The 57,671-nt window shown below is 64.6% G+C and carries 40 protein-coding genes and 3 pseudogenes (2 of these 43 running past the window's edge); 18 read left to right on the plus strand and 25 right to left on the minus strand.

Features of this window, described 5'->3' with window-relative positions:
- The 6 genes from K1T34_RS40015 to K1T34_RS40040 form a co-directional block, all read right to left on the minus strand.
- Positions 1 to 1,196: the 5' portion of a recombinase family protein gene (locus K1T34_RS40015; protein ID WP_220239897.1), read on the minus strand. It extends 556 nt beyond the left edge of the window; the window shows 1,196 of its 1,752 coding nt (coding positions 1-1,196); its start codon is at positions 1,194 to 1,196; the stop codon falls past the left edge of the window.
- Between the two features lie 150 nt (positions 1,197 to 1,346).
- Entirely contained in the window at positions 1,347 to 3,470 is a 2,124-nt protein-coding gene (locus tag K1T34_RS40020; RefSeq protein ID WP_220239898.1) for an FtsK/SpoIIIE domain-containing protein, read from the minus strand.
- Entirely contained in the window at positions 3,463 to 4,161 is a 699-nt protein-coding gene (locus K1T34_RS40025; protein ID WP_220239899.1) for a hypothetical protein, read from the minus strand. The genes K1T34_RS40020 and K1T34_RS40025 overlap by 8 nt, the downstream gene beginning before the upstream one ends.
- A complete protein-coding gene (locus K1T34_RS40030) occupies positions 4,158 to 4,487 on the minus strand; it encodes a hypothetical protein (RefSeq protein ID WP_220239900.1) in 330 nt (109 codons plus the stop codon). The genes K1T34_RS40025 and K1T34_RS40030 overlap by 4 nt, the downstream gene beginning before the upstream one ends.
- Complete coding sequence (locus K1T34_RS40035; protein WP_220239901.1) at positions 4,484 to 4,810, minus strand: WhiB family transcriptional regulator; 327 nt, start codon at positions 4,808 to 4,810, stop codon at positions 4,484 to 4,486. Before K1T34_RS40035 ends, K1T34_RS40030 begins: the two co-directional genes overlap by 4 nt.
- Positions 4,792 to 4,986 carry a helix-turn-helix domain-containing protein gene (locus K1T34_RS40040; protein ID WP_220239902.1) on the minus strand — a complete coding sequence of 65 codons (195 nt, stop codon included), beginning with the start codon at positions 4,984 to 4,986 and terminating at the stop codon, positions 4,792 to 4,794. Before K1T34_RS40040 ends, K1T34_RS40035 begins: the two co-directional genes overlap by 19 nt.
- A 155-nt stretch (positions 4,987 to 5,141) precedes the next feature.
- Between K1T34_RS40040 and K1T34_RS40045 the strand changes: the two genes are divergently transcribed.
- The 3 genes from K1T34_RS40045 (at position 5,142) to K1T34_RS40055 (ending at position 7,540) form a co-directional block, all read left to right on the plus strand.
- Positions 5,142 to 5,522, plus strand: coding sequence for a helix-turn-helix domain-containing protein (locus tag K1T34_RS40045; protein ID WP_220239903.1), 381 nt, complete (start codon positions 5,142 to 5,144; stop codon positions 5,520 to 5,522).
- A gap of 111 nt (positions 5,523 to 5,633) precedes the next feature.
- The gene (locus K1T34_RS40050; protein ID WP_255637906.1) at positions 5,634 to 7,193 is read left to right on the plus strand and encodes a transcriptional regulator; all 1,560 of its coding nucleotides are present in this window, start codon (positions 5,634 to 5,636) and stop codon (positions 7,191 to 7,193) included.
- On the plus strand, positions 7,190 to 7,540 hold the full coding sequence (locus K1T34_RS40055; protein WP_220239904.1) for a cupin domain-containing protein: 351 nt from the start codon (positions 7,190 to 7,192) through the stop codon (positions 7,538 to 7,540). Before K1T34_RS40050 ends, K1T34_RS40055 begins: the two co-directional genes overlap by 4 nt.
- On the opposite strand, the gene K1T34_RS40060 is transcribed toward K1T34_RS40055, so the two are convergent.
- Positions 7,529 to 8,998: a helix-turn-helix transcriptional regulator gene (locus K1T34_RS40060; RefSeq protein ID WP_220239905.1), complete on the minus strand. Its 1,470-nt coding sequence runs from the start codon at positions 8,996 to 8,998 to the stop codon at positions 7,529 to 7,531. The two genes, K1T34_RS40055 and K1T34_RS40060, sit on opposite strands and share 12 nt — an antisense overlap.
- Positions 8,999 to 9,159: 161 nt before the next feature.
- Here K1T34_RS40060 and K1T34_RS40065 point away from each other — a divergent pair, with 161 nt between their 5' ends.
- Together K1T34_RS40065 and K1T34_RS40070 are read left to right on the plus strand one after the other, a co-directional pair.
- Positions 9,160 to 9,606 (plus strand): hypothetical protein, encoded by a 447-nt coding sequence (locus tag K1T34_RS40065; RefSeq protein WP_220239906.1) that lies wholly within the window; start codon positions 9,160 to 9,162, stop codon positions 9,604 to 9,606.
- A gap of 232 nt (positions 9,607 to 9,838) precedes the next feature.
- Positions 9,839 to 10,237 carry an ArsR family transcriptional regulator gene (locus K1T34_RS40070; protein WP_220239907.1) on the plus strand — a complete coding sequence of 133 codons (399 nt, stop codon included), beginning with the start codon at positions 9,839 to 9,841 and terminating at the stop codon, positions 10,235 to 10,237.
- A 276-nt stretch (positions 10,238 to 10,513) separates the two neighbouring features.
- On the opposite strand, the gene K1T34_RS40075 is transcribed toward K1T34_RS40070, so the two are convergent.
- From K1T34_RS40075 to K1T34_RS54815, 5 genes and pseudogenes are all read right to left on the minus strand, one after another.
- Positions 10,514 to 11,278 (minus strand): ESX secretion-associated protein EspG, encoded by a 765-nt coding sequence (locus K1T34_RS40075; RefSeq protein WP_220239908.1) that lies wholly within the window; start codon positions 11,276 to 11,278, stop codon positions 10,514 to 10,516.
- Between the two features lie 9 nt (positions 11,279 to 11,287).
- Complete coding sequence (locus tag K1T34_RS40080) at positions 11,288 to 12,658, minus strand: hypothetical protein (protein ID WP_220239909.1); 1,371 nt, start codon at positions 12,656 to 12,658, stop codon at positions 11,288 to 11,290.
- On the minus strand, positions 12,658 to 13,290 hold the full coding sequence (locus K1T34_RS40085; RefSeq protein WP_220239910.1) for a DUF3558 domain-containing protein: 633 nt from the start codon (positions 13,288 to 13,290) through the stop codon (positions 12,658 to 12,660). The genes K1T34_RS40080 and K1T34_RS40085 overlap by 1 nt, the downstream gene beginning before the upstream one ends.
- Positions 13,287 to 13,772, minus strand: coding sequence for a hypothetical protein (locus tag K1T34_RS40090; protein ID WP_220239911.1), 486 nt, complete (start codon positions 13,770 to 13,772; stop codon positions 13,287 to 13,289). Before K1T34_RS40090 ends, K1T34_RS40085 begins: the two co-directional genes overlap by 4 nt.
- Positions 13,773 to 14,020: 248 nt before the next feature.
- Positions 14,021 to 14,473, minus strand: a pseudogene (locus K1T34_RS54815) (transposase); the annotation flags it as partial.
- Positions 14,474 to 14,658: 185 nt separating this feature from the next.
- On the opposite strand from K1T34_RS54815, the gene K1T34_RS40100 reads away from it, so the two are divergent.
- The 4 genes from K1T34_RS40100 to K1T34_RS40115 are packed head-to-tail and all read left to right on the plus strand — an operon-like array spanning position 14,659 to position 21,449.
- Positions 14,659 to 16,353 carry a type I restriction-modification system subunit M gene (locus K1T34_RS40100; RefSeq protein ID WP_220239912.1) on the plus strand — a complete coding sequence of 565 codons (1,695 nt, stop codon included), beginning with the start codon at positions 14,659 to 14,661 and terminating at the stop codon, positions 16,351 to 16,353.
- Positions 16,340 to 17,149: a hypothetical protein gene (locus K1T34_RS40105; RefSeq protein ID WP_220239913.1), complete on the plus strand. Its 810-nt coding sequence runs from the start codon at positions 16,340 to 16,342 to the stop codon at positions 17,147 to 17,149. The genes K1T34_RS40100 and K1T34_RS40105 overlap by 14 nt, the downstream gene beginning before the upstream one ends.
- Complete coding sequence (locus tag K1T34_RS40110; protein ID WP_220239914.1) at positions 17,146 to 18,387, plus strand: restriction endonuclease subunit S; 1,242 nt, start codon at positions 17,146 to 17,148, stop codon at positions 18,385 to 18,387. Before K1T34_RS40105 ends, K1T34_RS40110 begins: the two co-directional genes overlap by 4 nt.
- On the plus strand, positions 18,384 to 21,449 hold the full coding sequence (locus tag K1T34_RS40115; RefSeq protein WP_220239915.1) for a type I restriction endonuclease subunit R: 3,066 nt from the start codon (positions 18,384 to 18,386) through the stop codon (positions 21,447 to 21,449). The genes K1T34_RS40110 and K1T34_RS40115 overlap by 4 nt, the downstream gene beginning before the upstream one ends.
- Positions 21,450 to 21,667: 218 nt before the next feature.
- On the opposite strand, the pseudogene K1T34_RS54820 reads toward K1T34_RS40115, so the two are convergent.
- The 5 genes and pseudogenes from K1T34_RS54820 to K1T34_RS53870 all read right to left on the minus strand — a co-directional run.
- Positions 21,668 to 21,870: pseudogene (locus tag K1T34_RS54820) on the minus strand (IS701 family transposase); the annotation flags it as partial.
- A gap of 190 nt (positions 21,871 to 22,060) precedes the next feature.
- Positions 22,061 to 23,656: an ATP-binding protein gene (locus K1T34_RS40120; protein ID WP_220239916.1), complete on the minus strand. Its 1,596-nt coding sequence runs from the start codon at positions 23,654 to 23,656 to the stop codon at positions 22,061 to 22,063.
- A gap of 3 nt (positions 23,657 to 23,659) precedes the next feature.
- Positions 23,660 to 26,944 (minus strand): hypothetical protein, encoded by a 3,285-nt coding sequence (locus K1T34_RS40125; protein ID WP_220239917.1) that lies wholly within the window; start codon positions 26,942 to 26,944, stop codon positions 23,660 to 23,662.
- 429 nt (positions 26,945 to 27,373) lie between these two features.
- On the minus strand, positions 27,374 to 27,538 hold the full coding sequence (locus K1T34_RS40130) for a hypothetical protein (RefSeq protein WP_220239918.1): 165 nt from the start codon (positions 27,536 to 27,538) through the stop codon (positions 27,374 to 27,376).
- 568 nt (positions 27,539 to 28,106) lie between these two features.
- Positions 28,107 to 28,355 (minus strand): annotated as a pseudogene (locus K1T34_RS53870) (transposase); the annotation flags it as partial.
- Between K1T34_RS53870 and K1T34_RS40135 the strand changes: the two are divergent.
- Entirely contained in the window at positions 28,242 to 28,508 is a 267-nt protein-coding gene (locus tag K1T34_RS40135) for a hypothetical protein (RefSeq protein ID WP_220239919.1), read from the plus strand. The pseudogene K1T34_RS53870 and the gene K1T34_RS40135 overlap by 114 nt on opposite strands.
- A gap of 135 nt (positions 28,509 to 28,643) precedes the next feature.
- On the opposite strand, the gene K1T34_RS40140 is transcribed toward K1T34_RS40135, so the two are convergent.
- A complete protein-coding gene (locus K1T34_RS40140; RefSeq protein WP_220239920.1) occupies positions 28,644 to 29,426 on the minus strand; it encodes a hypothetical protein in 783 nt (260 codons plus the stop codon).
- 218 nt (positions 29,427 to 29,644) lie between these two features.
- Between K1T34_RS40140 and K1T34_RS40145 the strand changes: the two genes are divergently transcribed.
- The 3 genes from K1T34_RS40145 (at position 29,645) to K1T34_RS40155 (ending at position 43,410) form a co-directional block, all read left to right on the plus strand.
- On the plus strand, positions 29,645 to 36,409 hold the full coding sequence (locus K1T34_RS40145) for a LamG domain-containing protein (RefSeq protein WP_220239921.1): 6,765 nt from the start codon (positions 29,645 to 29,647) through the stop codon (positions 36,407 to 36,409).
- 108 nt (positions 36,410 to 36,517) lie between these two features.
- Positions 36,518 to 42,826: an RHS repeat-associated core domain-containing protein gene (locus tag K1T34_RS40150; protein ID WP_220239922.1), complete on the plus strand. Its 6,309-nt coding sequence runs from the start codon at positions 36,518 to 36,520 to the stop codon at positions 42,824 to 42,826.
- Positions 42,823 to 43,410, plus strand: a complete 588-nt coding sequence (locus tag K1T34_RS40155) for a hypothetical protein (RefSeq protein WP_220239923.1) — start codon at positions 42,823 to 42,825, stop codon at positions 43,408 to 43,410. Before K1T34_RS40150 ends, K1T34_RS40155 begins: the two co-directional genes overlap by 4 nt.
- A 236-nt stretch (positions 43,411 to 43,646) precedes the next feature.
- Here the strand turns inward: K1T34_RS40155 and K1T34_RS40160 are convergent, their stop codons facing one another.
- From K1T34_RS40160 to K1T34_RS40170, 3 genes are all read right to left on the minus strand, one after another.
- On the minus strand, positions 43,647 to 44,216 hold the full coding sequence (locus tag K1T34_RS40160; RefSeq protein ID WP_220239924.1) for a transposase: 570 nt from the start codon (positions 44,214 to 44,216) through the stop codon (positions 43,647 to 43,649).
- A 137-nt stretch (positions 44,217 to 44,353) separates the two neighbouring features.
- Complete coding sequence (locus tag K1T34_RS40165) at positions 44,354 to 45,133, minus strand: transposase family protein (RefSeq protein WP_220239925.1); 780 nt, start codon at positions 45,131 to 45,133, stop codon at positions 44,354 to 44,356.
- A 236-nt stretch (positions 45,134 to 45,369) separates the two neighbouring features.
- Positions 45,370 to 46,686, minus strand: coding sequence for a recombinase family protein (locus tag K1T34_RS40170; protein WP_255637908.1), 1,317 nt, complete (start codon positions 46,684 to 46,686; stop codon positions 45,370 to 45,372).
- A gap of 352 nt (positions 46,687 to 47,038) precedes the next feature.
- Between K1T34_RS40170 and K1T34_RS40175 the strand changes: the two genes are divergently transcribed.
- Positions 47,039 to 47,989: a polymorphic toxin-type HINT domain-containing protein gene (locus K1T34_RS40175; protein WP_220239926.1), complete on the plus strand. Its 951-nt coding sequence runs from the start codon at positions 47,039 to 47,041 to the stop codon at positions 47,987 to 47,989.
- 49 nt (positions 47,990 to 48,038) lie between these two features.
- Positions 48,039 to 48,785: a barstar family protein gene (locus K1T34_RS40180; protein ID WP_220239927.1), complete on the plus strand. Its 747-nt coding sequence runs from the start codon at positions 48,039 to 48,041 to the stop codon at positions 48,783 to 48,785.
- Between the two features lie 122 nt (positions 48,786 to 48,907).
- Here K1T34_RS40180 and K1T34_RS54825 read toward each other — a convergent pair whose 3' ends face one another.
- The 4 genes from K1T34_RS54825 to K1T34_RS40200 all read right to left on the minus strand — a co-directional run bounded on the left by K1T34_RS54825 (position 48,908) and on the right by K1T34_RS40200 (position 51,640).
- Positions 48,908 to 49,306, minus strand: a complete 399-nt coding sequence (locus K1T34_RS54825; RefSeq protein WP_220239928.1) for a transposase — start codon at positions 49,304 to 49,306, stop codon at positions 48,908 to 48,910.
- 516 nt (positions 49,307 to 49,822) lie between these two features.
- Positions 49,823 to 50,470, minus strand: a complete 648-nt coding sequence (locus K1T34_RS54830) for a recombinase zinc beta ribbon domain-containing protein (protein WP_220247640.1) — start codon at positions 50,468 to 50,470, stop codon at positions 49,823 to 49,825.
- Positions 50,467 to 51,288 (minus strand): IS3 family transposase, encoded by an 822-nt coding sequence (locus K1T34_RS40195; protein WP_220239929.1) that lies wholly within the window; start codon positions 51,286 to 51,288, stop codon positions 50,467 to 50,469. The genes K1T34_RS54830 and K1T34_RS40195 overlap by 4 nt, the downstream gene beginning before the upstream one ends.
- 61 nt (positions 51,289 to 51,349) lie before the next feature.
- Positions 51,350 to 51,640: a transposase gene (locus K1T34_RS40200; protein ID WP_220239930.1), complete on the minus strand. Its 291-nt coding sequence runs from the start codon at positions 51,638 to 51,640 to the stop codon at positions 51,350 to 51,352.
- Between the two features lie 670 nt (positions 51,641 to 52,310).
- Here K1T34_RS40200 and K1T34_RS40205 point away from each other — a divergent pair.
- From K1T34_RS40205 to K1T34_RS40215, 3 genes are all read left to right on the plus strand, one after another.
- A complete protein-coding gene (locus K1T34_RS40205) occupies positions 52,311 to 52,715 on the plus strand; it encodes a hypothetical protein (RefSeq protein ID WP_220239931.1) in 405 nt (134 codons plus the stop codon).
- Positions 52,716 to 52,719: 4 nt separating this feature from the next.
- Entirely contained in the window at positions 52,720 to 56,895 is a 4,176-nt protein-coding gene (locus K1T34_RS40210; protein ID WP_220239932.1) for an AAA domain-containing protein, read from the plus strand.
- Between the two features lie 425 nt (positions 56,896 to 57,320).
- A protein-coding gene (locus K1T34_RS40215; protein ID WP_220239933.1) for an AIPR family protein crosses the window boundary here: on the plus strand, positions 57,321 to 57,671 show its 5' portion. 1,578 nt of this gene lie beyond the right edge of the window; 351 of the gene's 1,929 nt are visible here — the first part of the coding sequence; its start codon is at positions 57,321 to 57,323; its stop codon lies beyond the right edge, outside the window.

Genomic DNA, 57,671 nt, shown 5'->3' on the forward strand with positions numbered 1-57,671 from the left:
CGGTAGTAGACGCCTTTCCGAATCGCCGCACCCTGCATCTTCCTTGTGCAGATCTCGCAGCGCACCAACCCTTTCAGCAAGTAGGTGTGCTTGGTGGCGCTCCGATCCCGGTCAAGCTTCGCAATGCCACGCATCCCACCGGCCGCACGGGACCGGCGCACCAGCTGTGCCTGCGTGAACGTCTCCACCGAGACAATCTCCGGGTGGGCGGGCCGGCGCGATCGAACGACGCGTTCCGGCTCCGCGCGGCGGAATCGCACGACATGGCCCGCGCTCACATCATCTGGGTTCAGCAACGTTTCGTGCTTGGTCCAGCGCCCGAAGATCGCGTACCCGGTGTAGCGCGGATTCTCCAAAATGGATCGAACGGTGCTGCCCTGCCAGCCATCGGCGAGTCGGTGGCGATTTTGGTCGCGCCGGCGTTCCGAAGGGCATGGCACTCCGTCCTGATTCAAGGCCTTCGCAATCGCGCGGTCGCCAACACCTTCCAGGTACTCGGCGAAGATCCGCCGGACAACGTCGGCCGCCTCGTCGTCGATCGCCAGCACGCGCAATCGGAACCCCTCGGCCGCCTTCCGCGGGTTCGGATGCGGCCCGCCGTCGACCACGACGTATCCATACGGTGCCCGGCCGCCCTGGTGTCGCCCTTCGTTCACGACCTGGGCGTCCATCGCTGCGCGGACACGAGCCTGCACGTGCTGCCGCTCTGACTCGCTCATTCCTCCGAGCACGCTCATGAGCATCTTGTGCGACGGGTTCCGCGCGTCGAACTTTCCGCCGAGTTCCGGCACCCACAAGTCCACCCCGTACGCAGCGAACCGTGGCGCGATCAGCGAGAACTGGTTGCCGAACCAACACCGGGTGCCCTCACCGACCACGACGGCGTTCCACGTCCGCCGCGGGTTCTTCAGCTCGGCAAGCAGCCGAGCGGCTTCGGTACGCCGCTCCCACGGCACCGAACGTGACTGCCCGATGTCGAAGAACTCGGCCACGACCCGTCCGCCCAGCGGCTCGACGAACTTCCGAGCGTTCCCGAACTGCCAGCCGCGAGAAGTCTCGGGGTCCTGGTTGTCCTCGGTAGAGCACCGGCCGTAGACCGCCAGCTCGCCGATCCCGTCGTCTACGGGGTCGACGACTTCCAGGCCAAGGATGTAGTCAAGCGTCGACCACGGGTCACTGCTGATTTCAGCCGTCACGGTCTACCTCCTCCGCCGGTCCGTCCAGTACCGGCACCTCGGCAAGCTCGATCAGGATGGCCAGCAAGCCGCGCGCGACAGCAGGCGTTAGAATTGGCAGTCCCGCAGGTAGGGTAACTCGGATCGGTCGATCCGCGGAGTGATCGGCACTCATGGCTGATCTTCCTCCACGTCCGGCTCGCCGCCAGTGGCCGCGCGACTGATGGCACTCCTGATTTCAGCCGTCAGGTATCCGCGCACCTGCCTAACCTCGCCGTCGTCGCCGATCACCCGGTCCCGGGTCGGCCGGCATCCCAGGTCAGTCATCTCCTGGGCGAACGTCCGCCGGTCCATCTCCAGCGCGTCGAGCAGTTCGGCCGTCGGTACGAAGTCCCGGCCGTCCTCGCTGAGATCGTCGCCCAGGTAGTCGACGATCGACGAGAGCAGCGAGGGCAGCTCAACCGCGTCAACGGGCTGACCTGCACTGATTGCCTTCACTGCCGCGGCGTGGTCGAGCACCGGCATGGTGTCCTGCCCTGCTGCGTGCCCGGTCAGGGTCTCGGCCGCTTCGCGCAGCGCACGGCCTTGCTCGCAGATGGTCCGCCAGTCCTCGTTCGGCATGTAGTAGGTCCGGACCGTCATGGCCAGCACGTCGGCGCCAGCGGCGGTGTCGCCGTCCGGCCGCAGGATGCCGACGCCCTTGTGCAAGGGCAGCAGCCGCGAGGAGTCGAACCCTCGCGTGTTCATCTGCTCGCCGAGCACGATGTTCGAGTCGCGCCAGTCCATCACCCGCAAGGCGAACCGGGAGCCGAGCACCGCGCGCAGCCCGGACGGGATCGTCTTCGAATCCGGCCGCTGCGTCGCGAGCACGAGCACGATCCCCGCAGCCGGCCCCTTCTTCGCCAGCCAGGTCAGCAGCTCACCGACGTACTCACCCGCGGGAAGCTTCTTTCCTTGCACGTCAACGGGTGTGCGGTCCTCCAAGGGAACCTGAACCTCATCGATGAAGATCGCTGTGATCGGCATGTTCAACGACTTGTCCCGGGACATCTCCGGCGTGACCTTCGACTCCGGGCAGGTGAGGTCGTCCAGGTCGCGCATCCGCCGGAACCGCGTCTGAACCTCGCCGACCAGCTCGATCAGCCAATCCACCAAGGCCAGCACGTGTTCGGGTTCGTCGCCCGACATGAACCGGTGCGCCACCAAACCGGCCGCGTCCCAGTCCTTCCCAGCTTTGAAGTCCGCGACGTACAGCCGGACCCACGCGTCCAGGATGAGCCCGGCAGCGGCGAGCCGGGCGGAAAACGTCTTGCCCTGTCGCGGAATCGCGCCGACGAGCAGTGACGTCCACACCAGCGGAAGGTCGATCCGCCGATCCCGCGCATCCCGTCCGAACGGAATCGGCCGCCACGCGTCCCACTGCGTCACGCCGAGCAGCGGCGTCTTCAACGGCGGTGATGCGTACGGGTCTTCATCAGCCACCCACATCGCCACCCGACCGGCGTGCCCGCTGTTGCCTCGTACCCGCTCGACGATCAGCTGGACTTCGTCGACCGCGAGTGCCGACGCGAGTGCGTCCCGGTTCTTCACCACGTCGGCCGCCTTGCGCGTGGCAGGAAGGTCGACGGTGACCGCCCAGCCGTCACCGACGCGCGTCGCGCGCTCGACGAGCCGCAACGTCTCGTCCTTGCCGATCAGCTTCGCGTCCCGGAACGCGTCCACCAGGACCTGCGGGTCCATCGTCCACGTCAGCGTCCGCGGTCCGGCGAGCGCAGGCTTACGCCCGGGACTGCCATCCTTCCTTCGTCCGAGAACCGCGAGCGCTACCGACGCAGCCGCCCCGGAGATCCACAGTGGATCGTCCCCATACACCAGATCGATGACGGCCACCGCAATGGCGACAACGACCGCGATGGCGCCGCTAACCTTCCACCGGAATAACGTCAGCGCCCGGATTTCGATGAACTTGTCCGCCAGCTTCTCCGACTCCTCGGCGGCCGTCCGGTAATCCCGGACGGTTACCCACCTACGCCACCACCGCGCACCGACGACGACACCGCGCACAACCGCACCGAGGAACCGCAACGGCGACAGCACCAGCCACACCACAGCATCCTTGAGCGCCTGCACCGCCTGCGACTTGTTCTTCAGCCACAACGGCACCCGCGGCGAGTGCAACCACCACAACACGAAACGGTTCCGACGTCGCTCACGCCGACGAGGCTGCGGCAACGTGTCGTCGACCAGCTCGCCGTCGAGCACGGGATCGGCCTTGACCGGCAACGAGTCAGCCATTGGCCACCTCCGCGCGCAGCGCCCGCGCAAGCCGCGGTGACAGCCCACGCGAACAGCCGGTCGCCCGGCGCACCCACGCCGGCGTGATCTCAATGTCCGGCGTCCAGCTCTCCCGGGCGATCGCGAGGTAGTCGCCGAACAGGACGCGCCTACCAGCGTTCACGGGCTCCTCGTGAACAGGACGCTGTTCAGCAGCCACGAGCACGGCGTCCGTGAGCTTGTCCCGCAAATCGGTAATCGCTTCGACCGCGACGAACACGACCAGCGGCGGCACCGAGTGCAGGACGATCGACGCAGGCTCGCCGGCTGCGAACGACGTCCAGGTGTTCATGACATACGTGGCCGCGAGCGTGAACCACTTCGCCCGCCGCACCCACGGACCCGTCCGGACCTGGTATCGCGCGGTCACTTGCTCTGCGCGCAGGATCGCGAGCAGGACCAGTGAGACGGTCGGGTCCAGTACCCACGCCGCCAGCCACGGCAGCGAGCCCGGCCGTGTTCCGGCAGACGCGAAGCCCTGGACGTTGGTCATCGTGAACGCCAGGCCGAGCACGATCCCGGTCCAGCACATCCAGTCGACCTGCCGCCGGACCCGCTCGATCCGCAGCGCGACGACGTCCGGATCGGTCTGGTAGGCGCGCACCTCCGCGGCTTCGGCCGCGTCCTGCGCGAGCCGTTGAGCACGGTTCATCGGCGACCACTCCCCTTCCGCGTGTCGACGGCGGTCACGGTCATAGCGCGGGTCAGCGCGTACGACGCGAACAGCGCCGGCAGGCCGAGCACAGCGACCAGCAGCCACGGGCTACCCGGGTGCGCGATCACCACCCACTGGACGGCGACGATCAAGCCGGCGTTGAACAGCACCCGCCCGGCCAGCGACATGAGCCGCGCCCCGCTCCGAGCGGCTTCGGCGGCAGCCTTCGCCCGGCGGGCACCGGCCCGCCAGACCCAGAACAGCACGAGCAGCACGCCGACTCCGGCGAGGATCTGCGTGGGTGTCACGGTCAGTCCGTTCATCGCTCACCCCGATCGATCCGCTCGCCGCGCCGCAGCCAGTGCGGGTGCAGCGCGCGCCGGTCGTCGTCGGTCATCGCGCCCCAGACGCCGACCGTCTCAGCGCCGGTCGTCCGAAGCTCCAGTTCAAGACACTCGTCCTGGACCGGGCAGCCACCGCACAAGCGCTTGGCGAACTCCCGATCGTCACGAGCGTCCGGCGGCCCGCCCGTCGCCGGGGTCATGCAGGCTCCATCGCTGGTCACGATGTTGGTCAGGACATCGGTGGGCGCCCATCGCAAGCGATCCAGCCGCCACGCGATGCCGATCAGCTGCAGGTCGTCCATGCCGCACCTCCGTCCTGAAGCGCCTTGGCCAGCTCGGCGGAGGAGACGCGCAGGCCGGTCCGGCATCGGGTGGCGCGCAGGGTGCCGGTCCGGATCGCCCGGCTGACCGTGTTGCGGGAGACGCCGAGAATCCACGCGGACTCGGGAATGGTGTGAAAGGTCGTTTTGGTGTTCATGAGAGAACCATTCTGTCGATTTAAAGGCTATGTTGTTTATTTCAGCTGTCATGCGGACGTGTTTGTCCGCGCGCCGCAGCAACACGCACCCGCGGCGCTAATGAACGGTTGAAAAGCCGCTAATCTCGGCGCTGAGGCGGAGCGCGGAGGAATACGTGACGGAGGACTGGGCGGCGGTCGCGAAGGCGATCGACATGCGCGTGCGGGAACTGGGCTGGCGGCAACGTGAGCTGGCCGAGCGATCGCACGTGTCGCAAGCGACGGTGCGCGAGCTTCAGCACCACGTTGTCGAGCGGCGCCGCAGCGCCCGGACGCTCGAAGCGCTGTCGACGACGTTGGGCTGGCACCCGCGGCATCTGCTGGCCGTGCTGCAGAGCCGCACGCCGCCGCACCCGGACGAGCCGGCCGACGACGGCAACGAGCTCGCGTGCCGATTGGACGCGCTTGAACAGCGGCTGGCCGAGATCACGGACCGGCTCGAAGACGTTCAAACAAGCCTGGCGACCGTGGTCGATCACATCCGGCCGAAGCGTTAGCGAGGTCTTTTCCATGCCTTCAATTCAAGGCTGGAACGGCCTTGCAACCCATGCACAAGCACCGCAGCATCACCGCACAACCACCGCAGATCACCGACATTCGGGAGTGCAATGAATCCGGCCGGGGGATGGACGGGACGCACGGCGACGGCATTGCAGTCGGCATTGCGGCTGAGTCAAGAGCGCTTCGCCGAACGCCTGGGAATCAGCGCTCGCACGGTCGGGTCGTGGCACAAGAAACCGGATCTTCGACCGCAGTCAGACATGCAACAGGTCTTGGACACGGCGTTGGCGCAGGCGTCGGACGCCGAGCGCGACCGGTTCGGCGCGTTGACCCGCGACGCGCCGGCCAGCGCCTCGACGACCGCGTCGAGCGAGGCTGACGAACGCCTGGACGCCGACCCTCACATCGGCGCCGCACTGGAGTGGCTCGACCGTCACGCGCACTGGACGCCGGGTATCGCGCGTCGCGCTGTTGCCGATCGTCTCGCCCGCATCGACGCCCAAGAGCTTCAAGACCGTGGGACGCGGCGTGGTTGGGTCAGCCAACGCGACCTCGCGGCCGCGCTGACCGCCTACTACGGCAGCCGGCTCGACGACTACGGCCTGTACACGGCGCAATGTGGTGATCTCGCCTTGAACACCAGCGTTCTGACCTGCGCAGACTGGCTCGACCTGGATTGCGAGCTTCGTCCGCCGTATGACCGGCTCCGGGTGCCAAGCGCACAGCCGGAAGCCGACCTCGACCTGGACGACCGCGCCGCCGACCGCGCCGTTCAGCGACTCGCCGAGACGCTGTCCATGAACACCCGGCTCACGGACAGCCCGATCTACCGGCTCACGAGCACGGACATCCGTGAACACCAGCTTCGTGGCACGTTCGGCGTGTCCCAGTTCGTGCACTACGCGCTGACGGCCGACCTTCTCGAAGGTGAACTGGTCGACGCGGTGGCCGCGGGCTCGACAGCCATGCCACTCAGAGACCGTTACCTGCCGGACCTCCGCTCGGTGCTCGCCGTCGGCGAGCGGCTCTGCGCGGGCGGCGTCCTTGCGCTGACGGCGATCGCCCGGCCCGCCGACCCGTATCGCGGAGACGCCAACTACTTGCTACTGGTCCAAGAGCGGTCCGGCAACGTGCTGAACGCGGCGCGCCGGCTCGCGGTGATACCGAAGGGCTTCCATCAGCCGCTGACCGACCTCCGCCGCGACGCGCAGGTGGGCATGACACTCCGCCGTGAGATGGAAGAAGAGCTGTTCGGCCGGCCCGACATCGACAACACCCTGAGCGACATGCTGGCGGCCGACCCACTGCACCCAACCAAGCTCACCGAGCCGATGAGCTGGCTCATGGCGCAGCCCGGCCGGCTGCGGATGGAGTGCACGGGGTTCGGCCTGAACCTCGTCAGCGGAAACTACGAGTTCGCCAGCCTGATCGTCATCGACGACGAAGAGTTTTGGGCACGCTACGGGGGAGTGGTCGAAGCAAACTGGGAATCCGCAACTCTTCGTCAGTATTCGACTACCGACGACGAGCTCGTCACCGAGTTGCTGGGTGATGTAGCGTGGAGCAACGAAGGATTGTTCGCCATGTCGCAAGGGCTCAGGCGCCTTGCGGAAATCGGCGGAGAGCGCGTGAAACTACCTGCGATCGAATGGGAGATCAGCCAGTGACTGACGGTTGGACCGCCGGCAACGCCAACGAAGACGCGGCGGACACACGCGGCTGGCTGGTCGGCCACTTCATTGATCCGTCGCAGGGTGTTCGCTCGTCGAAAGACGTGGAAGTCAAGTGGGCCAACCATCCTGCGGGCGAAAAGCGTCCCGAGTGGACCTCAGACGACCAGCGAATCACGCTGGTGATGCTCGTCTCAGGTGAGTTCCGAGTGGAAGTCACCGGCGGGAGCAAGGTCATGAAACGACCGGGTGATTACCTCATGTGGGGCCCGGGAATCGACCATTCCTGGGAAGCATTGGCGGATTCGGTTGTCTTGACGGTCCGCTGGCCGTCAGCGACCTAATTCGACCGCGCGAATCCTCACCCGCTCACCGCCGATCTCGGAGAGCCGACGCAGGCCCTGGAGAAATGCGAACAATCCCTCATTACTCCAGGTTTCGTCACCGATCAGTTCGGTGATCAGGTCTCCGTCGAGCGTCGAGTACTGCCGCAGCCCGGCGGCCTCCCAGTTCGCTTCGACGTCACCGCCGAACCGCGGCCAGAACTCCTCATCATCGATCACGACCAGGCTGGCGAACTCGTAGTTCCCGCTGACCAGGTTGAACCCGAACCCAGTGCACTCCATCCGCAACCGGCCGGGCTGGTCGGTCAACCACCGCATCGGCGCCGAGAGCCGGGCCGGGTGCATGGGATCGGCGGCCCGCTGGATGCCGGTTGTCCGGTCGACGTCGCTCCTGCCGAACAGCTCTTCTTCCAGCTCGCGGCGCAGCGTGGCGCCGATCCGCGCGTCGGTGCGTTGATCGGCGAGCGGCCCGTGGAAGCTTTTCGGGATGACGGCCAGCCTGCGAGCCGCGTTCACCACGTGCCGCGAGCGCTCCTGCACCAGCAGGAGGTAGTCCGCTTCACCGCGGAACGGATCGGCGGGCCGTGCGAACGCCGTCAACGCGAGCACGCCACCAGCGCAAAGCCGTCCCGGAAGGTCGAGCACGGCCTGAAGATCAGGCAGGTACCGGTCCCGGAGCGGCATCCGACCCGGTTGTACCGCGCGGCTATCGTGTAGCTCCCGTTCGAGAAGATCCATGCTCAGGGCGTACTCGACGAATGGCACCACGTGGACGTCGCCGCCGACCATTTCCGGTCGGATCTGCACGTCCGTGAGCCGATACAGCGGCACGTCCGCGATGCGCACGTCGTCGGCCGAGGCTTCGGCAAGCCGCCGAACCGCCCCGACTTCGTCGATCGGCTCACGTGCCGCACTCTCGTTGGCAGACAAAACAATCCGGTCGTTCTCGGCCGTCAACGGGCAAGCAAGGTCCAGCCAGTCCGGTCGGGTCAGGACGCTGGTCGCGACCTCAACCTGTCCGCAGCGCGCGGCATACAGCACATGCCCGGGAACCGAGTCGCTGTAATAGTTCGCCAAGGCGGCTGCAACACGACTCCGACCGGCCGGCGCGTCGGAATGCGGCTTCACCGACGCGGCGGTTGCCACGCGTCCGCGTGCAGTGCCGGGAGACCAGCCGGCGTGCCGGTCCAGCCAGCCGAACACAGGCTCAAGCGCCGAGCCAAGCTCCGCCGTCCCGTGCAGCGGATGCAGGTCGATCAGTTCGCGCAGCTCGTCTGCGGTGCGGCCGAGAACCTTGGCCAGCTTCGGCCACTGGTACGGCAGGGGCGCGTAGTCGCCGGCTTCCCACCGGATGACCGTCGTGCGGTCGACGCCCATTACCTCGGCAAGGTTCTCCTGAGTCAGCCCGGCCGCCTTACGCGCTGAAACAAGCTCCTCGCGCCGACGAACGCTGACCACTCGACCACCTCATCCCGGCTGACGTGATCAGAGCGTAGCAGCTGTCATTGCAGGTAAATGCTCCAAGTGCCACATCCCCGCCGCGAAACATCAACGTTTCCGCTCTGGGCCACGCCCGCCTCTCCGGATTGGATGATTTCGACAGATCCAAAGACCAGGGGGTGGACGTGACCAGCGGCGAACACGGCTCGCGCTTGTACGTGACCTGGCACCGTTGCGTGGCAGACAACCTGGACCACGCCGTCACCGACGAGGCTCTGGCCGATGGCATCGCGCGCCACGAAGGCCGCTACCGCACGCTCTGCGGCCGCGATGTGCTGTTCCACTCCTGCCTGATGCCTCCCGGTCGGCCGTGCGCTACCTGCAAGTCGCTGGTCTGGCTCCGCACGGCCACGCCGTCGCCCGAACCCGCCTCCCATCGCAAGCCGTCGCGCTGGCGTCGCGTCGTCGGTCGTCTCCAGACTCCGGCTGTCCTGCCGCCGCGTCCGCCTCAACGCGTGCGGCTCATTTCCGAGCAGGACAGCCGGACCACCACGTCGGCGGGAACGGGCAGTACCCCGAGCGCGCCCGTTCCCGCCGACCACCATCACCGGCGGCCGACCCGATGACGGTCTTCATAGCGCGCCCGCTGTCCGGCACGGTCGGCGAATCCCGCCGCGTCGTCCACGTCTTCCCGCTCCCAGCAGGGGGTTCGGCGCCTGAACGGCTGACCGCGTATTGCGGCGCGATGTTCGGCCGGAGCGAGCTTGAGTTGTTGGAACGTCCGGTCGGGATGCCGTGCGTGACCTGCCTCCGCCTCGCGCCCACCCCGGGCGACGCCGACCGGGAGGCGATCGAGCGATGACGCCGAGCCCGCCGATCGAGCCGGCGTTTCAACGTGAGCTGGACCCGCTGCTGCTCCTGCCGGTGCGGCTGTTCGTACTGTGCCAGCTGGCGGACATGCGCTGGCGCAGGGCTGTGGTGGTCGGGAACGCTCTGGGCGTGGGCGGGCGGAGTCTCGCGTCCCACCTGATGACCCTGCGCGCCGCCGGATACGTGGAGACCCGGTTCGAGAGAGGTAGCCTGGTGCTCCGTTTGATACCGCTCGGACTCGACCGGCTGGCCGAGCACGTGACGGCGCTGCGGGCTGTCGCGAGCACAGCCGCCGAACTCGTCACTGCGCGGCGCGCTCCGCCCATCCGGTGTGCTGTGACGGGTGTGGCCCGATGCGCTAAACCGTCTGAAGACGGCTGCTCGTGACGGTTGTGACGGGACTCCCGTCGAGCTGTCACAGCCGTCACGCAGGCGTTGTCGCAGGTCAACCCGCGTTTGTCGCTGTCACAGGCCGTGTGACGGCCGTGACGGCAACTCGGACTGCGATAGCCGAGATCGCCCGGGACGGGAGACCGTCAGTACGGCCCGGTGACGGGCGCTGAGTCTTGGCTGTTCCGGCGTCGCACCCCTCGCGACCATCCGAGCGGAACGGCCGAGTCGGCCCGGCCGGCGCAAGTTGACTGCGCCGGCCGGATACCGGCTTTACCGGGCTACGGCGAGGCCGTCGTGGGTGAGGTTGAGCGCGTCGATCAGGTTGGTACGGCTGCCCGTGCACATGTTGGCTTCCAGCTCACCGTCGTTCGTGTCGCTGGTGAAAGCCAGGACCCGGCCCGTGGGGGCCAGGTCGTACACGGTCAACGGGGTGCTGCGGACTCGGTCGCCGTCCCCGTCGCGGATCGCGGCGTAGAGCTTGTGCACTGCTACGCGCTCGGCGCGCATCAGGTGCCGCATCACATCGGCCACTCCGGACAGCTCCGACATCGGATCAGCATCCGTGCCTTCGAGATAGGCAGTCGGCACCCTCAGCTGCTGGATGCGGGCGGGCGCGAAGCCCGGCAAGGTGTCCACCAGGCTGGCCGCTACGTGGCGGGGCCCGATCGGGTCGAGCTGGATCGACCGGTTGTCGGTGATCAGCCGCACCGCGTCCGGGCCGGCCGCGGCCACGAAGACGGCGCCGTTGTCATCCGGGTGGCTTCCGAACGCGGTCCACGAGTAGAACTCCCGCTCGGGCCCGGCCAATAGGCTGAGCGTCGCGCGGAACTCCGGGGTGAGCCGACCGTCATCTGTGGCCAGGCGCAGCGCGGTGAACCGGGACAGCGAGCGCCTGGTGAGTTCCTTGGCGAACTCAGCTGTCGAGTAACTGTCGTCCGGGTCGACCACAGCCGGGAGTTCGCCCAGCTCGGCCAGATTCCACGCGACGAAGAACGCCGATCGCGGCATCCGGACCGGCTTGTCGATGATCGTCATCGTCGTGTCTCAGCCGCCGATCGTCGGCGGGGTCGGCGGGAGCCCGGACCACGGGTCACGCAGCCGGCCGTCCTCGTCGTCGACGATGTCAAACGCGGAGTCGTCCTCCAGCACGTACTTGCGCTGATGCTCCTTGTCCTCCTCACCTTTGCCGCCCTTACCGGCACCACCCATGCCGCCCATCCCTGACGAACCCCGAGCACCAGCGGCGCCGCGCGCGCCCACACCGGCTCCTCCACGCCCCATCGATTCCTCCGCACCAGCACCGGCGCCGGAACCGGCGCCCAGCCGGCCGGCCGAGCCGCCCGCTCGGCCACCACCGCTCACGCCGCCCGATTCACCACCGAAACCGCCACCACCAAACCCGCTGGTCGGGCCGAACCCACTGACGCCACCCGGCGACCACGAGTTGCCGCCGCTGCTACCGCCGCCGGGCGGCAGCGACGACGGGGGAGCCCAGCTCGGCCCGCCGGTCGGATTCGTGGATGGCGGAGTCCACCCCGAGGTCGCCGTCCCGTCGCCCGGCCCGCTGCCGGGCTGGAAACCAACGGGCGTGGTCGCGCTAGGCCCGTTGGTTGCAGGGACCGTCGGACCCTGTCCCTGCGTGAACGTCGGCGACGAGCCACCGGTCGAGGGCTGGTAGCCAGCAGAGCTGCCCGGGCCGCTGGCGGTCGTGTCGTGGGAGTTCGGCCCAGACCGCTGGCCGGGGACAGGGTGCCCGGAGCCGATCGTGACGTTCCCGCCGCCGAAGTCCGCCAGCTGCCCGTAATCGCTCTTCAGCCCCTGACCGGCGGTCTGCGCGTGGGCCGCGTACCCCTGGTATTTCTGGAGGTTCTGTTGACTGACGTTGTTGTAGTCCTGGATCTGCTTCTCCGTGTCGGTTTGCCACCAGGCTGCCTCGTCGAAGAAGTTCTTGTGCGGCGGATTCGCCGGCATCGGCTGCAATGAGGACTTCAGCTCGTCGAACCCATGCGCCAGGTCGCTGACGTTCCGTGAGTTGGACGTGAACGTCTCGGAAGCCGATTGGGATACGTCCGCAAGCGGTCTGATCCGAGCCTGCGCCGCATCCGCTCCGCCGCCGGTCCACACCGACTCCAGATTCGAACTCAGCTGCTGCACGCGACCGCTCATTTCCGCGTGCTGCTGCGCCAATTGCGACGCCTGCGCGCTGCCATCGTGCCACTCCGGAGCACCTTTACTCGCCATGACCATCTGCACCAAATTAGAAGCCGGAACGGTCTGTTCGCCGAGATTCCCGTGGTACAGGTCGCCGAACCAGTTGCCCACATCGCTGAGCCGGTCACCAGCCCAGTCAGCTGCGTCTTCAAGGCCGTGCCCGACCGCCTTGGCGGTGTCACCTACCCAACCGAAGAACCCCATTACGAACCGGCCTTCTGCCTCAGGTTCGTCATCACCATGTCGGCGACCTGCTCGGCCGCCTGACACGGGTTGAGCTTGCCCTTTTTCGCGGGGCCAAGGCCGACCGACACGTCAATCGTTCGCTGATCGTTGATGCCGATCGTGACCTGGCAGAACTCGTCGGGTGCGCCGCCGTTCGTCACGTGCGCGACCGCGGGAAAACCCTGCACCTGAGTCGGCTGCCAAACCACAGCCTTCGGCTTAGTGTTCTGATACCAGCTGCTCAAGCCATCATTCGTGGCGGTGTCGTACGCGACATCGACGGACGAACCCTTTTCACTGTTCGTCCAGGTGCAACTCGGCCCGAGGCCGGCCGTCGTCGTGGGCGAGCCCGCCACGACCTTGCCGAGAACGTCGGTCAGCTGACTCGACGTCAGACCTTCCTGGCATGGCTGGGCACCCAGAAGCGACGACTGCAACGGGTTCGAGACCTTCGGTGCACCGGCATACGGCAGCGACACATTCTGCGCAGAATCAGTGGGTGCACTCGCCGAGGGACTTGTGTTCGGATTCGGAGATCCCGAGCTGCAACCGGCCAACACCACCGCAACAACGACGGAACCGCAGGTCACGACGAAGTTCCGCGAAATCATCCGATCATCCCTCCGCCGCTGTTTGCGGCCTTGTTCACGTCTGTGGTGGCATTGCTATCAGAGTCCTGCGTGATGCCCAGAGCCTTCTCCAACCGGCTGATCAGCTCTCCGACGTAGTCGTGCTCACGCTGAACGTGTCCGAGACCGTATCCGAACGCGCCGACCTGTCCGCCTGATCCGGTCAGGAGGTTGTTGTAGCCGTTGCTCGCCGGGTCGGCTGCAGGCGGACTCAAGTGCGTCAACCGCTCCGCGACCGGGATCATCTTCGCGAGATCGTCGCGAATGCCCTGCGCGTCTTTGAGCATGGCAGTCGCCTCATCGCGACTGAGAGTGAACCCCTGACCGCTCGACACCGCGGCCCCGCCGGCGCCAGCTCCACCGCCCACCGCGGACCCTGCGGCGGTCGCTGCGCCGAAAGCATCGGTGATATTGAAGTCCAGCCCTGCTAGCCAGCTGCCTGCCGCAGGCGCCTGCTGCGCCATGGTGGTGCACCCCTCGTTTGACACACGTCAGCCACACGTCGGAGCCCGCCCATCCGATGGCAGCTCCGTCTGTCACAGTAACTGATCACTCACGGCGGGGTGGTCAACTGTGCAACACGTGCTGGCCGCCGGTCCCAGCCCGGGCCTTACAGGCTGCGACCGAGTCAGGCCCGGCGCGTCGGGGCCTGGTCGCACGCACGACCAGGCCGCACGGCCCAAAGCACTCCTGATGAGAGGCTTTCACTGGACTACACCCAAATGGCCGCGTTGTTACCCGTGCGCGCGGTGTTGCACGGTAAGTGGTCGACTGATGTCCGTGAGTAGCCATCGGGGAGGCGTCGGAGGCCAACCTTGGTGCGCTTTACGCGGTCGCCCGTGACCGTGGCAGGCGAGGTGGATCTTGGTGGTGTCTCCGCCCCGGGACCGGCCGAGAGCATGATCATCTGGCTCGCTGTGTCCGGCGCACGGCCTGGCCTCCCCCTGTGTGAGGCGCGGCGGGCGACGGCAGCGTGCCGGTACACCCGCACGATGCTGGAGTCGACCGAGACCTCCCGGTCGAGCTCGTCGATCGCATCGGCGATCACTCGCACCTGCGTCACCAGCATCGTGAGAGTCCCGGTGCGCAACCAGCGCCAGAACCGGTTGTACACGGTCTTCCACGGCCCATACCGCTCCGGCAGGTCCCGCCACGCGACACCGGTCTTGGCCTTGAATACATCCCGTTGAGCACCCGACGGTCATCAACCCGCGGACGCCCCTTCGGGCCCGACACGGGAAGCGGCGGCGCGAGGGCCATGGACCTGCCGAGGAACTTCGAGCTTGGGATCGCCGCGTGCCGGCGGCCACGGACTGGGTCGTGTCACCCGAAGCACGTCGACAGGTAACGATGAGCTTCACGTTGGCATGTTTGCAAGTGCTTTCGGCCATCGGCGACGCGAGATGTCGGCGCGCTCTGGTAAGACTTCACCTTGTGACGACAGAGCCAGCCTGGACCATCACTGCTGAGGACCGCAAGAAGGAGCGGGAGCGAGCCGAACTTCACCGGGTGATCTGGAAGATCGCCAACGACCTGCGTGGAAGTGTGGACGGCTGGGACTTCAAGACGTATGTGCTGGGGATGCTGTTCTACCGATTCATCTCCGAGAACCTGACGGCCTACCTCAACGAGGCTGAGCGCAGTGCAGGCAACGAGGGCTTCGACTACCGCTACCTGTCCAACGCCGACGCCGAGCTCGGGCGCGAGGAGACGGCCAAGGAGAAGGGCTTCTTCATCCTGCCGCAGGACCTCTTCGCGAACGTGCGTGAGCGGGCCAGTAAGGACGAGAACCTCAACGAGACTCTGACACGGGTGTTCACCAACATCGAAGCCAGCGCCATCGGCACCGCTTCCGAGGACGACATCAAGGGCCTTTTCGCCGACCTAGACGTCAACAGCGGCAAGCTCGGCCCCACCGTCGCGAAGCGCAACGAGAAGCTGGTCAAGCTCCTCGACGCGATCGGGTCGCTGAACTTCGGCAACGGCGAGTTCAACGAGAACACCATCGACCTATTCGGCGACGCGTATGAGTACCTGATGCAGATGTACGCGTCCTCGGCCGGCAAGTCTGGCGGGGAATACTACACACCGCAGGAGGTCTCCGAGCTGCTCGCTAGGATCACCGTGGTCGGCAAGACCGAGGTGAACAAGGTCTACGACCCCGCCTGCGGCTCGGGTTCGCTGCTGCTGAAGTTCAAGAAGGTGCTGCCCAATGGGGTCCGGCAGGGCTACTTCGGTCAGGAGATCAACCTGACCACCTACAACCTGTGCCGGATCAACATGTTCCTGCACGACATCCCGTACGAGAAGTTCGACATCGCGCATGGCGACACGCTGATCGACCCGTACCACTGGGACGACGAGCCGTTCGAAGCGATCGTCTCCAACCCGCCCTACTCCACCCGCTGGGAAGGCGACTCGAACCCGCTGCTGATCAACGACGAGCGGTACGCCCCCGCCGGTGTACTGGCGCCGAAATCGAAGGCTGACCTGGCGTTCACGATGCACATGCTGTCGTGGCTGGCAGTCAACGGCACCGCCGCGATCGTCGAGTTCCCCGGGGTGCTCTACCGCGGGGGCGCGGAGCAGAAGATCCGCAAGTACCTCATTGACAACAACTACGTCGACACCGTCATCCAGCTCCCACCGGACCTCTTCTTCGGGGTGACGATCGCGACCTGCATCATCGTGCTGAAGAAGTCGAAGACCGACAACCAGGTACTCTTCATTGACGCCTCAGCCGAGTTCACGCGCCAGGGCAACAAGAACAAGCTCACCGCCGACCACCAGATCAAGATCCTGGAGGCATTCACCCGCCGCGAGGCCGTCGCTTACTTCGCGACCTTGGTCAACTATGAGACCATCCGCGACAACAGTTACAACATCGCCGTCAGCTCCTACGTCGAGGCCGAGGACACCCGCGAAGCGATCGACATCAAGGTGTTGAACGCCGAGATCGTCCAGATCGTTGCCCGGCAGGCCGAGCTGCGCACTCAGATCGACGCCGTTGTCGCCGACCTCGAATCCGACGATGCGACTGTCTGACCTGCTGTCCAAGGCTCCCGCCAACGAGGAAGCGCAGGTCGAGCGATTCCTTAACAGCCACCTGGCGTGGGGAAAACACAAGACGATCGAGGTCGGCAAGGTCGCCATCAACTTCAAGTGCAAGACCTGTGACGACGTTCGGACGTTCATGTCGGGTGACAAGCTGTCCTGTTTGGGTGTCGGTGACCGTGTGGTGAGCATCGACGCGTGCCTCAAGTGCCCGATATGCGAGGCGACCATAGAAGCCTGGTTTCTCGTGGTCTCCAGGGATGGGCTGTACGAGCAAGCGCCGACCGTTCGGCTGGAACGGTATGTGGACAACCGACGAGGCTTGGCGAGTCGGGTCGGCGTCGGCGTCGGCGACTTCGATGATCTGTTGGAGCGCGCACAGCTTGCCTACGAGGAGCAACTCGGTGCGGGAGCTATGGTATATCTACGGAAGATCTTCGAAGCGATTACGAAGCAGGTCGCCGACATCGCAGGCATCTCCACCACCGGGAAGAATGGCGGACGCAAGCCGTTTCGCAACCTCCTGAAAGAGGTCGACGAGAAACACCACATTATTCCGCCAGTCTTCTCCAGTGACGGATACAAATTGTTCGAAGAATTGAGCGACATTGTCCATGGCGACTCAAGTGAGGAAGTTGCTTTGCAGAAGTACCATCCCTGCAGGCGCTTGGTCATCGGAATCATTCGAAATGTCGCCAGTGATCAGGAGATGAAGCAGGCCATCGATGCACTTGGTTGGAATATAAACAAGTTGGATGTGCCTTCAAGCGGGGCGATGGCGTCATGAGTGAGATCGACAGGCTGATCGCAGAGCATTGCCCGAACGGCGTCGAGTTCAAAGAGCTTGGTGACATCGGCACGTTCACCCGAGGCAACGGCCTCCAGAAGAAGGACCTGACCGACGAAGGCGTGGGTGCGATCCACTACGGTCAAGTCTTCACGACCTATGGAACATCGACTGCGGTTACCAAATCATTCACGACGCCCGACCTCGCCGTGAAGCTCCGCCACGCGAAACCCGGCGACCTCGTGATCGCGACGACTAGCGAGAACGACGAGGACGTTTGCAAAGCCGTTGCTTGGGTCGGTCGCGAGGAGATCGTCATCAGTGGTGACGCCTACGTCTACTCTCACAATCTCGATCCGCTCTACATTGCATACTTATTCCAGGCCGACGCATTCCAGTCGCAGAAACAGAGATTTATCACTGGCACGAAGGTCAAGCGGGTTTCTGGAGTTGACCTTGCGCGGATCAGAATCCCAGTGCCTGACCTACATGTTCAGCACAGAATCGCCGAAATTATTGGCAATATGGAAGAGCTGCAAGCCGAGCTGCAAGCCGAGCTGCAAGCCGAGCTGCAAGCCCGCACGCACCAGTACGAGCACTACCGCGACCACCTCCTGGCTTTTCGTGGGAGAGAGGACATCAGGTGGGAGCCTATGGGCGAGGTCGGCACGTTCTTCCGGGGACGACGCTTTACGAAGAATGATATAGTCGCCGCTGGCGTGGAGGCGATCCACTACGGTGAGATCTATACCGACTACGGGGTGGCAACGCCGAAAACGGTCTCACACGTGCGTGAAGACATGGCAAGTCAACTTCGTTTCGCGCAGCCCGGCGACGTCGTCATTGCTGGGGTTGGAGAGACCGTCGAAGACGTCGGTAAGGCAGTTGCGTGGCTAGGGTTGGGCGAGGTGGCGATTCACGACGACACCTTTGCATACCGCCACGAGATGAACCCGAAGTTCGTTTCGTACTACCTCCAGACCGCTGCGTTCCATGCTCAGAAGGAACGGCATGTCTCTCGGGCGAAGGTCAAGCGGCTCTCGAGCGGTGGACTGGCTCAGATCAAAATCCCGGTTCCGCAACGCGAACAACAGGACCGCGTCGTCGCCATCCTTGACGGGTTCGATGCTCTGATTAGTGACCTGTCCATCGGCTTGCCGGCGGAGATCGAGGCTCGGCGGAAGCAGTATGAGTACTACCGGGACAAGTTGCTGACGTTCAAGGAGCGGGTGGCGTGAGCCAGCGCAGCAGTTTGGAGACACCGGACTCGGCGCTGCGGTACGAGCCGATCGCGGTGAGCGACGAGGCGACGGTGGTCGCGACGTACGAACCGGACGGTGGCAGCGATCAGGGCTACCAGTCTGAGGCGGAGCTTGAAGCCGAGTTCATCAAGATGCTGGGGCAACAGGCGTACGAGCGATTTCACATCGCGTCATCGGCTGATCTGGAGGTGAACCTTCGTCGTCAGTTGGAGCTGTTGAACGATGTGGTCTTCAGCGACGACGAGTGGAAATGGTTTTTCACCAAGAAGGTAGCCTCGAAGAATGAGGGCATCGTCGAGAAGACTGCGCGCATCCAGGAGGACCCCATCCAGGTCCTCGCGCGCGACGACGGCACGAGCAAGAACATCAAGCTGATTGACAAGTCGAACATCCATGCCAACCGACTCCAGGTGATCAACCAGTACGAGACGGTCGGTGAGGATGCGTGGACAGGTCGCAAGCACCGCTATGACGTGACGATCCTGGTCAACGGGTTGCCGCTGGTGCATATGGAGCTGAAGCGGCGCGGGGTGCCGTTGAAGGAGGCGTTCAACCAGATCAACCGCTACCAGCGGGAGTCGTTCTGGGCCGATGCCGGACTGTTCGAGTACGTCCAGCTCTTCGTGATCTCCAACGGCACGCATACCAAGTATTACGCGAACACGACTCGTGCGCGGAAGGTGGCTGAGTCCGAGGGCGGCAAGCGTGGTCGGAAGCAGACATCGAACTCGTTCGAGTTCACCTCGTGGTGGACCGATGCGAAGAACCGGCGCATCGGCGACCTGACCGCGTTCACACGAACATTCTTCGCCAAGCACACGCTGCTGAGCGTGCTGACGAAGTACTGCGTCTTCGACGTCTCCCGCACCCTGCTGGTGATGCGGCCTTACCAGATCGTGGCGGCCGAGCGGATCCTGCGACGGGTGGTGTCCTCGGCGAACGCCAAGGCGACCGGGCCGGAGGCCGGCGGCTATATCTGGCATACCACCGGGTCGGGAAAGACGCTGACATCTTTCAAAACCGCGCAGCTCGCGTCGAAGATGGAGGGTATCGACAAGGTTCTCTTCGTGGTGGATCGCAAAGACCTCGACTACCAGACGATGCTGGAGTACAACCGCTTCGAGAAGGACTCGGTCAACGGGTCACGCTCGACCGCCGAGCTCAAGCGGCGACTCCAAGACCACAACGCCTCAATCATCGTCACAACGATCCAGAAGCTGTCACGGTTCATCGAGCAGAACAAAGGCCACGAGATCACCAAGGGTCACGTGGTATTGATCTTCGACGAGTGCCACCGGAGCCAGTTCGGGGACATGGGGGCCGCGGTGCGCAAAGCGTTCCGCCGCTCCCACCTCTTCGGGTTCACCGGCACCCCGATCTTCCCGCAGAACGCCAGCGGGGCGACAAAGGACACTACCGAGAAGATCTTCGGCGACCGACTGCACAGCTACACGATCGTGGACGCGATTAACGACGGGAACGTACTACCCTTCCGCGTCTCCTACCAAAACACCGTGCGGGCTGCAGACAACGTCGAAGACAAGCAGGTTGCCGGGATCGACACCGAAGAAGTGCTGCGCCACCCCGAGCGAATTCGGAAGATCGTGGAATATGTCCTCGACCACTTCGATACCAAGACCATGCGCACCCAGGGTTACAGCCTGGGTGAGAAGAGGGTGCGTGGCTTCAACTCGATGCTGGCGACCGCGTCAATCTCTGCATTGAAGACATACTACGACGAGTTCGCCCGGCAGCAGACCGAGCGCGCAGCCGCAGACCCGTCCTACCAGCCGCTGAAGATCGCCACGATCTTCAGCTACGCGATCAACGAGGACGAGGAAATCGGCGGCATCCTCGATGACGAGGCGTTGGACGCGGACCAGCTCGACGCCTCCTCCCGCGACTTCCTCGAACGCGCGATCAGCGACTACAATGCCGCCTTCGGCACGACGTACGACACCTCGGCGGCGAAGTTCGAGAACTATTACAAGGACCTCGCGCGTCGAGTGAAGGATCGTGAGGTCGACGTGGTAATCGTGGTCAATATGTTCCTGACTGGGTTCGACGCAACCACACTGAACACTCTGTGGGTGGACAAGAACCTCAAGTCCCACGGACTGATCCAAGCGTTCTCCCGCACCAACCGGATCCTCAACTCGGTCAAGGCCTACGGCAACATCGTCTGCTTCCGTAATCTGGAGAAGGCCGTCGACGACGCGCTGGTGCTCTTCAGCAACTCCGAGGCCCGTGGAGTGGTGCTACTCAAGCCGTACACCTACTACCACGCCGCGTACGTCAGCCTGGTCGAGCAAATCCTAGAGCAGTGCCCGCCCGGAACCGAGCCATTCGGGAAAGCCCAGGAGAAGGCGTTCGTCGCAACCTTCGGTCAGATCCTCAAACTGCGCAACATCCTGACCTCCTTCGACGAGTTCGCTCACGATGAGTCGTTGCCACCGAGGCAACTGCAGAACTATACGAGCGTCTACAACGCACTATGGGAGACGCACCGCAAGCGCGACACCACCAAGAAGGAGTCGATCCTTGACGATGTCGTCTTCGAGATCGAGCTCATCAAGCAGGTTGAAGTCAACATCGACTACATCCTGATGCTGGTGCAAAGGTGGCGTGATGAGGGCCAGGCCAAGATGGGCGAGGAAGCCAGTACGCCGCTGCGTTCCATCGAGGACGCTGTCGATGCCAGCCCATCGCTTCGGAACAAGAAGGACCTGATCATGGACTTCGTCGACTCCATGTCGGTCACCGGCGAGGTCAGCGACGACTGGCGCATATTCGTCACCAAACGACGGGAAGCCGAACTCGCCGAAATCATCGACGCCGAGCGCCTTCGGCCCGAGCAGACGAAGTCGTTTATAGAAGCGGCCTTCCACGACGGCGCGATCGCAACCAACGGAACGGCGATCACCCGGGTCCTGCCGCCGGTTTCGCGCTTCGCGAAGCACAACAACCTCGGCGCCAAGAAGGAGCGCGTCATCGCGAAGCTGACCGAATACTTCGAGCGCTTCTCCGGGTTGGTCTGAGAGACACCACCACCATGGGTCACCTGGCCTTTCCGGTCCGACTGTTATATCCGCTATTTGATCTCAATTCTGGCTTGTTGGTGCATGGTTCGAGGACCGGTGCGACGACCACCGCATCACCACCCGCTCATCCGGCCGCGGCCGGGCCCACCGCAGGCGCTTGCCATTTCGCTCGGCCCGCACCCGCACCCGCACCCGCGCCCGCGGCATAGACTGGCGATCGCCCAGCGACTTCCGGCGACGCGCACCATTTCTTGCAGGTTGGTTGCCGCGGGGCCAAAGCGAATATAGTAGGCGATCTCGGCGGGGTCGCTGACTGGCCGGCGGGCAAGCAGCCAGTGACCGACTTCCGATGGGCGCAGGGGCGGATGTCAACGACAGCCTAATCGCAGATCCGCTGCGCGTGGGCGCCATTGCGGCAGGGCGCCTGCGACTTCGGACTTCGGACGGGCTCGACGATTCTCTACACGGCAGCGGGCCATCAATCCGCTACCGCACCGAACGCCTGGCCTCTACCGAGGAACAGTCGCACGGCGGTCGTCCACGATCTTTCAGTTCGGACCGTGCGGCTGTTGGTTGCCCGGTCGAGGTCTCCGACGCGGCTGCCAGTCTCAGGGTGAAGGTGCTGGTTTCGCGGAGCTGACAGGACGGTTAAGGCCTGACGCCGGGAAGAGGGGGCGCCAACGCTCACTGGTGCGCCATAGGAGTGGCAAGCTGAAATTGGGCACGGTGTTGTGGAAGACCACTAGAGCCGCCATTTCCTGGTAACCCAAGCGGTTCTTCCTGGCCATTTGCAGCCGGCCGCTGTTCAGACAGTACTCCAAGAGCCGGTCGCGGAGTCCTAGGTCGGTGATGATTTCGCTGCTTTCGGTAAAACACCTGTCGCGGTCCGTGAGCCGCTTGTACGTGCCTATCTCCACTCGGTGTTGAAAAGCCGAAAGATCGCTGACAACGTCCTGCAGCGCGGCCTCGAAGGCGGCCACGACCAGGATCCTCAGTTTTGCGTCAGGAAACCGCCGGAGAAGGCGCTTCACAGGTGCGTCCTCCCCCGCGGTGCAGGTGCGCAAGGTCCCGCCCGACCCGACAGCATCATCGGTGATGACGAACCAGTCCGGTGGCGTGCCAGCGAAATCCGACCACAGCCGGTCTTCATCCATCAGGTTCAGGTCGTCGAAACACTTCCAGTTGGCCTGGTTCTTGAGGGCATGCGCCATGCTCGGCCCGCTTTGACCGTCCTGTTGCCACCGGCAGAACGACACCCGGTCGAAGGCGGGGATCCCGGACGTGCGGATGAGGTGCTCGAGTGCTTGGTGGAACTCGGCCACACCGATGAAGTATCGCCCCACGACCGAACGGAAGAGCTGCAGCGCGAGAGGCTGCAAGTTACTTGGGAACTGGTCCAGCCAGGACCTTAAGTCCTCCTCGGAAACTTCCTCCCCGCGGTAAGACACCTGGCTCAGCAGCCACCGCGCATCGTGAGAGAGCGCCGCAAGCACCGCTGCCGACCCGACTGGCCGGTTCGGGTCGTGGGCGCACGCGCTCTCGAGCACCCGGCGCAGCAGATGTAGGTGGTCGCCAGCGCCTGCTGTCGATCCTAGCAGTGCGGGCAGATCGTCGTCGTCGGTGAGGGTGGACCGCCCGACCAGTGACGTCAGCATGCTGCCCGCGATGGTCACGAGGCAGGGTTCCGCAGTCGGGACCGGAACATCGAGGCGCCGGGCGAAGGCCCCCCACAACCAGTGATCCTGCGGAATCTCGGAATCGGCGGCGACGTGCCGCGAACCGACGATCAGGATGTCGTCGGCGACGTGCCACCCCACTCCTCGCATGTCGGTGTATCGCCGTTCCGCGATGATCATCCGCAACCGCTGCGCGAAACCTCGTGGGGCACCCTGTAAGCCTGCCAGGAAAAGTACGGTGGGGCTCTCTCGACCGAGGAGCCCAGGTGCGACCCCGTTGTCACCGGCTTGCTCTGCTTCTGCCCGCGTACCGCAGAGTATTTCGGACAGGGACTCGACGGAGTCTCTAGCCGCGATCTCCGTGAACTCCACCCTCAGGTCGTCCGCGAAGCAACGAGCAAGCGTCCGCTTACCAGCTCCGGGCGGACCGGTGAGCAGCACGGCCCGATAATTGTTCGGTCCCACAGCGGCCTTGTGGAGCAGCTCCAGCAAGTCACGCTGCGAGCTGCTCAGCTCCTCTGACTCCACCGGCTACAGGGCAGCCGGCGGCGCCTGCCGCCGATCACCGGTGCTCGACGCGACAAAACGAGGCGGTACGGCCAAGGGCCCGTTCGACTCGAAGCGGATCGCACAGGTGACGACCTGACCGCGATCCGGGGGCGGCGAGAAGTGCCGCGGCCGGAACGGCACGGTTTGGTGCAGGTCGAGCAAATAGCCTTGCGCCCGCCACTCGGTGATCCGCCGGTCCACGCGCATCTGGGTCAGCTGGGCCTGTTCCGGGTTGGCAGAGTCCCTCCAGATGTCGTACATGCGGATGCCTGAGAGGTCCTCACCGCGGAACTGTGCCCGTAACTGCCGGAAACGTTCTGCCCCTTCGCTGTAGTCGCCAGTCTGGTAACAGAGCACGGCGTAACGGAAGAGATCGAGCGGGCGAGGTGTCTCGAACGGTTCGACGTCCAGCTGCCGGTATAGTTTCTTGAGCTCGTGAAAGTCACGCTCTTGAACGGGCTGGCGCCAGAGCAGGGAGATGCGTAAACGCACCGTGCGGGATCGCGGCTGCACCCCGGCTCGCTCCGCCTCGTCAAGGATGGCGAGTGCATCGGCAGGACCGCGCGCGTCCTCGTCGTACCGCAGCCGCAAGCGGGCCTTGCAGTAGTACCCAAGTTCGGGATCGGCAGAATTGATTAGCTCATCCAGGTAGGACTCGCCGAGCTCCTCGCCGAGCAGGGAGAACGCTTGGGCGCGGGAGATCGCTATCTGATCGGTCCAAGTCGGGTCGGGTATCAGGTTGTTCGCCGCGACGTCGTCGGCCTCGTCGAGCAATTCCAGTGCCTGCGTCACATCTGATGCCTTGACCGCCTGTTCCTCAGCGCTGGCGGCCTGCGCGTGCTCGATCAGTCGGCGACTGAAGGCGAGGAGGGCTTCCATATTGGTGCCCCCGGAGAGCTCGATCGCCTTCTCGAAAGCCGCACAGGCACTGTCCCACGCCGCTTCGGCCTCGGTCACGCGGCCTGCCTCCTGCAGAGCGGGTGCAAGGCGGCAGAACGCCGTTCCGAGCGTGTTGTAGAGGTGGCTGGGGACTTCGTCGCGGCCGGAGCGGCGAGGCAGGCTTGTCGCCCTCTCCAACTTGCCCACGGCACTCTCGTACCGCTTGAGCCGCTCGCCGATTTCGAGACGGGGCTTGTTCTGGTCAGCCGATTTGTACAATGACCGCGCCCAGTGGTGCAGGACGGTCTTGCTCTGGTCCCGGATCGCAGGCGGGATGAGCTCAAAGGTCCGCAGCCGCCAGTCCCAGTCCTGAACACGGTCCTCAAATCTCGGAGCAAGGACGTCCTTCGCTAGCGACTCGGCCACCCAGAAGTCCGCGCGACTCCCCGGCGACAGGGCTCCGAGGACAGGCGCGAGCAGCTGAATCCGCTCCTCGGGCGAATGTGCGCCAGCGTGGTGCTCCAGATAGGCCGATGCGACTGCGGGGTGCAGGAACCTCAGAACCTCCTCGTCGAGGCCCTTGGCCGCTCCACCCCACGCCGCGATGCCGTCGAGTTGGCGGATGGCCGCAGAGAGCTCCGACGGATAGGTGCCCCCCACTGCAGGACGGACAACAGTCCACAGTGGGCTCGGAAGGCGGAATGTCGACATTGCGGCCACGTACGTCAGGATGTCGCGCACTGACAGGTCTTCGATCGTCTCGCTGCGCTGTGTGATCCATCTTCTCAGGAAGCTCTCTGCCTGCTCGGCATCGGTCATCGCCATCCCCTGGGTGAAGAAGAACCTCAGCGCTACCCAGAACAACGTCTCCGCCGGGCCATTGTCGCCGTGTAGCCACCGGGTCGCCTGGTTGTACCGCTGCCACTGGTGAAGGGACGGCGCAGTCACCTCAAGTTCCCATCGCTCCACGATCCGGGACAAAGTGACCTGGCACCGCTCAACTTCGTCGTTACCCAGGTCCGCCCGCAGGACGGGTAGCACTGCGGTTCGTCGCCCCCGGCGTTCGACCTCGCCGACCGCTTCCTGCGCCGTGACGGCGTGCAGGACAACAGCCGACCGTCCGTGCCGGGCGAGTGCGCTCACGACGCTACGGGCGGTGATCCCGCGCTGAAAGTGGTCGACGTCGATGACAACGAGCAGCGGCGGTGCGTGGTCGAGGCCGAGGGTGAGAGCCCCCTCCGAGAGCGTGGTGGCGAAGGCCAGCAGGTCTTCGAATTCGATGGCAATCTGCTCGGGACGGAGAACGAGAGCAGGGAACCCTTCCCGGGAGGCGGCGTACGCCGCCTCCCGGAGTAGGGTGGTCGCCCCTGCACCGGGCTCGGCGGGAAGCCGCATGACATAGGTCGTCGCGGTCCCCGAGCCCTCCTGCACCTGCCTAAGCGTCGCGAGCACGTCTTCAGGCAGGGTCTTGTCCTGTGACCGGTAGTCCCGTCCGATCGGCAGGCCAATGCCGTATGCCGACCAATCCTCCAGACTGCCGTCCAGGAAAGCGAGCAGGTTTTGCATGGTGAATGTTGACGGCGGCGCGATGTGCTCCTCGGTGACAAGCGCGAACCGGCCGAGGATCCGGTCGACGTCTCGGGCACCCAAAGCCAAAGCGCGGTTTCCCATACGCACGGTGTACCGCGATACGGCGGTGGTCTGTGGGGCGCCGGCCTCGTCCATGGCCGTGAAGAGATCGTCCTGCGTCCCGCGCCAGACGTGGAGAACGATCGACGCACTCGTGTGCAGGCCCGGCGGTGGCGCGTCCGGTGGCCAGACGAGCAGTACCTCCAGGTCGACGATTGGGCAGTCCTCGAGGACTTCGGACAGCAAGTCCAGGTCATCGTCTGTCCGGGCGCCGAGGACGACCAAAACCCGGCCTGGGTACTGCCCAAGCCTCTTCGCAAGACTCCACGCGATCCGCTTCCGCACGCGCGCGCGAACCGCGCCGTAGCGGATGGCCGCCGGCGCTTCAGGATCGAGCACGCCGGGCAACACGCAGACAGGCAGGAACTCGCGCGAGGACAGATCCGCGGAGGCATCGTCATCGGCCGCGAGCACGACGATCTGCCGAGCCTCCGGCTTCACGGCCTGCGCCGCGGCCCTGAGCGCCGGCAGCAGAGGGCTCGCCGCGCCCTCCAGCCACGCCGCCTCCCAGTACAAGGACGCAACGCGCAGATCAAGCGGGTCGGGCTGCAGGCGGTACCGCAGGGCCGCCGCCGTCTCGTCGACGGAGTAGTCGTGCGGTTCCGCGCCAGCAACCAGGTCACGAACCTGGCACGTCCACAGCAGGGCATGCCGGTCGCGGAGGCGCATAACAACGGACGGGGGCAGGGATTCAGGCATTCTGCTCGTCACACGCCTTCGTCAGTCGGGCCAGCGAATACTGGAAACTTAACACCTCCGCCCGGAAGATCCTGTCGTTGGCAGTGCCTGAGAAAAGTCGGACGGCGGCAGTGCAGCGACGAACCGCAGCTAGGACGGCAGGAAGACCGCGAGGGTGTGTGGGGCGCCAAAACACGGCCGACCGGCGACGGCGACGTGGCCGAGAACGTCGGCAGCGCCGCCGTCGAGCGCTCCCTTCCAGGTGGGTGGATAGCGGGCTGCGGCCGCCGGAATCGGCGAGTACTGGTCATCGCGGCTGGCGGTCAAAATCGACATCCCGCTGCGCAGGACGGCCGCGTCCGTGAGAGTGACGACGGTGCCGCGGAACCCTCGGAGAACAACAGTCGAGGATCACCAGGATCTCCTTGACCTGCGAGTTCCGGGCGATCGTCAACACCTCGGCGAAAGGACTCTGGGCGTCTCGCCCTGGCCGGCGCTGGTGACCAGGACGACGTCGTCCACTGGGACGCCATGTCCCGCGAAGTACAGCAGGGCGAAGCCAGCGTCGCCGGCCAGCAGGGACCGCACGCCGTCCATTAGGTTGTTGCTGGTCACTGTCCCAGTCAGCACCTGGCAGTTCCGACGGTGATGCCTACGTCGGCGGAAGGTGGCGTCCTGAGCACGCCGGAGCTTTGTGGCCAGCTGGAAACAAGCTGACCGAGCTTTGAATGCTACTCAGGTGATCAGCTTAAGGGCTGCTTGGCGGACTGAGTGGAAGCGTTGTGGTTAACGTGCAAGATCGTCCTCGGACACACAGGCAGTTCCCTGACCAGGAGTTTTATCTGCAAGCTGTAGCTTGTGGTCAGAAGATGCGCTGCTCAGCGGCGTGGGGGTTCAAGACCCTTACGGACACGCGCACTAGCCACATAGCCGGAGTCGTCAACCTCGGGCGGGAAATGCGTGACCGCCTGCCAGCGGGTCTGGGCAGACTCGATGAGTTTGAACGCGATTGCTACCCTGCACCCTGTGAACCCGGTCGCTTGATGACGTTCGTGCGGGCCGCACCGTGGTGAAGGCCAGTTCGATCGGGGTGGCGGTGCGTACATGGATCCAGTGCTCGGCCGGATTGTCGTTGAACGCCAGCTTGTCTTCGCCGGTAGCCAGCCTCGGCACGGGAGGTCGCCGAAGCGAACCGCTGGCGTTCGCTCGTTTCAGGGTCGACGCGCCTGTCGGTGACTCGCGGAGCGGTCACCTCCACCGAGCCGGCGCGGGTCAGTACCTCACGGGGCCGGTGGCAGCCGTTATACACGACCAGGCGATGGCCGTGCTCGTCGCGCTGGTCGGTGAACGCGGCGATGGAGGCGTCGACCTCTGCCTGGAGTGCCTCGGCCAGCAGCCGGCGGGTGCCCTCGTGGACGCTCTGGTCGATCAACGACGCATCGCCCGTAGCTGGGCGGTCGTTGTCATCGGATGCGGGGCCGGGGACTACGGTGAGTACGGGCTCGCCGTCCCAACCGACGCGCCAACCTCGGTTTGTTTGGGACCTCTACTCGATCACCGGGAAGGTACATACTCCGCCGGCTGATCCACCGGCCTCGAGCATCGCTCTCCTCGGACACCTGGGAGATCAAGTCCCTAGGGGCGTGAACTCTTGGTCGGGGTCGTGCATCTTCAGGACTTCAACCCCCCTGGCCGCAGACGGTCGCGTCAACGGTAGGGGTCAGTGCAGTTTGGTCCAGGCTTCGTCGATCATGGCCGCGCAGACGGTGGGGTCGCGGTATTCCTTGGTGTCGTCGCCGAGGGGTTTGAGCTGGATGGTGAAGCCGGGATCCGTGCGCTGGCACAGGAAGACCGAGGTCTTGTCGGGGGTGAGTTTCTCGTCGAGCGGGGTCAGGTTGTTGCGCAGGACGCAGGACACGTCGCCGACCTGGCGGAGTTCGTTGGTGGGTGCGGCCAAGCCGTTGTCTTTGTCCTCATAGGCGATCGCGAGCCCGGGAGCGTGGGTGCGGATCGCGGTGAGCGTGAACGAGTGCGAGAAGTTGACCGCGGTGTAGGTCTGCACCACCGCCGGCGCACCGTACGCGGCCGAAACGCGGGTGGTGTTCTCACGGTCGTTGGTGGCGTTGCGCTGGGCGAACTGGCGGTGCGCGAAGTCGTCCTTGAGCTTCACCGGTTGCACGTCGGCCCTGTCCACGCCGCCGAGCGTGTCAGGCGCTTTGAGCGGTAGGCCGCTGACGACTCCGGAGTCGTGCGCGGTCAACAGCCACGGGATGCCGACGCCCGCCGCACCGATGGCAAGACCGATCGCGGCGGCGATCACGAGGGAAACCGGGCGTGAACGACCCTGCGGCGTCGCGACGGCGGGTACTTCCGTGAGCACCGGAACTTCCTCGGTCACGGGTGATCCTTCGAGTCGATGGGGAGCGATGTCGATCACTGGATCGGCCAGCTGTCGATGTTCGTTACCGGTGCTTTGTAACGTCTTGTCGACGGTCTGGACCAAGCGGAGCAGCCGCTGGTCCGTTCGGCACACCCGGCGTTGCTGCAGGTCGGCGTCCTATCGTGACAAAGCGGACATAGTGCGGGGTGTATGTCTCTTGTGGATCGTGATCACCCGATCGGTGGCTTTGCGGTGCCTTGGTGATCGTGGATTGTTCTTTTTACTTTTGGGTCGCGCGGGTCGGGGGACGCGCGCTGGCCAGGCCGAGGGGGCCGTCTTTCGTGGAGTATCGAAGACTTTCGCGTGGGTTCAAGCTGCGCGTGTTCGGGTTGGTTGTGCTCGTGCTGGCGGGTGTGCTCGTGGTGGTGACCTCGAGTACGCCGTCGCGACCAGGGGTCACTCCGGTGGCATCCGCGCCAGACGCAGGGGCGGCGTTCGCCGCGGCGAGGCTGCAGGGGACGCCGGTCGAGGTATCCGACCAGACGACCGAGACCAAGCGGGTTTTCGCCCAGCCCGATGGGCAGTTGAACGCCGAGTTGGCTTCGACACCGGTTCGTGTGCGGCGCGGCGGCGGCTGGGTGCCGGTGAACACGACCTTGGCCAACTCCGCGGATGGAGCGGTGCGGCCTGGTGCCACCGTGGATGATCTGTCGTTCTCCGACGGCGGTCACGCACCGTTGGTGACCTTCGGCAGAGACGGTAAGAAGTTGTCGCTGTCGTGGCCGGCGAAGCTGCCCAAGCCGAAACTCGACGGGTCGACCGCGACGTACCCCGAGGTGTTCCCGGGCGTTGACTTGGTGATGCAGGCCACTGCGGACGGGTACAACGAGCGGCTCGTGATCAAGAGCGCCGCCGCCGCCGAGAACCCGGCCCTCAAGTCCATCCCGTTTAAGCTTTCGGCCGATGGCCTCACCGTGACCAGTGACCAGTCGGGTCGGATCAAGGCGGTCGACGCGGCCGGCAACCTGGTTTTCGCGGCTCCCGCATCGACGATGTGGGACGCGCGCGGCCCTGAGGTGGCGAGCGCGCCGGTTGGGGTGACGGTGCAGGATTCGACGCTCATGCTGCACCCGGCGGTCGCGATGCTCACCGACCCGGGAACACGGTTCCCGGTCGTGATCGACCCGGACATGCGCGCGTGGAACCAGTCAATGTGGGCGAAGGTCTTCAGCGGATACCCCAATCAGTCCTATGTCAACGGTACGAACGACGGCGATGCGTGGGCCAAGGTTGGCCTGTGTAACTTCGATGCCGAGTGCAACGGCATCGATGTCGCGAGGACGTACTTCCAGTTCGACACAACCTTCCTCTCGGGCAAGATCATTAACGATGTCCGCTTCGACACCACTGTGGTTTACGGGCCCAAGTGCAACATTACGAGCAACCACAAGCTCTTCTTGGCAGGTTGGGGTCTGTCGTTCGACACCAACTGGAGCAACATGCCCGCGGGGCACCAAGTCGGTCTCGACGCCGCGGTACCCACCGGCTGCGACGGTCTCAAGGGCGTCGGCTTCCAGCTGACACCTGCGGACATTCGTGCGGGCACGACGACCAACTACTTCCTCCAAGCCGCGAACGAGTCAGATTCCGACGCCTGGCGAAAATACGACGTGCCGACAACGTTCCTCAGGGTCAAGTACAACACCCTCCCGAACCCGCCATACGAGCTGAAGACGGATCCGCCGTTGCCGACCCCGTGCAAGTGGTGCGGCGGCACGCCTTACGTCGGTGACAGTTCCATTCGCCTGATGGGCCGACTGTCCGATCCGGACGGCAACGACCAGCTCACGGCGATCTGGGACATCTACGGCGGTCTAAGCGTCGACCACCGCGAACCGGACATTTACCAGGCCTCCGGAGCCTTCTCCAGCACGACGGTCGACCTCTCGACCCGAAACGACCAGTCGATCACGTGGTCACTCACTGCGTTCGACACCGCAGATCGAGGAAATTCAGCCTCGGGCCCAGGGTTCAAGGTCGACGAGGTCGGGGTCGACAAACTACCTGTCGTGTCGGCGCCGGTGTACAGGGAAGACAACACCTGGCATGGCGGAGTCGGAGTGTCGGATACGTTCACGTTCACCGCGAACGGCGTGCCGGACATCGATCACTACCTGTACGGCTGGAACGACGCGCCATCGACCAAGATCGACGCGGATGCGCTGGGCGGCAAGGCATCGGTCACGTTGACTCCGCCTGGCGACGGGCCGCGTGATCTGTTCGTGCAGAGTGTTGACCGAGCGGGCCATCGCAGCCCGATGAAGGCGTACCACTTCTACGTGCGAGCCGGAAACGGGCCGCTCGCCCAGTGGTCGTTCGACGGCTCCACCAAAGACTCGGCGACCCTCGGCTTCCGCGACGCCACCTTGCACGGCGCACCGACCTACGTCCAGGGATCGATCGGGTCCGCCCTCAAGCTCAACGGCTCGGACGACTACGCGACGGCTCCCGTTTCGGCGAACACTGCCGCCGGGTTCACGTTCGCGGGCTGGGTGAACCTTGCGGCGAAGACACAGGGCTGGTCGACGATGCTGAGCCAGAACGGTTCGGCGACGACCATGGTCCGGCTCGGCTACGCGGGCACCGGAACCGACAAGTGGGCACTCGAGTTGCGGCCATCGGACTCGGCGTCAGTCACGCCGACGACCGTGCTCTCGTCGGAGAGGGCGCAAACCGGCACGTGGACACACCTGACGGGTGTCTACGACGCGGCCGCGAAGAAGGTTCGGCTCTATGTCAACGGCGACCTCACCGGGACAGCAGACTGGACCTCACCGTGGCCGGCTAACGGGGAGTTCGCCCTGGGCCGCAGCACACCTTCCGGTACCGGTGCCGACTACCTGTCCGGCTCCGTCGACGAGGTCCGCACCTACGACCGCGTGCTGACCGACTCCGAAGTCAAGTCGATCGTCACCCTCGACAACGTGGCCGCGGGGTACTGGAACTTCGACGAGTCCGACGGCACCACGGCCCGCAACAGCGCGGCCGGCGGTGAGATGGCTGCTTTGCACACCGGCGCCGCGTTCACGCAGCAGGGCGCTGTCAACGGCGCCCTCACGCTCGACGGTACCCAGGGGTACGCGTCGACGACCGGCCCAGCGGTGCGTACGGATCAGAGCTTCACCGTCAACGCGTGGGTGAAGCCGAACACGACCGGCGACATGGCGGCGGTTTCGCAGGACGGGGTGAACGCCAGCGGCCTGTACCTGAAGCAGATCGGAGGCAGCTGGGGCTTCGGAATGAACGCCGGTGACGCCACCGGCGGAACGGCGGCCGAGGCACGATCGGCCGCGAACACTGTCCAACCGGGAGTGTGGACGCATCTGTCCGGTGTATACAGCAGCGTCGCCAAGACGCTGACTCTGTACGTGAACGGTGTGCAGGCCGGAACCGCGGCGGCGCCGGCCACGCCGTGGATGGCGAACGGGCCGTTCGTCATCGGGCGTGGGCAGTACGGTGGGCCGACCGGCTTCTGGGCCGGAGCGATCGACGAGGTGCGTGCCTACAGCCGTCCCCTCGGCGCGTCGGAGATCGAGGGCATCGTGGCCCAGAACAACGTTCCGGCGGCCGCGTGGGCGCTGGACGGCGATGCCAAGGACAGTTCGAGCCGTGGGCTCAATGGCGCGGTCAGCGGCAAGGTCGACTGGGCGCCGGGCCAGAACATCAACCCGGACCCCAAGGACCTCGCGGCGAACTTCACCGGCGCAGACGGTGCTGTGACCGCGCCGCCGGCAGTGGACACGACGAAGAGCTTCTCGGTCACCAGCTGGGTCAAGCTGGGTACCAAGACCGCCGGAACGGGGACCGTGGCCAGCCAGAGCGGTTCCCGGGCCTCGTTGTTCATCCTCGGCTACGCGGGCAGTGCGACCGACCGCTGGGCCTTCGCCATCAGCGCGGCCGACCAGGACGGGCCGCCCGCCGTGCTGGTGCAGTCCGACCAGCCGGTGCAGTCCGGGGTGTGGACCCACCTTGCGGCGAGCTATAACGCGGCGACGAAGGAGATGCAGCTCTACGTCAACGGAAGTCTCGCGGGATCGGCGACCACCAACGCAGTGTGGAACGCCACCGGCGAGTTCGACATCGGGCGAGGGAAGGACGCGGGTGCGTGGACGAGCCAGCTGACGGGCGCCGTCGACGACGTGAAGGTTTACCCTCGTGCGTTGTTCAGCGACGAGATCCGCACCATGGCCGGACGGGAGCTGAACCTCGTCCACGACTGGCAGCTCGACGAGTCCAGCGGTACCAACGTCGCTGACTCCACCGGCGCACGGCCGGGCTCGTTGAACAGCGGTGCGCACCTCGTGCCGGGACGCGTCGGCAACGCCGTCTCCTTCGACGGCCAGACGGGCGCGGTCTCCACCAGCGGTGTCGAGCTGCGCAGCGACGACAGCTTCACCGTGTCGGCGTGGGTGTACCTCGATCGCAAGAGCGACACGACGTCGAAGTTCACCGCGGTGAGCCTCGACGGAGTCCACACGAGCAAGTTCCGGCTAGGGCACGTCGCGGATGACATGTCGGCGTTCTGCTTCGACGGCATGTCCGACGACCCGAACGCCTGCGGCAAGTGGGTCTTCGAGATGTCCGGATCCGATGTGGACAGTCCCGTGGTCGCCAAGGCCGCGGTGTCCACGCTGCCGGCCGAGATCAACACCTGGGCGTTCCTGACCGGTGTCTACGACAAGCAGACCGGCAAGACCTGGCTCTACGTCAACGGCAAGCGCGTCGGCGACGGCACGCTCGACACGGCGTGGCAGGCCAGTGGTGGCGCGGCGCTCGGGCGGGGGAAGGTCGCCGGTGCGCCGGCGCAGTTCTGGCCCGGCCGCGTGGACGACGTACGGCTCTATTCGGGCGCGCTGGACAAGGACCGGATCCTCTCGCTGTACTCCGCTTACCCCGCGTTGGACGAGACGCCGCCGGATCTTCCGACGGCCGACACGGCGTACTGGAAGTTCGACGAGAACACCGGCACCGCGGTGTCCGACTCGAGCGGACGTGGCCACAACGTCACCATGAACGGCGGCGCGTCCTGGTTCGGCGGGCGTGTCGGGGCGGCCGAGTGGCTCGACGGGACGTCGGGCTACTCGGAGTCGAGCGGTCCGGTTCTGGACACGACCAAGAGCTTCTCAGCGACCGGCTGGGTGGTCCTCACCAAGACCGACACTGCCGATCACGTCGTGCTCAGCCAGGACGGCAGCCGCGTGAGTGCATTCCAGCTGCGGTACAGCGGCGACACCGGGAAGTGGTCTGTCGTCGTTCCACAGGCCGACCAGGACAACCCGGCGACCACGACAGTCGTGTCGAACGTGAACGTCACACCCAACGAGTGGACTCACCTCGGCGTTGTGTACGACGCCGCCGCCCACGAGGTGAAGCTCTATGTCAACGGAGCTCTGACGACCGTTCAGGTCGGTGTCACCATCGCTGCGTCGACCGGTCCGTTCGCCATCGGCCGCGGCAAGTGGAACGGGCAGAACAGCGGGTTCTTCGCACAGGGCATCGATGACGTCCGGGTCTTCGGCAAGGCACTCAGCGACGGCGAGATCCGCCGCGTCGTCGCCGACGTCTCCGAGGCCGACGCAGGACAGTGGCACTTCGACAACGGCACCGGGCGCGACTACTCCTGGCGCCACAACGACGCCACGTTGTCCGCGGGCGCGTCGATCGTTGCCGGCGGAGTCATGGGCAACGCCTTGCAGCTCAACGGCACGACCGGTGCAGCGACCACAGCTGAAGGCGGCGTGCCGATGACCCGGAGCTTCACAGTGTCCGCCTGGGCGAAGCTGACTCGCACCGATCGGGTCGCGACGGTGGTGAGCCAGGATGGTTCACGGATGAGCGGGTTCGTGCTGCAGTACCGGCCTGAGCTCAACCGCTGGGTGTTCGGTGCGGCCACGCAGGACAAGGACGCGGCGCCGCTGAACTACACAGCCTCGTTCCAGGTCCCTGAAGTGAACAGGTGGACCGCACTCACGGGCGTGTACGACACCGGAGCGGGCCAGTTCCGCCTGTACGTGGATGGGCAGCTCGGCGGTGTTCAGAACAACGTCGCGCCGTGGCCGGCCGGCAACGGGCTCGCCATCGGCCGCGGATTGGTCAACGGTGCACCCGCCGACTTCTTCCCCGGCATGATCGACGAAGTCTCCACGCACTATGACGCGCTATCGGAAGCTGCGATCCAACGGCGTGCTGGGTGGCCGGCTCCTGCCGCAGGGCAGCTGGGGCGGTACGTCGATGGTGCCGGCCGCCGAGCGACCGCTCCCACCGCGGGGTCGGCACCGGATGGTTATCACTTCGACCAGAGCCTGGGCATGCTCGTCGACAGCAGCCAGCCGAACACGCGCACGTTGTTCGCGTGTTATATGGGGATCGATGCCTTCACATCGCCCGATCCGGCGTGCGAAGGGCAGACGGTGGGTGGGCCGATCGGATCGGTGTACACGATCCAGCCGACCAACGTCGAGACGGTCGCCGTCTACCGCTGCAACACGGGCCCTGACCACTTCGAGTCGCTGGATGCCACGTGCGAAGGTGCCACGGGCGAGGGGATTCTCGGTTACACGCTCGCCTACGCACCACTGGTTCGCTATAACAGCAGCACGACGGTCGACCACTTCAGCACCTCGCAGGGTGTACGACCTGGGTACACAGTCGAAGGCCCGCAAGGCTTCGTGTCACTGAGCTCCTCGGTCGGCACCCAGGCGATCATCAGCTGTGTGACCGACACCGACCAGTTCGTGTCCACGGACCCGAGCTGCGAGGGCAAAACAGTGATCGGTGGCCTCGGTCGGCTGTGGAGTCAGGCACCGGAAGGCGTGGGGTCGGACCCGGTCTATCGCTGCGTCAGTCCGGCGGGGGAGTCGATGATCAGCTCACTCTCCAACTGCGAGGGCTGGAACCTCGACAAGTTGCTCGGCAACGCGCTGGACAAGGTCCCGGAGACCACCCCTGCGTTCCCGGTCGGCGCCAGTGCCCGCACGAGCTCCGCATTGATCCTTCCGGAGAAGTCCACGTCGACGGCGACGGGGACCACCGGTTCGCCTGGTTGAGCTATCTGACTCACACGCCGATGGGCGGTGGCGCGGGCCTCGCCCCACCGCCCATCGGCCCCCCGCTTCGCGTTCCCAGGACTTTGTCCTGCCCAGCCTGGAGGAACCATGCGCACGTCGCCGACACGCCGCCCTCGTCGCGGTCTCATCACGGCGCTCGTCTGCTCCCTGGTGTTGACGGCTGTCAGTACCAACAGCGTCGCCAGTGCAGCCGGAGGCCCGAGCGTGTCGTTGCCCGATGTCAAGTCCACTCCGGTGACCCAGCAGATCTTTGCACCGCCAAGCGGTCACGATGACGCGTCTGATCATCCACTGACCGGCGACCAGAACCCTGGGGCCGGTGCAACAACGCCCGACGGGGAGGGTGACACCAAGGCCACCTCGCTCAGCCCGTCCGCGACGTGGGACGTGACCGAGCAGACCGGTGACTTCAGCTGGTCGTACCCGCTCGACGTGCCTCCGGTGCCCGGAGATCTGACTCCGAGCCTGGCGCTGTCCTATTCGTCGTCTTCTGTCGACGGTCACACCAGCGCGACGAACAACCAGGCTTCGTGGGTCGGTGACGGTTGGGACCTCGCGCCCGGGTTCGTGGAACGTACTTACGGCTCGTGCCAGGACGACAAAGAGGGCGGCACCACCCCACCGAAGGTCGGTGACCTGTGCTGGAAGTCGGACAACGCAACGGCCGCGTACAACGGATCCGGCGGCATGCTGATCCACGACACCACGAAGAATGTCTGGCGCCAACGCAGTGACAGCGGCGCGCGCATCGAGCATCTGACGGGCGCGGGCAACGGTGCTCAAGACGGTGAGTCCTGGAAGATCACCACGGTCGATGGAACCCAGTACTTCTTCGGCTCGACCGCCTCGGCGAACTCGACGTGGACCGTTCCTGTCTACGGCGACGACGCGGGCGAACCGTGCCACGCGGCGAACAACGTTTTCGAGGACTCCTCGTGCGTCCAGGGCTATCGCTGGAACCTCGACAAGGTGATCGACCCGCACGGCAACGAGATCGTCTACACCTACGACGTCGAGACCAACAAGTACGGTCAGGACGGCAAGGACACCCCTGTGTCCTACGTCCGCGGTGGCACGCTGCGGGAGATCCAGTACGGGCTGAACACGCACGTCGCCGCCCCTGCCGTCGGCAAGGTGGTGTTCGCGACCGCCGACCGTTGCGTCCCGGGCAGCCAGTGCACCTTCGACAAGCCCGAGAACTGGCCGGACGTGCCGCTGGCGGATCGATGTGACGCTGCCAGCTGCAAGGATCACCCGAGTCCGACGTTCTGGTCGACCAAACGCCTCGCCAAGATCACTTCGCAGGTGCGATCGGGCACGGGCTACGCCGACGTGACCAGCTGGTCGCTCGACCAGAGTTTCCCCGACCCGGGAGACGGCGAGAAGGCGGCGCTGTGGCTGAAGAGCATCACCCGAACCGGCCTCGTCGGTACGCCGATCTCTCTGCCACCGGTCACCTTCGAAGGCAAAAAGCTCGCAAACCGCGTTGACAAAGCCGATGGCATCGGGCCACTGAACCGGTACCGGCTGTCCGCGATCGTCTCCGAGTCCGGTGGCGTGACCACGGTCAACTACGCCGACCCGGACTGCACCGCGACTTCCCTGCCGGCGAACCCCGAGACAAACACGAAACGCTGCTTCCCCGTCACATGGGCACCCAAGAGCTTCGCCGAGCGCACCGACTACTTCCAGAAGTACGTCGTCTCCTCGATCGTGCAGTCCGACCGGATCAGCTCGAGCACCGAGCAGCTCACCAACTACGAGTACCCCGAGGGCGCGGCCTGGCACTACAGCACTTCGGAGTTCACCCCAGACGACAAGAAGACGTGGGACGAGTTCCGCGGCTTCGGGAAGGTGATCGTCCGCACCGGACGACCCGACGACCCGGACGGTCCGCAGACCTACACCGAAACCCGCTACTTCCGGGGCATGAACGGGGACACTCTCCCCAACAACGGCAAGCGCGCGATCTCCGTGACCGACGACGAGAACGGCAGCCACGTCGACGAAGACTGGCTGCAGGGCTTCACCCTCGAAAGCATCACGAAGAACGGTGCGAGCGGCGCCGTCGTCGGCAAGTCCATCACCGAGCCCAGCTGGCAAGGCCCTACAGCGACACGGGCTGCGTACAACGCCTACATCGTTCACCCGGCGACTTCTCGATCGTTCACGGCTCTGGCCGCCGGTGGCTGGCGCACCACGAAGACGACAACGACGTACGACGCGAACGGTCTGCCCACACAGGTAAGCGATCTCGGAGACATCAACGACGCCACTGACGATCGGTGCACCACAACGACCTACGCGCAGAACACCTCGCTGTGGCTGCTGTCGTATCCGTCGCGCGTGGAGAACACCGCCGTCAGCTGCGGAACGCCGCCCGTGTACCCGCGCGACGTCATTTCCGACACCCTGTCTTCGTACGACAACCAGGCCAACGGCGTCGCGCCCACGACCGGCGACGTCACGACGGCCCAGGACCTCGACGGGTATGACGCCGGCGAGCCGGTCTATCGCACGGCGGCGAAGACTGAGCGCGATGTCTACGGTCGCACCACAAAGGTGATCGACGCGGCGGGCCACCAGGCAACGAGCACCTACACGCCCGTCACTGGCGGCCCCGTGACCCAACTGGAGACCGCGAACACCCTCAAGCAGAAGACCACCACGGCCTTCGAACCCGCGTGGGGCGCCGCCAAGACCACCACGGACGCCAATGCGCGCGTCACGGAGATCACCTACGACGCGCTCGGCCGAAACACCGAGGTGTGGCAGCCGAACCGGCCCCGCTCGGATAACCCACAGGGGAACATCCGCTACGCCTACGACATCCGCAACGACGCACCGAGTTCAGTCTCGACGACCCAGGTGAACGCCAACGGCCGGTTCACCACGTCGACCACGATCTACGACAGCTTCTACCGCCCGCGCCAGGTCCAGACACCGGCGCCCGGCGGCGGTCGGCTTCTTGTGGATACCCGTTACGACTCGCAGAACCGCGCGTACAAGATTACTCAGCCGTTCTTCAACGACCAGAACGTCGACACCAAGCTCTGGGTCGCCAGCGACACCGACATCCCTGGCCTGACACTGAGCGAGTTCGACGGCGCGGGTCGCCCGACCGCCTCGATCTACGAGGCTGGTGGCACCGAGAAGTGGCGCACCACGACCACCTACGGCGGTGACCGGACCAACGTCACGCCGCCGGCCGGTGGTGTGGCCACGACCACCATCACCGACGCTCGAGGCCACACCAGCGCTCTGCGCCAGTACCACGGTCCGCAACCCACCGGCGACTACGACGAGACCACGTACGCGTACACGCCTGGCGACCAGTTGGCCTCGGTCACGGATTCCAGCGGCAATCACTGGAGCTACACCTACGACATTCACGGCCAGCTGAAGCAAGCTGACGACCCTGACCGCGGCGCGACGACGTACACGTACAACCAGCTCGGCCAGCAGACCAGCACGACCGACGCACGCAACGTCACCCTCGCCTACAGCTACGACGACCTGGGCCGGAAGACCGGCGAATACCAAGGCAGCACTACTGGCACCAAGCTCACCGAATGGGCATACGACACCGCGTTCAAGGGCGTCGGCCAGGTAGCCAGCTCTACCCGCTGGGTCAACGGCAACGCCTACACCGAGAAGGTCAACGCGTACTCACCGCTCTACCAGCCGGCGATCCAGACGGTGACCATTCCAGCCACCGAGGGACCGAAGCTCGCCGGCGCCTACCAGACGTTCCTGTCCTACAACCCCGACGGCAGCCTCGGCGGATCCAGCTTCCCCGCCACCGCCGACCTGACCGCCGAGAGCATGCTCTACGTCTACGACGACCTCGGCGACCCCACCACGACCACGGGGGACTCGGACTACGTCACTTCGTCCGACTACAGCCCCTACGGCGAGATCCAGCGCCTCCAACTCGGCGAAGACGGCCACCGAGCCTGGATGACGTACTACTACGACGACCACACCCGGCGCCTGGACCGCACCGTCGTCGACGCCGAGGTCCCGCACTCGATGCAGACAGATACCCACTATGTCTACAACCCCGCCGGCAACATCACGTCGATCTCCAACACGCCACTGGACCAGCCCGCCGACACTCAGTGCTTCCGCTACGACTACCTCCAGCGGCTCACCGAAGCTTGGACTCCAACTGCCGGAGCTTGTGACAACGACCCGAATGCGGCTTCTCTGGCGGGCCCGGCTCCGTACTGGCAGTCCTTCACCTACGACAAGTCCGGCAACCGGCTCACCGACACCCAGCACACGGGCGCCGGTGATGTCACCCGCAACTACAACTACGCCGACCCGGGTACAGCAAAGCCACACCTGCTGAACTCGATCACCACTCCCGGCAAGCCGGAGGCTTCGTACACCTATGACCAGGTCGGCAACACCAAGACCCGCCCGGGCACGTCGGCAACGCAGAACCTCGACTGGACGGTCGAAGGCCAGCTTGACTCGGTGACGGAGGGCACGGCCAAAACCAGCTACACCTACGACGCCAACGGCAGCCGCCTGCTCCGGCACGATCCCACTGGCACCACTCTTTACCTGGGCGGGCAAGAGATCCACGTCGACAACGTCGGCCAGGCCGCTACGACCCGCTACTACAGTCATGGTGGTGGTGCGACCGTTGCCGTGCGCACCGGGGGCACGTTGACCTGGCTGGCTGGTGACCACCAGGGCACCAGCCAGGTGGCCATCAACTCGACCGACCTGAGCGTCACCCAACGCCGCCAAACCCCGTTCGGCGCTCCGCGTGGCCCGGCTACTGACCTCCCCGGCGACCGCGGCTTTGTCGGCGGCATCGAGGACAGTTCGACGGGGCTTACCCAGCTCGGCGCCCGTACGTACGACTCTTCGACGGGGCGCTTCGTCTCGCTCGACCCCGTGTTCGATCCCTCCAACCCACAGCAGATCAACGGATACTCGTACGCGAACAACAGCCCTGTCGCGTTCAGTGATCCTTCGGGGCTTGAGCCGATGGTCATTCCAGTCGGTTGTAAGGGCAGTGAGCTTGAATGCCGAAACGCCGGATATGGTTCTGCACCTTTGAAGTCTTGGCAGGACGACACCAAACGCCAAACGGCTCAGAGGACGGCCGACTGGAATCGGCGTTGGTCACCAAGGACGCGAGACTCAAACAAGCTGGAAAGTCTATGGTCCTCCTATGCTCAATCGATTGGGGGAGATCGAGGATTTTGGGATACGGCCACCGGAATTGGTGATGAGCATGTTTGCTTCGGCCTCCGCGGGTGCCGCATGGCATGGATTCATTTGGAATCAAATCCAGGCGACGTTGACGGCGCCAAAGAAATCGCCGCGACATACTGTGTTGATCACGCTGATGAATGCTCGAGCGAGGAATACTGGGGAAACTTTGTCCATGACACGATGATCGATCTGCTGTTGCTCGGAGCTGGCGCAGTTGGAGGCGCGAGTCGCGCTGCTGGCGAGTCGCCTCTGGCCAGGAGTGAGAGTACTACAGGTGAAGCGGAGGCTGCTGGAGCAGGTGACGAGACTCGTGCGACGTGCGGTGGGGAGTCCTTCACCCCAGATACCAGCGTGGTCATGTCCGACGGGTCTACAAAGCCCATCGACAAGGTGAAGGTGGGGGACGAAGTTGAAGCCGCCGACCCTGCGACCGGCAAAACTAGCGCACAGCTGGTCACGAAGGTTTGGGTAAATCGGGACACCGACCTCCTAAATGTCAAGGTTGATTTTGGGGAACGGCGCTCAATAATCCATGCGACCCAGCATCACTTATTTTGGGATGTTACTCGTCAAACCTGGACAGAGGCTGGCCAACTGGCTAATGGTGACCAACTCCGCACGGATGACGGAGCCGTCGCGACTGTTGCCGGTACTGTCGTGATCCCGGGCGCGGCCGACATGTGGGACCTAACCGTTCGCGCAAGCCATGACTTCTTTGTTACCGGTGAGCAGGTTGGCAATGATAACGGCTCAGCTGCCGAGATCGCCGGCCTCCGGTATCGGGACACGCCTATCTGGATGCGCAGCCTGACGGTAGAAGCTGATCCCACGCACGGTGTTGCAACGAGTAGGCATCCGGTACTTGTTCACAACAACAGCTGCCCGGCCGGTGCACAGCGACCGGCCCCATGGCCGCAGACTGGGACGCCAGTCTTCGATGATCCGACGGTTCCGCCGGGGCCCCAGTGGGTGTGGCGAGGGGACCCCAAGCACCCAGTGGGGTCAGAGTTCGGCGCATGGTATAATCCTGAAACGACTGAGACTTTGCACCCGGATATGGGCCACGGAGGCGACATTGGTGCCCATTGGGATTATATTCCCAAAAAGAATGGCCCCCAGGCGCGGATCTATCGAGATGGGACTTCCGCATGGAAAGAATGACTGAAATTCCCCTTAGCGGAAGTCGCTTCATGGAATGGCTTTACAGCACGGTGGAGGGATCGCCTGCAGCGGTTAGAAGTGTTGTCAAGGCGATGCAAAGCTGGGTACTTTTGGCGCCTTGGAATTGGGATTGGGATGGCGATGCAGCACTTGACATGATAAGTGGTCGTGGGAGTGCTGCAGACTGGCCAGAAGTTACTGACTTATTAATGTCAAAATTCACGTCTTCAGTGGTTATCGCTGAAGATAGGTTGAGTCGATCTACTGATCCTGATGTTATAAGTATCGATTCTTTGAAAGTTAACGTATTCGAAGGAATTGTCAGTATCGACTTGGATGTTTCAGTTTTTAGTGTGATTTCATCCAAATCAAAAGTTGCCCTTGAATCAATACTTCGCGGCATGAGTTACTGGCAGTTTCCCACTTTATTGTTTATTGACAAGGTTCCTAGTCTGTCGAAGCTAAAAGAGGATATGATCCAAAATTCGGTTGGTGGGGTGGCTGCAGTGGCCGTCTCGTGCTGTGACGGTGAAACGGTTGTGGTCGGCTATCCACAGCCCGTAGCCGTGCACCCAAATGAATGATCTTGACCGTGCTTGCCTGTGAAATTGTCGAGGGTTGGCGTGTAAGGATGGACATATTCGTTCTTTCGGGTAAATGTGCGAATTGATGTACGTTGGCATCGACGGCCTTAATATCAACTCAGTTAGGTGTCACGTCGGCGGCCCGAGATGCGTTGCTGAGCTTTCCGCAGCTGGGGTGGACGGTGGTCCTGGTCTGGTCGCCCTCGGCAATACAGGCCGCCACATTCGGCTCGGGGCTAGGCCGGGTCCGACAGAGCTTTGGTCCAGGTGATGAAGGCGTGGAGGACGACTGCTGATCGGTGGACGATGCCGAGCTGATCAGCAGGTTCGGGGATCACGGCGGTGACACCGCGGGCGCGTAGATGCTCGCGGATCGCGCGCGAGGAGTAGGCCTTGTCGCCGCGGACGCGGTCAGATCTCGTGCGGGCCCGACCGGGTCCAGGCCGACGGATCCACAGGTGCCGCATCAGGTGCGGGAACATCGGCCTGTCGCCGCCCTGACCGGGGTCCGACCAACGCCACCAGCGGTCGGCCGTGCCCTTTGAGGAGCTGGCGCACCCGTGGTACTCCACCCGCCACGGGAACGGTCGACTGCGTGAGCGTTGCAGCACCGTGTTCCAGGTGCCGTCGCCGGCCATCCGGCGATGCCAGGCTAAGACCGTTTGTAACGGACCAAACACCGCAGGCACGTCCCGCCAGGCGATCCCGCGCTGATAGCGGCAGATGACTCCCTTGACCATCGCCCGGCGCCTCGGAGAACGGGCGTCCGCGTTACCGGTGAGGACCGGGACCAGGTCCTCGATCATCGCCACTGAGCATCCGAAAACAGCTGAAACCGCGACACGACAAGCCGCATCCCAGCCGTCGACCGAGAAGCGTGTTAGGCACGCCCTAAGGGATGTCTCGTAACTGGTCTTGTGGTTGATGGTGCTGGTGTTGCGGATCAGTCTGCGAGGAGGATGTTGTGCAGGTGCGCGATGCCGGACACTGTGTCGTTCAAGGTGCTGGCTGCGCGGCGGTAGTCGCGCAGGATCTTCCAGCACTTCATCCGCGCCAGGGCGTGTTCGACACGGGCACGGATTTTGCGATGGCCGGCGTTGAGGTCTTCCTTCCAGTTCGGCAGATCACTGCCGTCACGAGGCTTGCGGTAGGGCATGATCACCTCGGGATTTCCTTGGTAGCCCCCGTCGGCCATCACCGGCCGACCTGCCAACTCCTGCTCGATGCCGGAGTCGCGGTAGACAGTGCAGTCGTTGCGGTTGCCCGGATGCGCGTCGCCGGTCGCGATCACCAACCGGGTGTCGGCATCGATCGCGACCTGCACATTCGCCGAATACCGGTAGTTCTTCGACGGCGCTGCCAACCGGTGATCCCGCGTCGGCACCAAGGTGCCGTCCACGATCGCGATCGCGTCGATCCGCCGCTTGCGGACCGGGGCCAGCGCCAGCAGCGGGCCGATCGTGTCGATCACTCGATGCGCCGCGGAATGCGACACTCCGAACAGCGGCCCGATCTGGCGCATCGTCAGGTTCGTCCGCCAGTACGTCGCCACCAGCAGCACACGATCAGCCAGGTCAAGACGCCACTGACGACCAGGACGGCCATCGGCGATCTCGTCACCGCCACGTTTCGCCACGACCCGCACCAACGTGCGGAACTGACCCGGTTCCAACCCCGTGAACGGGGCAATCCACTCCGACCGCGACGCCGAGATCACCTGCACCACACCATGATCAACGATCACCGGCAACCGACCCACACCGGGTTACGAGACATCCCTTAGTTGTGCTGTGCGTCGACGGGATTCCGCACGAATGCCCGGGACTGCCGAGTCCGTGGGTGGGCCGCGTTCGTAGCTAACACGCACTTACGTGTTCACTCAAATGATCCTGAGTGTTGTGGTCAACGTGCAAGATTCGGACACTCAATTACCCCATAGAGCCGCGCGTCGCGGACGGGTCAGAGTAGCAGCAGTTGTCCTCCGACGGTCTCGCCTGCTGTTGAACGTACGCACAGGGAACTACAGGCCTTGACTTCTCGCGTGTGGCCGCCACACGTGATCGTCAGATCGTGCGTTCTCAGGTAGTCCGCGGTCGCGGAGCCATCGTCATCGGCCGTCTCGGGGAATCGGTTGCGAAGGTCGTTGAGTAGGTGGTCTTCGCGGACGTAGACGTTTTTGGCGAGTTCTGGTGGGCGGTTGCGGGCGCTGGTGTGGCCGTGGCGGCAGCGGTAGCCGGGGCGGCCATTGACCCAGTGCGAGTCCAGCCGGCGGCCGCACAGCTGGCATTGCACGAGTCCCGCAAGCACGTACGTCCTGGTGCCGCCGTACTTGGTGGGTCGGCCTGCGCGCATGCCCTGGATCGCCAGGAACGTCGCCTCGTCCACGAGAGCCGGATGTGTGTTCTTCTCCGATTCTGTCCAGCCTCGCGCCGCCGCCGGCCGGACTTGCGGACGGCGGCGGACAGGAGCCGTAGTGCTGGTGCCGTGCCGGTTCCACACCTGGCGCCCGGTATATCGAGGGTTCCCGAGTATTCCCACCACTGTCCGGACGATCCACTCGTGCTTCGTCCGGTGTCGGTTGCGTTCCCGGTCGGCGCTTGATGGGCACGGGACGCCGAGGTCGTTCAACTCCCGCGCGATCCCGGCCACGCTGCGCCCGGTGGCTCGTTGTTCGAAGATCCATCGCACCCATCGTGCGGTGGCCGAATCTGGTTCCAGACGGTGCATGCGGCGACCCCAGCTCGCGTGGGCTCGGTTCGGGTGTGGGCCGGCATTGGCGAGACGGTAGCCGTAGGGTGGTCGGCCGCCGAGGAACCTGCCTTGAACGCGGGACTGGACGTGCATCGCGGCCAGAACCCGGTGCCGAGCTCGTAATACCTCGCGACGCGACTGGGACTCGAGGAGCAGCATCAGTGCCTGGTGGACGGGGTCGTCGAGGTTCACCGGACCGCCCGCTTTCGGGAGCCACAGCTGGATTCCTCGCGCCCGCAGTGCGGTCAGCACGGCGTTGAACTGATCTCCGTAGAACGCTCGTTCGTACTCTCCGATGACGACGGCATCGAACGATCGGTTCGGTTGCTCCGTTGCTGCTATCAGCTGTGGCGTGGCCGGCCGTTGACGCCATGGCAGCCGACGTGAACATCCTTCGTCGAAGTACTCCGCCACGATCACGCCGTGCTCTCGGATCGTCTCCTCGGTGGCCTCTCGCTGCCACCCCAATGACGTCGTTCGGTCCTGGAACTCGACCGTGGACATCCGTCCGTAGAACGCGAGCATTGGCTCAAGCCGGCGTCCTTGAGCGCCTGGTCGTGAGCCGACGTGTCCCCGCCCCCGCCGATGCCCCACGGCGAGTCCTGCGCCGTGGTGACCTGCTTGGCCTCGGCCCGCCCGTTAGCTGTCGTACGGTTCTGCTGTCCGAGTCAGCTGCTGGGTGACGGCTCGTGGCGGCGGACCAAGGTGGCCAACGCCTTCGACGACCACGGCAACGTGATCCAGGTCGAGGACCTCGGCGACACTGCGGTGCAAGGCAGCCGAGTACGAGGAGGCCAAGAAGGCCGCTGCGGACAAGCGCAGCTGGGTCGACATCGCCATCCAGGTCGGCGGTGACATCCTGCAGGAGATCATCGGTGTGAAGGGCATCGTCGATAACTGCATCAAGAACTTCAACCTCGCCGCGTGCGGCTGGGAGGTGCTGACCGCGCTGCCGTGGGGCAAGATCCTCAAGGGCGGGAAGATCGTCGAGAAGATCGTCACGGCGTTCAAGGACACGCTGTCGTGGATCCGGCGCCGTGACAAGGCGATGGCTGATCTGCGCGCGGTCGAGGCTGCGGAGCAGCGGCTGTCCAGTGTGACCGGGTGCAACAGCTTCGCGCGGGGAACGCTGGTGCTGATGGCCGACGGCCTGCGCCGTCCCATCGAGGACGTGCGATTGGGTGATCGAGTACTGGCCACGGACGTGGAGACCGGGCGCAGTATGTCGCGCGAGGTCGTCGCGACGATCGCGGGCCAAGGCTGGAAGCACCTGGTGGAAATCACGGTGGCCGGCCAGTCGCCGATTGTCGCGACCGATGGTCATCCGTTTTGGGAGCCTGACCGTCGACAGTGGGTTCAAGCAGCGGACCTCATTGCCGGTGACCGGCTCCGCAATGACAATGGCTCAGTTGCCGAGGTCACCAACACCCGTCATTGGGACGCGCCGGCGCGCGTACGTAACTTGACAGTCGACACTGATCACACGTACTACGTCGTGGCGGGCGATCGACCGGTACTCGTCCACAACGCCAGCTGCCCCAACGGGAGGTTGTCGGATCCCTTGCCCAACGGGATGAACAACAAGATCGTTTCGGCGTACGATGATGTGAAGGCGGGTAAGATCGCATCACATGATACCTACAGGGGGCTCGAGAACCGTTGGTGGGCGGGAGCCAAGGAGTATCGGGTTCCTGGTAGGCCTGACAATGAAAGAATATTGGAAAAGGAGTTTCCTAACGGCATAAAGGTGTACGGCTGGACGCTAAGGCATTACAAGGTTATTAAGCGCTTTAGTGCTCCACACTTCCCCGATTCTGGATGGAAATGATCAGTTACGGCCAATGGTGGCTAGGTTAAAGAAATGGCTAGGAACTCCTGTGGCTATCGACAAAATATCTCCGTTGTACAGGCTGGTCGACGAGGGTGATGAAAAGTTGCTCGCTGTAGCCGAAGAAGTGGAGGGATTCTTTGTTTCGCCGGACAAGCACCATGGCGAAGTCGCCTTTCTGAATGTGCGGGTGAGTGCTCATGCGCCAAAAAGGACCGACGACGCGATTCTTTACATTATAAATAGTCGGCAAGAAACGATCGGTGAGTATTTTATCGGTCGAGTGGTGTTCGGCAGTGGGGAGGTGAACTATTGGAGCGGAAACAAATCCAGGTTTGAATTTCGGTTCTTCGGAAATCGGTGCGAAGTTCCTGGGACTGGTGAAATCTGGCGACGCTGGGCTTCGGGGGTCCCGGTGCGAAAAGGGGAATGGCTTGACTTGTCGCTTGATCAGCAGGAGTCGTGGCTGCACGTGGTGCAGAACTCGTGGTTCACGACAGGTCATCGAGCTGGTCGTTACGGAGATGATGATATTGTCCATCTCGATGGAGCTCAGATTTCAACGAAAACCGGCTTCTATTGTGCCCTAGGTGAGGCGGTCAATGGTCCTGGAGGGTATTTTGGATCGAACTTGGACGCCCTTGTTGATTGTATTCGTTCCAGCCCTGCTCATAAATCGTTGATCGGGATACGGTGGGACGATTTCGCTGCATCTAGGGAAGCTTTGGGGATTGAATTCATTGATGCAGTGATGGGAGTTATGCATGAATTTGGCGTAGAGGTAACCTGCCTCTAGTTGTAGTCATTTCTCTTTTGTGTCTTTATGGAGTCAGCTAACCGAATGTCTTTGTCGACGTGTTCACATATGTTCGATTGACCTGCGGCTACGGAGAAACTGCTGGCCTGCCGATGGTATGATCATCTGGCTCGTTGTTCCCGCAGCGGGGCGGCTGCCCCTGTGTAAGGCGTGCCCGGGCGGCGGGCGCCCGCGGCATGGCGGGTGCGCCGGCACGACGCCGGAGTCGACGGAGACTTCCCGGTCGAGTTCGTCGATCGCCTCGCAACCACCTGTACACGAGCCACCAGCCTCGCCAAAGTCCCTGAACGCGACCAGCGCCAGAACCGGTTGTAGACCGCCTTCCATGGCCCATAGCGTTCCGGCAGGTCACGCCACGCGACACTGGTCTTGGCCTCGAACAACATCCCGTTGATCACCTGACAGTCATCGCCCCGCGGACGCCCCTTCGCACCAGAAGTCGGAAGCAACGGCTCGATCGCCTGCCAATGCTCATCAGTCAGCTCATGCCTGGGCACCACAACCCGAGATCAAATCAGGTCACCCGCACCCACTTTGAGGACAGGCCCTAGGTATGAGCGTGCCCGACTCGAAAGACCCCGGCGTCTACGTGGTTTCCGTGCGCTCGTCACTACGCAGGCCTGGGCGATGCTCTTCCAGCAAGGAGTCCGGACTCGCCACCACACGAGACCGGCTGTTGCACCAAGGAACCCTGGGCGGCTGGATCAACCCGTGCCTGTCCGGTTGGCTCAAGGTTGGTCTACGCCGCGCACGACGGCCGCGAGCTCATGCTGGCGGTCCGAGGGCCGGGGAATGCGGTCGGCGAGCTGGCGAACGGGGACCGGCATCCGAGGTCGACGACCGTCCAGGGCATTCGAGCCCGGCGTCACCTCGACAGTGACGGCCTCGACCAGGCTCAACCGTGTCTGGTCAACCTTAGCCGCAGCGTTGTGGTTAGCGTGCAAGATCGTCCTCGGACACAGTATTACCCCACGGATCGCGAATCACGATCTCGGTGGTTGTGCCTGATGTGCGGCTCAGGTCGAGTTGATCGTTTCGAGTCGACAACCGGCGTGGTCGCAGATAACGAACGTTCCTGATGTGCGTAGCGCTGTCGCGATGCGGCTGGGTTGTGTTCGGTTTGGCGCGGGTTCGTTGTGGCCGGTGGTGGTTTGGTCTCCGAGTCGGATGCTGATCTGGTCGATGAGATGGTCTTCTCGGATGTACAAGGTCTTCGGCCGAGTCTGGGTTGGGCCTTGGGTGCTGCGGTGGCCGTGGCGGCAGCGGTAGGTGGGGCGTCCGTGGTTCCAGTGGGAGTCCAGCCGTCGGTGGCAGATGCCGCAGTGGATGAGGCCGGCGAGGGCGAACTGGTGGGTCCGGCCGTCGTTGGATGGTCGTGCCGCTCGGGTCTGCTGGGCAGCGCCGAAGTCGTGCTCGGTGACGAGCGCTGCATGGGCGCGCTTGGCGGATAGCGCCGGTGTCGAGGTCGGGTTGCTTTTTCCGGTGGCGCGGCTGGCGAGGATGACGGCGACGGTGCGTAGTGTCCACGTGCTGCGGCCTCGGTGGCGGTTGCGTTCGGGGTCGGCGCTGGAGGGGCAGGGGATGCCTCGTTCATTGAGGCGCCGGGCGATGCTGGTGACAGTGAGCTTGTCCCCGTTCGCCGGACACGCGGGGTGTGGCGTCAGCGATCGTGGTGTGGTGACGGTCGCTCGGGGTTGCGGGCTTCAAACTCGGCCGGGCTGAGCATCCCAATGCAGGAGTGTCGCCGTGCCGGGTTGTACCAGCATTCTATCCATTCGAAGATCGCGGTGGCAAGCTCGTCACGGGTTTCCCAGGTTCTTGTGTCGAGTACTTCGAGTTGAAGTGTGCCCCAGAAGGATTCCATCATGGAATTGTCGTAGCAATCGCCTACGGTGCCCATGGAGGGTAGGATTCCGGCTGTTCGGGGTCGTTGTCCGAATGCCCAGGCCGTGAATTGCGATCCGTGGTCGGAATGCAGGATGGTGCTGCCGGATTCGGGTTGGCGGCGGAGGGTGGCCATGCCGAGTGCGTCGATCACCAGCTCGGTGCGCATATGGTTGTTGATGGACCAGCCGATGATGCGCCGGGAATAGGCGTCCATGACGGCGGCACAGTACAGTTTCCCTTCTTTGGTGGGATGTTCGGTGATGTCGGTGAGCCACAGCCGGTTCGGGCCCTCGGCGGTGAATTTGCGGTTGACCAAGTCTTCGGCGGGCTCCTCGGCGGGGTTGCGGGTCGTGCAGCCGCGGCGTCGGCGTCGGTAGAGGCCTTGGATGCCGGCTTCGCGCATGAGCCGGGCCACTCGCTTGTGGTTGACGTTCACGCCCATTCCGAGGGCGAGTTCCGCGTGCACGCGTGGCCACCCGCAGGTTCCGCGGGATTCGACGTGAATGGCCTCGATGTGTTTGAGTAGCAGTTTATTGTCCTTCTCCCTGGACGAGGGCGGCCGGTCGTGCCAGTCGTAATAGCCCGACCGCGACACACCCGGCAGGCCACCGCGACGTCGAAACCGTCAGCGGCGAGCTCGCGGACCAGCGGGTAGATTACTGTGGGAGAACGTTCTCCCGCGCGAAGTACGCGGCCGCCAGCTTGAGGATCTCGTTTTCCATCTCGAGCTGGCGGGTTTTCTTCCGCAGCTCGGCAAGTTCCTTCTTCTCCGCGCTCGTCAAACGGGTCGTCGAGCCGTTCTCATCGGTCGCATCCTGGGTCATCCGGTTCCGCAGGCACGACTCGCTGATGCCCAGCTCTTTGGCCAGCTCAGCGACCGGTTTGGAGCCCTGACGGGCTAACTCGACGGCGCGACGACGAAACTCAGGCGGGTGTGGTGCAGGCACCGGGACATCCTTCCTGGTGACCCAGGGTCACCTCAGGGCAGGTGTCCGAGCTGCGGGGGACAAGCTCAGTCGCCACCAAACCCGGTACTTGACAGAGGTTCGAGTTCCTCAGGAGTTGAGCCGGTACTTGCGGGCTATGAGCAGTGCCGTTTCGGCCGGGCCGGCGTCTTGCGCGGCTCGTGTCGCACGTTCAGGCGTGATCGCAACCCGTCGCGGTGAGCCGGCGCGAGTGGCCTCGGTCCTACCGACGCTGCGGCGCCCGGAAACGAAAAAGGCGATTGTCGAGATGAGCGCGGAACTGACGGTCCCGGATCGGGAAACCGGCCGCAGGGCGATTCTCTGAGCTATTCATCTTTCGATTTTTGCAGTCCTCGACACCGCGTCGACACGGGTGCGCGCAACCTGTGTGGTTCTTGTGGCGCGACATAGTCGATCCTGCGCACCGCACCGGGCGTGCTGTCCCATGGCTGGCCGGTCGACCTTCTCGGATGGCTGACCGCGGTGTGCAAGCACTGCGTGGACGCTCCAAAGACGTTACACCGGCTGTCGCACCGGATTTGCCTATTGTATACCGGATGGTAGCGTGGTATAGCCGCAACACTACTAAAGTAGTGCTGTTTGTTCTGGGAACCGGCTCCGGAGCGAAAGGCGGCGATGGCATGATGTCGGAATGCCGGTGATCAATCAGAAGCCTGGTGACGCTCATGCGTCGGATCCGTCCGAGTTGCACCTGGTCGTCAGGGGGCACGGCGAGGACTCACAGCTGCGCGCCCTGCGTGAATGGCTGCTTCGCGAGGACGACCTGCGGGGCTGCCTGGAACTGCGGAACCGTCCGGTTGGGCCCGATCAGATGGGCGGAGTCCTGGACCTGCTCGCGGTGACGCTGGGTACCGGCGGCGCGGGAGTTGTGCTCGCTCAGTCTCTCTCGACATGGCTGACGCAGCGACGGACCGACGTCACGGTCACCGTGAAGGCGCAAGACGGCCGTGAGGTGAGTGTGGACGTGCGGCGCGCCCTCGATCCTCAGGCGGTTATCCGGGAGGTCGCATCCCTGGTTGAGCCCGTCGAGGACTGACCGGATGGACACTCCCTGGTTCCCGGAGGCCGGCAAGTGCCGAGCGGTTTTGATCGGCACGAGCACCTACGGGGCGGCGGACCTGACCGCCATTCCCGCGGTGGCGAATAACCTGGCAGCACTGCGGGACGCCTTGACGGACCCGACGACCGGGCTGTTTAGTGCAGAACACTGCGCTGTCGAAGGCCTTGACACGCCGACATCGCTAGCCCAAGTCGGCATGGCGCTCGGCCGTGCCGCCCGCGAGGCCACCGACCTTTTGGTGGTCTACTACGCCGGTCATGGATTGCTTGACGACGACGGGAGCCTGCATCTCGGGCTCGAGGACACCGAGCCGCAGAACGTCGGGTACAGCGGCCTTCCGATAGCGCGGATCAAGCAGGATCTGGGCCAGGCCCGCGCGCGGGCGCGGGTCCTGATCCTGGACTGCTGCTTTTCGGGGCAAGCGATCGCGGCGATGGCTACTCCCAGCAGCCTTGTGACCGGTCAGCTCACCCTCACCGGGACCTACACCCTCACGTCCAGCTCGGCGAACGTTCCTTCCCACGCTCCGGCCGGGGCCCGGCATACGGCGTTCACCGGTGCGTTGTTGAGCGCGCTGGCCGAACCCGAGCCCCGCACACTCGACGAGATCTACCAGCACGTGCACGGACGGCTGGTCGGGCTTGGCCTGCCGGCACCTCAGCGCCGGGCGACGAACACTGCCGGTCGGCTGGCGCTGGTGCGCGGCGCTTCAGCGGCGTCCGGGGACAGCGCCTCGGAACCCGAGACAGAACAGGCCGTTGACCCGCCTCCCGTGTCCTCACGGACCCGGACGAGCACGTTGGCTCGGGTGCTCGTCGAGGCAGGAGCCTCACCAGCGAAGGCGCCCGAAGTCCGGCGCCGGCCGGGCGCGTCGCCGCCTGGATCGCGGCCGACGCCCGGGACCGACGCGGACCGCGCGGCGATCGTCGAGTTCTGGAGCACGGTGGAGATGTTCAGCCCGCAGCCGGTGAAGAAGGTGAACCGGAGGGAGAGGGTGACCTCAGTCGTGCCCGGTGAGCCCTTGCCGTGGGACCCCGATCACGAGCTGGCGCGCTACCGGCTGACCTCGAAACAAGCCTGGCGGCACACGGTCTACCTGGGCGTCTACCAGCTCGAGCCGGTCTTCGACTTCCTCAACTCGGTGTTTCCTCCGGACGAGATGAGCTACGACGAGCGCCCCGCGGGGGAGAGTGCCTTGGCGGCGTTCGTCGTCTCGGGAACAGGGCGTCCGCTGGTCGACTCGCAGGTGCTGTCCAGCTGTGCGTGGGCGACCGGCCGCGTGCTCAACCCCGGGCCCGACGAGCCCGGTTGGCTGAGCGGATTCGAACGAACCCGGAATGACTTCGCCGCCCTGTTCGAGGATCTCGTCACGCCCGGCAGGGAGACGGTGCGGGAGGCCCGGCAGTCCGGGCGGGTGCACGAGGTGGGGAACCTGGCCGACGAGGAATTGCTCGCCGGGTGCTTCCGGCTGGTCGAAGACCTCGTCCGGCTCGCCAGCGTGGTGCCGCACGGTGAGATCCGCGTGCACAGCCAGATCGTGGCCAAGCGCAACGCCTTCAGCGTGGACGGCCACGACTTCCTCAACAGCATGATCGCCGACGACCTGGTCGCCGTGGCGGCGAGCGCCGCACGGGGCGGCGCCGGAGCGGCTCTTCGTGACTACCTCCGCCCTGATGCCGAGGTAGATCTCGGGGCCCGCGTGGACGTGCGGGACCGACCGGACGCGGTGCTGCACGCCACCTCGCCCGGACAGATCCCGCTGGGACGGTGGCCGAGCAGCCCGGACCACTCGTTGGCGCTCGGGCAGCAGCTGGCGGTCACCAGCGCGGTGCGGCCGCGGGACGGTGCCGGGCGGATCTTCGCCGTCAACGGACCGCCTGGCACCGGAAAGACCACCATGCTACGAGACCTTGTCGCCGCGCTGGTGGTCGAGCGGGCTGGTGCCCTGGCAGGACTCAACCGGCCCGACGACGCGTTCGCCGGCACGACGGAGACGTGGCTGACCGGTGACTACAAACGGGTGATCCACCTCCTCCGGCCCCAGCTCACCGGGTTCGAGATGGTCGTCGGGTCGGCGAACAACGGCGCCGTCGAGAACGTCACGAACGAGATGCCGGCACGGGAGGCCATCGACGACCACTGGCGTCGGACGGCCGAGGAGATCGACTACTTCGCGGGCACCGCGTCAGCGCTGCTCGCCACTGACAACGACCCTGCGAACCGCGGTTCGCAGCAGGTAGACGAAGAAGAGGGTGGTTGGGCCCTGCTTACCGCGCGGCTGGGCAACAAGGCCAACCGCAGTCGGTTCGTCGACGCGTTCTGGTTCCGCACACCACCCAAGCAGACTGCCGGCGCGAACGACGGCGCGCCGAAGGACGACGAAGACGAGGACGCAACTGCCTTCGACCACGCGCAAGCCGGTCTGTTGGCCATCCTCAAGGACTACGAGCGGACGACGCCGTCCGAGACGTGGCCGGAAGCCGTAGCCGAATTCAACCGGGCGCTCGAGCGCGCCGAAGCGGGCCAGACCGAGCGGGATCGCGTCTACCGGACTTGGTGTGAAAAGCCGGAGGCCGAGAAGCACTTGAGGCAATGTCAAGAGGAACTGTCGTCCGCCGGAAGACAGCTTGACGGCATCCGCGCTCCGCTCGCCGAAGCGAACAGTCGCGTGCAGGCCTGGTACGCGGAGGGCCGGCGCCTCACCGGGCTGCGGATCGAGCACCAGCGGTTCCGGCCGGGGTTCCTGGAGTGGCTGACCTCGTGGGGACGCGCCCTGCGGGAATGGCGAAACCGCGACTCGAAGCTGGCTGGAGAACTCACCGCTGCCGAACGAGCGTTCGACTTGGCCCGTCAGGTGGCAGCCCGACTGGCGAACGAAGCCAGTACCGCCGCCGGAGTACACGCTCGGGCGAAGACGGGCACGGAGCGGGCACAGCACGCACTGAATACTCTGCTCGCCGAACTCACGGGCGCGGAGGTAGTCCTCGGGCCGCACTTCCCTGATCGCAGCTGGTTCGAAGACCGGTCTCGCCGCGAGTTGACGGCGCTCTGGACCGACTCCGAATGGAACTCGGCGCGGACGGATCTGTTTTTGGCGGCTTTGCGTCTGCACAAGGCTTTCCTCCGGCACGTACCGACGAAGATGCGTCAGAGCCTTCAGGGTGCGATGGACGTGTTGTCCGGCAGCGCACCGCGAGACTTGTCCCAGAACGCCGCACTGGCGGCGTGGCAGGCACTGTTCCTGGTGGTTCCGGTGGTGTCGACGACGTTTTCTTCCTTCGCTCGCATGTTCTCCCACTTGGGCGCGGAGACATTGGGCTGGTTGCTGATCGACGAGGCCGGGCAGGCGACACCACAGAGCGCCGTCGGAGCCCTCTGGCGTGCGAAACGCGCGGTGATCGTCGGCGACCCGCTGCAACTCGAACCAATCACCACGGTACCGTTCCGAGCCGAACAGGCCATTCGCCGGGAACTCGGCGTCGACGAGCAGTGGTTGCCGGGCCGCACGTCCGTGCAACGCGTGGCTGACCGCCTCACGCACCTGGGGACGTTGCTGCCTTCGGACGACGGGAAAATTTGGGTAGGCGCGCCGTTGACCGTGCACCGCCGCTGCGACGAGCCGATGTTCGGAATCGCCAACGACATCGCGTACGACGGGCTGATGATCCACGGCAACACGTCGGCGCACGCCGACCGGTTCACCGAGGAGTACCCGTCGTTACCCGAGTCCAAGTGGATCGACGTGGCTACCAGTCACTCCGAAGGCCACTGGATACCTGCGGAGGGTCAGCAGCTGGATCGGATCCTGGCGGCCCTCGGTGCGTTGGATTTCGACATGTCCGACGTCATGGTCATCGCGCCGTTCCGGGACGTTGCAGACCGAGTTCGCCGGCGCAGTGACCGTTATCCCGACTTGGTGGCCGGAACCATCCACACGGCCCAGGGAAAGCAGGCGGACGTTGTGGTCCTCGTGCTCGGCAGTGATCCTCAGCGCCCTGGAGCCCGTCGTTGGGCGGCGAGCAAACCCAATCTGCTCAACGTCGCGGCCAGCCGGGCGAAACGTCGTCTCTACGTCATCGGTGACCGGCGAGCATGGTCCAGCCAACGCCACTTCGACGTGCTGGCCACGCGATTGCCGTTCTCGGCTCCGCGGTAGCTCGTCGAGGTGCATGGGATCAGCTTCCTCCGGTTGTCCGGACACCTTGGCGTTGCAACCGGGCCAGCCCCGTCGGCGTGGCCTCGCTCAACGTGACAGAACACCTCGCCGCTACGCAAGGCCGATCTGATGGAGTCAGCCGATGAGCCTGATCGAAGATACCGGAGCTGACCGTTCCCACGACCCGCAGCATCACGGTCCAGTTCGGCACTCCCATAGATGCACCTATCCCGCAGCGGTAGCGACGGGTCCGCTAGAATCGTGAGAACTTTGTGGGGAGAGAAGTGACACAGCTTTCGACACAACTACACCAGCTTGCCAGGGCACTGGACGAGCGATTCTCCCGTCACGTGCACCGAGAAGGTATTGACGGCAGGGATCCCGAGGAAGATAGTAAAAAGCTGCGATCACGTGGGCTCGCTGCCATGGCCGCCCACATCGTCGCCGGCGTCTCCGACCGTGATGCGGGCGAACGCGTGACCGACTACTTCCTTGACGATGGCATCGACGGATTCGCCGTAGCGACAGCTGCCCCATCCTCGCGGGTACTCCACCTGATACAGGCCAAATGGTCAACCGACGGAAGCCACACCTTCAAGGTTGAAGAGGCGAAGAAGCTGGTAACCGGGTTCGCTAAACTCCGGGCAGGACAACTTGCCTCGCAGAACTTGCTGAACCGACATCGTGACGAAATCGACCCTGTGATGTCCACTCCCGGTGCAAGGGTCTGCTTGGTCTTCGCGACCAGTGGGCACCGGCCGGTTCCGCCGAACACC

It is taken from the genome of Amycolatopsis sp. DSM 110486 (assembly GCF_019468465.1).
Taxonomy (GTDB): Bacteria; Actinomycetota; Actinomycetes; order Mycobacteriales; family Pseudonocardiaceae; genus Amycolatopsis.

Excerpts from the sequence above, each read along its gene's own strand:
- K1T34_RS40020 (WP_220239898.1), bottom strand. The coding sequence starts at position 3,470 with ATGGCTGACTCGTTGCCGGTCAAGGCCGATCCCGTGCTCGACGGCGAG.
- K1T34_RS40025 (WP_220239899.1), bottom strand. The coding sequence starts at position 4,161 with ATGAACCGTGCTCAACGGCTCGCGCAGGACGCGGCCGAAGCCGCGGAG.
- K1T34_RS40030 (WP_220239900.1), bottom strand. The coding sequence starts at position 4,487 with ATGAACGGACTGACCGTGACACCCACGCAGATCCTCGCCGGAGTCGGC.
- K1T34_RS40035 (WP_220239901.1), bottom strand. The coding sequence starts at position 4,810 with ATGGACGACCTGCAGCTGATCGGCATCGCGTGGCGGCTGGATCGCTTG.
- K1T34_RS40040 (WP_220239902.1), bottom strand. The coding sequence starts at position 4,986 with ATGAACACCAAAACGACCTTTCACACCATTCCCGAGTCCGCGTGGATT.
- K1T34_RS40050 (WP_255637906.1), top strand. The coding sequence starts at position 5,634 with ATGAATCCGGCCGGGGGATGGACGGGACGCACGGCGACGGCATTGCAG.
- K1T34_RS40070 (WP_220239907.1), top strand. The coding sequence starts at position 9,839 with ATGACGCCGAGCCCGCCGATCGAGCCGGCGTTTCAACGTGAGCTGGAC.
- K1T34_RS40075 (WP_220239908.1), bottom strand. The coding sequence starts at position 11,278 with ATGACGATCATCGACAAGCCGGTCCGGATGCCGCGATCGGCGTTCTTC.
- K1T34_RS40080 (WP_220239909.1), bottom strand. The coding sequence starts at position 12,658 with ATGGGGTTCTTCGGTTGGGTAGGTGACACCGCCAAGGCGGTCGGGCAC.
- K1T34_RS40085 (WP_220239910.1), bottom strand. The coding sequence starts at position 13,290 with ATGATTTCGCGGAACTTCGTCGTGACCTGCGGTTCCGTCGTTGTTGCG.
- K1T34_RS40090 (WP_220239911.1), bottom strand. The coding sequence starts at position 13,772 with ATGGCGCAGCAGGCGCCTGCGGCAGGCAGCTGGCTAGCAGGGCTGGAC.
- K1T34_RS40100 (WP_220239912.1), top strand. The coding sequence starts at position 14,659 with ATGAGCTTCACGTTGGCATGTTTGCAAGTGCTTTCGGCCATCGGCGAC.
- K1T34_RS40105 (WP_220239913.1), top strand. The coding sequence starts at position 16,340 with ATGCGACTGTCTGACCTGCTGTCCAAGGCTCCCGCCAACGAGGAAGCG.
- K1T34_RS40110 (WP_220239914.1), top strand. The coding sequence starts at position 17,146 with ATGAGTGAGATCGACAGGCTGATCGCAGAGCATTGCCCGAACGGCGTC.
- K1T34_RS40125 (WP_220239917.1), bottom strand. The coding sequence starts at position 26,944 with ATGCCTGAATCCCTGCCCCCGTCCGTTGTTATGCGCCTCCGCGACCGG.
- K1T34_RS40135 (WP_220239919.1), top strand. The coding sequence starts at position 28,242 with ATGGCCGTGCTCGTCGCGCTGGTCGGTGAACGCGGCGATGGAGGCGTC.
- K1T34_RS40150 (WP_220239922.1), top strand. The coding sequence starts at position 36,518 with ATGCGCACGTCGCCGACACGCCGCCCTCGTCGCGGTCTCATCACGGCG.
- K1T34_RS40155 (WP_220239923.1), top strand. The coding sequence starts at position 42,823 with ATGACTGAAATTCCCCTTAGCGGAAGTCGCTTCATGGAATGGCTTTAC.
- K1T34_RS40160 (WP_220239924.1), bottom strand. The coding sequence starts at position 44,216 with ATGATCGAGGACCTGGTCCCGGTCCTCACCGGTAACGCGGACGCCCGT.
- K1T34_RS40170 (WP_255637908.1), bottom strand. The coding sequence starts at position 46,686 with ATGCTCGCGTTCTACGGACGGATGTCCACGGTCGAGTTCCAGGACCGA.
- K1T34_RS40205 (WP_220239931.1), top strand. The coding sequence starts at position 52,311 with ATGCCGGTGATCAATCAGAAGCCTGGTGACGCTCATGCGTCGGATCCG.
- K1T34_RS40210 (WP_220239932.1), top strand. The coding sequence starts at position 52,720 with ATGGACACTCCCTGGTTCCCGGAGGCCGGCAAGTGCCGAGCGGTTTTG.